General features: G+C 67.1%; 49 protein-coding genes and 4 pseudogenes (1 of these 53 only partly in view). 29 read left to right on the top strand and 24 right to left on the bottom strand.

Translation table 11 applies throughout. From position 1 onward, the window contains the following. Positions 1-185 precede the first annotated feature (185 nt). Entirely contained in the window at positions 186-959 is a 774-nt protein-coding gene (locus tag ACZ4AA_RS35070) for a hypothetical protein (protein WP_467611645.1), read from the top strand. Between the two features lie 37 nt (positions 960-996). On the opposite strand, the gene ACZ4AA_RS35075 is transcribed toward ACZ4AA_RS35070, so the two are convergent. From ACZ4AA_RS35075 to ACZ4AA_RS35085, 3 genes are all read right to left on the bottom strand, one after another. Further along, a complete protein-coding gene (locus ACZ4AA_RS35075; RefSeq protein ID WP_467611648.1) occupies positions 997-1,440 on the bottom strand; it encodes an SRPBCC family protein in 444 nt (147 codons plus the stop codon). Between the two features lie 306 nt (positions 1,441-1,746). Continuing rightward, entirely contained in the window at positions 1,747-2,457 is a 711-nt protein-coding gene (locus tag ACZ4AA_RS35080; protein WP_467611651.1) for a DUF4232 domain-containing protein, read from the bottom strand. 414 nt (positions 2,458-2,871) lie between these two features. Beyond that, positions 2,872-3,711, bottom strand: coding sequence for an RNA polymerase sigma factor SigF (locus tag ACZ4AA_RS35085; RefSeq protein WP_467611654.1), 840 nt, complete (start codon positions 3,709-3,711; stop codon positions 2,872-2,874). A gap of 1,193 nt (positions 3,712-4,904) precedes the next feature. Between ACZ4AA_RS35085 and ACZ4AA_RS35090 the strand changes: the two genes are divergently transcribed. Then, positions 4,905-5,252: a MerR family transcriptional regulator gene (locus tag ACZ4AA_RS35090; RefSeq protein WP_467611657.1), complete on the top strand. Its 348-nt coding sequence runs from the start codon at positions 4,905-4,907 to the stop codon at positions 5,250-5,252. Positions 5,253-5,560: 308 nt separating this feature from the next. On the opposite strand, the gene ACZ4AA_RS35095 is transcribed toward ACZ4AA_RS35090, so the two are convergent. Beyond that, complete coding sequence (locus tag ACZ4AA_RS35095; protein WP_067385923.1) at positions 5,561-5,731, bottom strand: hydrophobic protein; 171 nt, start codon at positions 5,729-5,731, stop codon at positions 5,561-5,563. Between the two features lie 181 nt (positions 5,732-5,912). On the opposite strand from ACZ4AA_RS35095, the gene ACZ4AA_RS35100 reads away from it, so the two are divergent. Then, a complete protein-coding gene (locus tag ACZ4AA_RS35100; RefSeq protein WP_339133738.1) occupies positions 5,913-6,089 on the top strand; it encodes a CsbD family protein in 177 nt (58 codons plus the stop codon). A 499-nt stretch (positions 6,090-6,588) separates the two neighbouring features. Here ACZ4AA_RS35100 and ACZ4AA_RS35105 read toward each other — a convergent pair whose 3' ends face one another. Further along, a complete protein-coding gene (locus tag ACZ4AA_RS35105) occupies positions 6,589-8,871 on the bottom strand; it encodes a catalase (RefSeq protein ID WP_467611661.1) in 2,283 nt (760 codons plus the stop codon). A 639-nt stretch (positions 8,872-9,510) separates the two neighbouring features. Between ACZ4AA_RS35105 and ACZ4AA_RS35110 the strand changes: the two genes are divergently transcribed. After that, on the top strand, positions 9,511-9,768 hold the full coding sequence (locus ACZ4AA_RS35110; RefSeq protein WP_467611663.1) for a DUF6479 family protein: 258 nt from the start codon (positions 9,511-9,513) through the stop codon (positions 9,766-9,768). A gap of 557 nt (positions 9,769-10,325) precedes the next feature. Here the strand turns inward: ACZ4AA_RS35110 and ACZ4AA_RS35115 are convergent. Beyond that, the gene (locus tag ACZ4AA_RS35115) at positions 10,326-10,763 is read right to left on the bottom strand and encodes a DUF2267 domain-containing protein (protein WP_467611666.1); all 438 of its coding nucleotides are present in this window, start codon (positions 10,761-10,763) and stop codon (positions 10,326-10,328) included. A 199-nt stretch (positions 10,764-10,962) separates the two neighbouring features. Further along, complete coding sequence (locus ACZ4AA_RS35120; RefSeq protein WP_467611669.1) at positions 10,963-11,394, bottom strand: Hsp20/alpha crystallin family protein; 432 nt, start codon at positions 11,392-11,394, stop codon at positions 10,963-10,965. A 130-nt stretch (positions 11,395-11,524) separates the two neighbouring features. On the opposite strand from ACZ4AA_RS35120, the gene ACZ4AA_RS35125 reads away from it, so the two are divergent. The 6 genes from ACZ4AA_RS35125 (at position 11,525) to ACZ4AA_RS35150 (ending at position 17,995) form a co-directional block, all read left to right on the top strand. Continuing rightward, positions 11,525-12,172, top strand: coding sequence for a type III effector protein (locus tag ACZ4AA_RS35125; RefSeq protein ID WP_467611672.1), 648 nt, complete (start codon positions 11,525-11,527; stop codon positions 12,170-12,172). Between the two features lie 357 nt (positions 12,173-12,529). After that, positions 12,530-13,759 (top strand): PP2C family protein-serine/threonine phosphatase, encoded by a 1,230-nt coding sequence (locus tag ACZ4AA_RS35130; protein WP_467611774.1) that lies wholly within the window; start codon positions 12,530-12,532, stop codon positions 13,757-13,759. Between the two features lie 532 nt (positions 13,760-14,291). After that, positions 14,292-15,866: a PP2C family protein-serine/threonine phosphatase gene (locus ACZ4AA_RS35135; RefSeq protein ID WP_467611777.1), complete on the top strand. Its 1,575-nt coding sequence runs from the start codon at positions 14,292-14,294 to the stop codon at positions 15,864-15,866. After that, on the top strand, positions 15,863-16,945 hold the full coding sequence (locus tag ACZ4AA_RS35140; RefSeq protein ID WP_467611675.1) for a cobalamin B12-binding domain-containing protein: 1,083 nt from the start codon (positions 15,863-15,865) through the stop codon (positions 16,943-16,945). The genes ACZ4AA_RS35135 and ACZ4AA_RS35140 overlap by 4 nt, the downstream gene beginning before the upstream one ends. After that, positions 16,942-17,397: an STAS domain-containing protein gene (locus ACZ4AA_RS35145; protein ID WP_467611678.1), complete on the top strand. Its 456-nt coding sequence runs from the start codon at positions 16,942-16,944 to the stop codon at positions 17,395-17,397. The genes ACZ4AA_RS35140 and ACZ4AA_RS35145 overlap by 4 nt, the downstream gene beginning before the upstream one ends. Before the next feature lie 70 nt (positions 17,398-17,467). Next, positions 17,468-17,995 (top strand): MarR family winged helix-turn-helix transcriptional regulator, encoded by a 528-nt coding sequence (locus ACZ4AA_RS35150; RefSeq protein WP_467611681.1) that lies wholly within the window; start codon positions 17,468-17,470, stop codon positions 17,993-17,995. 38 nt (positions 17,996-18,033) lie between these two features. Here ACZ4AA_RS35150 and ACZ4AA_RS35155 read toward each other — a convergent pair whose 3' ends face one another. After that, the gene (locus ACZ4AA_RS35155) at positions 18,034-18,489 is read right to left on the bottom strand and encodes an ATP-binding protein (protein ID WP_467611684.1); all 456 of its coding nucleotides are present in this window, start codon (positions 18,487-18,489) and stop codon (positions 18,034-18,036) included. Between the two features lie 168 nt (positions 18,490-18,657). Between ACZ4AA_RS35155 and ACZ4AA_RS35160 the strand changes: the two genes are divergently transcribed. Further along, positions 18,658-19,026 carry an STAS domain-containing protein gene (locus tag ACZ4AA_RS35160; protein ID WP_467611687.1) on the top strand — a complete coding sequence of 123 codons (369 nt, stop codon included), beginning with the start codon at positions 18,658-18,660 and terminating at the stop codon, positions 19,024-19,026. A gap of 749 nt (positions 19,027-19,775) precedes the next feature. Here the strand turns inward: ACZ4AA_RS35160 and ACZ4AA_RS35165 are convergent. Next, a complete protein-coding gene (locus ACZ4AA_RS35165; protein WP_467611690.1) occupies positions 19,776-20,366 on the bottom strand; it encodes an RNA polymerase sigma factor in 591 nt (196 codons plus the stop codon). A gap of 912 nt (positions 20,367-21,278) precedes the next feature. Between ACZ4AA_RS35165 and ACZ4AA_RS35170 the strand changes: the two genes are divergently transcribed. The 3 genes from ACZ4AA_RS35170 (at position 21,279) to ACZ4AA_RS35180 (ending at position 25,432) form a co-directional block, all read left to right on the top strand. Continuing rightward, positions 21,279-22,313: a C40 family peptidase gene (locus ACZ4AA_RS35170; protein ID WP_467611693.1), complete on the top strand. Its 1,035-nt coding sequence runs from the start codon at positions 21,279-21,281 to the stop codon at positions 22,311-22,313. A gap of 858 nt (positions 22,314-23,171) precedes the next feature. Then, a complete protein-coding gene (locus ACZ4AA_RS35175; RefSeq protein WP_467611696.1) occupies positions 23,172-25,022 on the top strand; it encodes a polymorphic toxin-type HINT domain-containing protein in 1,851 nt (616 codons plus the stop codon). After that, positions 25,019-25,432: a DUF4279 domain-containing protein gene (locus ACZ4AA_RS35180; RefSeq protein WP_328551077.1), complete on the top strand. Its 414-nt coding sequence runs from the start codon at positions 25,019-25,021 to the stop codon at positions 25,430-25,432. The genes ACZ4AA_RS35175 and ACZ4AA_RS35180 overlap by 4 nt, the downstream gene beginning before the upstream one ends. Positions 25,433-26,031: 599 nt before the next feature. On the opposite strand, the pseudogene ACZ4AA_RS35185 reads toward ACZ4AA_RS35180, so the two are convergent. After that, positions 26,032-26,160, bottom strand: a pseudogene (locus ACZ4AA_RS35185) (IS110 family transposase); the annotation flags it as partial. A 172-nt stretch (positions 26,161-26,332) separates the two neighbouring features. On the opposite strand from ACZ4AA_RS35185, the gene ACZ4AA_RS35190 reads away from it, so the two are divergent. Both ACZ4AA_RS35190 and ACZ4AA_RS35195 read left to right on the top strand, forming a co-directional pair. After that, positions 26,333-26,617, top strand: a complete 285-nt coding sequence (locus ACZ4AA_RS35190; RefSeq protein ID WP_467611699.1) for a hypothetical protein — start codon at positions 26,333-26,335, stop codon at positions 26,615-26,617. Beyond that, positions 26,614-27,012, top strand: coding sequence for a hypothetical protein (locus ACZ4AA_RS35195; protein ID WP_467611702.1), 399 nt, complete (start codon positions 26,614-26,616; stop codon positions 27,010-27,012). The genes ACZ4AA_RS35190 and ACZ4AA_RS35195 overlap by 4 nt, the downstream gene beginning before the upstream one ends. Positions 27,013-27,049: 37 nt before the next feature. Here ACZ4AA_RS35195 and ACZ4AA_RS35200 read toward each other — a convergent pair. Further along, a pseudogene (locus ACZ4AA_RS35200) lies at positions 27,050-27,429 on the bottom strand (LexA family protein); the annotation flags it as partial. A 164-nt stretch (positions 27,430-27,593) separates the two neighbouring features. On the opposite strand from ACZ4AA_RS35200, the gene ACZ4AA_RS35205 reads away from it, so the two are divergent. Then, the gene (locus ACZ4AA_RS35205) at positions 27,594-27,974 is read left to right on the top strand and encodes a DUF6234 family protein (RefSeq protein ID WP_398459168.1); all 381 of its coding nucleotides are present in this window, start codon (positions 27,594-27,596) and stop codon (positions 27,972-27,974) included. Between the two features lie 393 nt (positions 27,975-28,367). Here ACZ4AA_RS35205 and ACZ4AA_RS35210 read toward each other — a convergent pair whose 3' ends face one another. The 4 genes from ACZ4AA_RS35210 to ACZ4AA_RS35225 form a co-directional block, all read right to left on the bottom strand. Beyond that, a complete protein-coding gene (locus ACZ4AA_RS35210; protein ID WP_467611705.1) occupies positions 28,368-28,904 on the bottom strand; it encodes a helix-turn-helix domain-containing protein in 537 nt (178 codons plus the stop codon). Between the two features lie 38 nt (positions 28,905-28,942). Next, on the bottom strand, positions 28,943-29,566 hold the full coding sequence (locus ACZ4AA_RS35215; RefSeq protein ID WP_467611708.1) for a dihydrofolate reductase family protein: 624 nt from the start codon (positions 29,564-29,566) through the stop codon (positions 28,943-28,945). 77 nt (positions 29,567-29,643) lie between these two features. Further along, positions 29,644-30,486 (bottom strand): helix-turn-helix domain-containing protein, encoded by an 843-nt coding sequence (locus ACZ4AA_RS35220; protein WP_467611711.1) that lies wholly within the window; start codon positions 30,484-30,486, stop codon positions 29,644-29,646. Positions 30,487-30,763: 277 nt separating this feature from the next. Further along, positions 30,764-31,717, bottom strand: coding sequence for an alpha/beta hydrolase (locus tag ACZ4AA_RS35225; RefSeq protein ID WP_467611714.1), 954 nt, complete (start codon positions 31,715-31,717; stop codon positions 30,764-30,766). Between the two features lie 48 nt (positions 31,718-31,765). Between ACZ4AA_RS35225 and ACZ4AA_RS35230 the strand changes: the two genes are divergently transcribed. Beyond that, complete coding sequence (locus ACZ4AA_RS35230) at positions 31,766-32,158, top strand: MerR family DNA-binding protein (protein ID WP_398459159.1); 393 nt, start codon at positions 31,766-31,768, stop codon at positions 32,156-32,158. 870 nt (positions 32,159-33,028) lie between these two features. Beyond that, positions 33,029-35,407 carry a UvrD-helicase domain-containing protein gene (locus tag ACZ4AA_RS35235; RefSeq protein ID WP_467611780.1) on the top strand — a complete coding sequence of 793 codons (2,379 nt, stop codon included), beginning with the start codon at positions 33,029-33,031 and terminating at the stop codon, positions 35,405-35,407. A 13-nt stretch (positions 35,408-35,420) separates the two neighbouring features. Here ACZ4AA_RS35235 and ACZ4AA_RS35240 read toward each other — a convergent pair whose 3' ends face one another. Next, positions 35,421-35,594, bottom strand: coding sequence for a hypothetical protein (locus tag ACZ4AA_RS35240; protein ID WP_467611717.1), 174 nt, complete (start codon positions 35,592-35,594; stop codon positions 35,421-35,423). A 701-nt stretch (positions 35,595-36,295) separates the two neighbouring features. Between ACZ4AA_RS35240 and tap the strand changes: the two genes are divergently transcribed. From tap to ACZ4AA_RS35265, 5 genes and pseudogenes are all read left to right on the top strand, one after another. Further along, on the top strand, positions 36,296-38,527 hold the full coding sequence (tap, locus tag ACZ4AA_RS35245) for a telomere-associated protein Tap (protein ID WP_467611720.1): 2,232 nt from the start codon (positions 36,296-36,298) through the stop codon (positions 38,525-38,527). Positions 38,528-38,542: 15 nt separating this feature from the next. Further along, positions 38,543-39,101 (top strand): annotated as a pseudogene (tpg, locus tag ACZ4AA_RS35250) (telomere-protecting terminal protein Tpg). A 172-nt stretch (positions 39,102-39,273) separates the two neighbouring features. After that, positions 39,274-40,542 carry a WD40 repeat domain-containing protein gene (locus ACZ4AA_RS35255; protein ID WP_467611723.1) on the top strand — a complete coding sequence of 423 codons (1,269 nt, stop codon included), beginning with the start codon at positions 39,274-39,276 and terminating at the stop codon, positions 40,540-40,542. A gap of 49 nt (positions 40,543-40,591) precedes the next feature. Next, the gene (locus tag ACZ4AA_RS35260) at positions 40,592-41,023 is read left to right on the top strand and encodes a hypothetical protein (RefSeq protein ID WP_362395182.1); all 432 of its coding nucleotides are present in this window, start codon (positions 40,592-40,594) and stop codon (positions 41,021-41,023) included. Between the two features lie 176 nt (positions 41,024-41,199). Further along, positions 41,200-41,382, top strand: coding sequence for a DUF6308 family protein (locus ACZ4AA_RS35265; protein ID WP_467611726.1), 183 nt, complete (start codon positions 41,200-41,202; stop codon positions 41,380-41,382). Between the two features lie 100 nt (positions 41,383-41,482). Here the strand turns inward: ACZ4AA_RS35265 and ACZ4AA_RS35270 are convergent. Further along, a pseudogene (locus ACZ4AA_RS35270) lies at positions 41,483-41,827 on the bottom strand (helicase associated domain-containing protein); the annotation flags it as partial. Positions 41,828-42,296: 469 nt separating this feature from the next. Between ACZ4AA_RS35270 and ACZ4AA_RS35275 the strand changes: the two are divergent. Continuing rightward, a complete protein-coding gene (locus ACZ4AA_RS35275) occupies positions 42,297-43,106 on the top strand; it encodes a hypothetical protein (RefSeq protein WP_467611729.1) in 810 nt (269 codons plus the stop codon). Positions 43,107-43,176: 70 nt separating this feature from the next. Then, positions 43,177-43,917 (top strand): hypothetical protein, encoded by a 741-nt coding sequence (locus tag ACZ4AA_RS35280; protein ID WP_467611732.1) that lies wholly within the window; start codon positions 43,177-43,179, stop codon positions 43,915-43,917. A gap of 95 nt (positions 43,918-44,012) precedes the next feature. On the opposite strand, the gene mauJ is transcribed toward ACZ4AA_RS35280, so the two are convergent. Continuing rightward, entirely contained in the window at positions 44,013-44,885 is an 873-nt protein-coding gene (gene mauJ, locus ACZ4AA_RS35285; protein WP_467611735.1) for a methylamine utilization protein MauJ, read from the bottom strand. Between the two features lie 484 nt (positions 44,886-45,369). Here mauJ and ACZ4AA_RS35290 point away from each other — a divergent pair, with 484 nt between their 5' ends. Further along, positions 45,370-45,819, top strand: coding sequence for an ATP-binding protein (locus ACZ4AA_RS35290; RefSeq protein WP_467611738.1), 450 nt, complete (start codon positions 45,370-45,372; stop codon positions 45,817-45,819). Between the two features lie 361 nt (positions 45,820-46,180). On the opposite strand, the gene ACZ4AA_RS35295 is transcribed toward ACZ4AA_RS35290, so the two are convergent. Continuing rightward, positions 46,181-46,396: a hypothetical protein gene (locus ACZ4AA_RS35295; protein ID WP_467611741.1), complete on the bottom strand. Its 216-nt coding sequence runs from the start codon at positions 46,394-46,396 to the stop codon at positions 46,181-46,183. Positions 46,397-47,137: 741 nt separating this feature from the next. Here ACZ4AA_RS35295 and ACZ4AA_RS35300 point away from each other — a divergent pair. Continuing rightward, positions 47,138-49,615 (top strand): LuxR C-terminal-related transcriptional regulator, encoded by a 2,478-nt coding sequence (locus ACZ4AA_RS35300; RefSeq protein ID WP_467611744.1) that lies wholly within the window; start codon positions 47,138-47,140, stop codon positions 49,613-49,615. Positions 49,616-50,287: 672 nt separating this feature from the next. On the opposite strand, the gene ACZ4AA_RS35305 is transcribed toward ACZ4AA_RS35300, so the two are convergent. The 3 genes from ACZ4AA_RS35305 to ACZ4AA_RS35315 all read right to left on the bottom strand — a co-directional run bounded on the left by ACZ4AA_RS35305 (position 50,288) and on the right by ACZ4AA_RS35315 (position 53,140). Further along, positions 50,288-50,908, bottom strand: a complete 621-nt coding sequence (locus ACZ4AA_RS35305; RefSeq protein ID WP_467611747.1) for a GNAT family N-acetyltransferase — start codon at positions 50,906-50,908, stop codon at positions 50,288-50,290. A gap of 295 nt (positions 50,909-51,203) precedes the next feature. Beyond that, positions 51,204-52,076, bottom strand: coding sequence for a class I SAM-dependent methyltransferase (locus ACZ4AA_RS35310; RefSeq protein WP_467611750.1), 873 nt, complete (start codon positions 52,074-52,076; stop codon positions 51,204-51,206). Between the two features lie 80 nt (positions 52,077-52,156). Further along, positions 52,157-53,140 carry an NADP-dependent oxidoreductase gene (locus ACZ4AA_RS35315; RefSeq protein WP_467611753.1) on the bottom strand — a complete coding sequence of 328 codons (984 nt, stop codon included), beginning with the start codon at positions 53,138-53,140 and terminating at the stop codon, positions 52,157-52,159. A 445-nt stretch (positions 53,141-53,585) separates the two neighbouring features. On the opposite strand from ACZ4AA_RS35315, the gene ACZ4AA_RS35320 reads away from it, so the two are divergent. After that, the gene (locus ACZ4AA_RS35320) at positions 53,586-54,833 is read left to right on the top strand and encodes a CynX/NimT family MFS transporter (protein WP_467611756.1); all 1,248 of its coding nucleotides are present in this window, start codon (positions 53,586-53,588) and stop codon (positions 54,831-54,833) included. 237 nt (positions 54,834-55,070) lie between these two features. Here the strand turns inward: ACZ4AA_RS35320 and ACZ4AA_RS35325 are convergent, their stop codons facing one another. Together ACZ4AA_RS35325 and ACZ4AA_RS35330 are read right to left on the bottom strand one after the other, a co-directional pair. Continuing rightward, entirely contained in the window at positions 55,071-56,015 is a 945-nt protein-coding gene (locus ACZ4AA_RS35325; RefSeq protein ID WP_467611759.1) for a DsbA family protein, read from the bottom strand. Between the two features lie 115 nt (positions 56,016-56,130). Then, on the bottom strand, positions 56,131-56,571 hold the 3' portion of the coding sequence (locus tag ACZ4AA_RS35330) for a DJ-1/PfpI family protein (protein ID WP_467611762.1). The gene runs 258 nt beyond the window's last position; the window shows 441 of its 699 coding nt (coding positions 259-699); the start codon falls outside the window, past its right edge; the stop codon is at positions 56,131-56,133.

A 56,571-nucleotide genomic window follows, 5' to 3' on the forward strand; every position in this document is an offset into this window, starting at 1 on the left:
TGGAGGGCCGGTCAGTCCTGGAGTGGAAATCCCACGCCAGGCACGGCCCGTTGAACGGGGAACCCACCCGAAGGCCCAGCCGGTCACCACCGGCAACCAGGCGGGAATCCCCGCCCTTTAGGGCGGGGAGGATGTCAAAGGAAGCGACGTCACAGCGGGTTCGGCGGCGTGGAGCTCGCGAGGAGATGCCAGTGGTGTGGGACGAGGCGTGGGGCGAGTGGTTGCGGCAGTCGCCGCCGGGAACCGAACTGCTCGCGTGGTGGCAGCAGGCAGGCGACGGGACGCGCCGGGTCGGCCGGGAGGCCTACGGGGAGCGCCTGGCCGCCCTGCTGTCCGCCGCGTCCCCGCGCGACTGTGCCGCGGCTGGATTCGGGTGCACGCGGCGTATGGACCGCGTCTGCCGTGAACCGTCGGTGTGCCGTCTGGATCCGGCCGCGCCGTCGGCCGCCGAGCAGGATTCACGCGGTGAGCGCGAGGGTCCGGTCCAGGGCGCCTGCGGCGGATTCCACGGATTCCACGGATTCCGGGACGACTTCGAGGTCCACGTCCGATTCAGCGGTGGCAAGGACCGGCATCGCGCGGTGTTCTGGCGCGACACGGCGGGATCGGCGATACGACTGTGGGTGGACGGCGTCCCGGTCGGTCCGGGGGCCGGACTGGACTCGTACGGGCACTGGCTCGACGGCAGGTTCCTGGTGGTGCAGGCGGAGGGGCCGGACAGCCATCCCCGGCAGTCGTACGGTCCGGGGACACTGGTCACCGGAATTGCCTCCGTGCTGATCCACGACGCCGATCACAACTCCACGCGCATACTGATCCCGGAGCCCGACGAGAGTTGGACCGATCCCCAAGTGGCCCTGTCCGGTGACACCCTGCGGGTGTACGCGACGCGCGAGGCCCTGGCCGCCGACGTACCCGACCGGATTCTCCCGGGGGCCCGGCCGGGCCCCCGGGAGTGAGGGCAGGACCCTCCCGCCCTGGTGCACGAGTTGCGACCTACAGGGCGCGCTCGGCGGCTTCGGCGAGGCCCGTGACCATGCGCTGCATGGTCCGCGTGAGTTCGGGAGCAAGGAGAGGATGAACATAGGGTGCTACGTCGTAGTCCCCACGCCAGCGGATTCGGACGCCTCCCGCGCCTCTGTCTTCCAGAGTGACGCGTGCTCGGTAATTCTCCATGAACGGGTTGTCGCTGTCTTCGTATGCGAAAAGTTCGCAGGGGTGCAGTTGGGTGATTCGCTCACTGGTAACAACCTCTCCAGTGCGAAACGCGCGTACTGCTCCGACCTCGTCGCGCCCGTTCGGCGAGAGGTTCTCCGACCTGGCCTGGACGAGTGCGTCCACAGTGCCCCATCGAGGCCAACTGTGAGCATCCAACAGCAGGGACCACACCGCCGACGCAGGTGCCTTCGATTCCGCCGTAACGTCGTAGGAATCCTTCATCCCACACTTCCCTTACTCGTTGTGATCTTGCCGGCTTCGAGCGCGCTCCGTCACCACGGCAGACCCGACGTCAGCTGACCCGGTCGCACCGAGGCCCGGCCGCCCGTCGGATGGCCGGACCTCACGCACGTTTCACGCAGGCGGCAGGAACGCGCCCGCCGTACACCACGCCCCACACCGCGCCGGCGCGGCCACACTTCCGGTATGCCGGACCGCTCTGGGCAATGTCTGGTCTTTCGGGGGCGTTGCGGGTTGCCGACTGTGGGCGTGCGGGAAGACGGTGACGCGTCACCAGTCGGCGGACCGTCAGAAGTCGTACGGCTTCTTGGTGTTCCAGTTCAGCACGTCGGCCTCGGTCCAGGTGAACTTCTGGTTCTGACCCTTGCTGACGACGGAGTAGAAGGGGCCGGGGTGACCGTCCTTGCCCCGCAGCGCGAAGGCGAGTGCCTGCGCCGTGTGGTTCTTGGAACCGTAGGCGAAGAGGTTCACCGCGCTGTACACCTTGCCTCCGGGCTGGAGCGTGATGTGCTTGTCGCCGCCCGGGGCGTCCTTCTTGGAGTGCGGCAGCGCGACGTTGTCGTTGTTCCAGTCGAGCACCACGGCCGGGTAGGAGGTGACCCAGCAGGGCTTGGTGCCCTCGTTCACCGCGGTGAGCAGCAGGTGGTCACCCTGCTGGCCGGCGAACCGGTGCACCGCGGTGACCAGCATCCCGTCTCCGCGGCACTGCTGGGCGCCGGCCGTCGTGCTCTTGCTCGCCATCTCCTGCACCCCACCCGCGGCGGTCGCCGAGGACGCCCCTTCCTTGGTGTCACCACTGCTGTTGGCCTGCGCCGCGCTGCCCTTGGCGTCCCCGCCGGACGCGGACCGGCTCTGGGCGGTCCCCGTGCTGTTGCCGCCGCCGGCTGCCTTCGAGCCGCCGTCGGCGCCGCCACAGGCGGTCAGTCCCAGCGCCAGCGCGGCGGTGACGGTGGCCAGAGCGGCGGTACGGGCGGTACGGCGGGCACGGTACGTGGTCATGATGAAGCTCCCCCATGAGCTGTGGGACACGGCACCTTCCCTTGCTTCCGCAGGGCGGCCGGTCGCATCGGCTGTTTCGCTACACCCCATGAGATGCCGCCGGGGCGAGCATTGTTTACTCCGCTCTGTCCGCATTCGGTAACAACGCAACTGGGCCCAGGCACACCGGTGTTCACGCCGTGCCCGTCAGTGGTGCAGCGTCCTTCGGCTGGTTGCCGATGTTCGGGTGCTCGCCCGGACCCTGCTGGCGCGGCGGCGGCCTTGGGAGCGTCGGCTACCGACTTCGCGGTGGGGGCTGCCCGGCCATACGGGGGAGGGGCTGTGCCGGGCGCCGGGCTCTACCGATGAACGACCCGGCGGCGCTGCCCACATCGAACGGTGGGGGCGCCGTCGGTGTGTGGCGAACGAGTGTGTTCAGTGGGTGGCGAGCATGCCTTCGCGCAGCTTGGCCAGCGTGCGGTTGAGGAGGCGGGAGACGTGCATCTGGGAGACGCCGAGGTGTTCGCCGATCTGGGCCTGGGTGAGTTCGTCGACGAACCGCATGTGGATGATGCGGCGTTCGCGCTCGTCGAGCTGGGCGATCATCGGGGCGAGGGCGTGGAAGTCCTCGACAAGTTCGAGGGCCGTGTCGTCCGCGCCGATGAAGTCGGCGAGGGCGGCCTCACCGTCTTCACTGGAGGTGATGGCGGCGTCCAGCGAGGTTGAGGTGTAGCCGTTCGCGGCCTTCCGGGCCTCGATGACGTCCCTTTCCGACAGGGACATCAGCTCGGACAGTTCCCGGGTCGTGGGCATGCGGCCGAGTCGGCTGCGGAGTTCCTCGGTGGCCTTGGCGAGCGCTACCCGGGCTTCCTGGAGGCGGCGCGGGACGTGGACGGCCCACGTGGTGTCGCGGAAGAAGCGTTTGATCTCGCCGACGATGTAGGGGACGGCGAAGGAGGTGAACTCGACTTCGCGGGTGAGTTCGAACCGGTCGATGGCCTTGATGAGGCCGATCGTGCCGACCTGGACGATGTCCTCCATCTCGTCCTGGCCGCGGCTGCGGAACCGCGAGGCCGCGAACTGGACGAGGGTGATGTTCATTTCGATGAGGGTGTTGCGCGCGTACTGGTACTCGGGCGTGCCCTCTTCCAGGACGGCGAGTCGGTCGAAGAACAGCTTCGACAGCTCGCGGGCGTCCTTCGGCGTGATCTGCGACGGGTCGCTGATCTCCGGCAGCACGACGGTCTGGGCCTCGGCTGTTTCGGTCACTGTCATGCTCGTCCCCTCCTGCGTGATCCAGCCTCGTATACAGCCTGCTTCTGCGCGGCCGGAGACGGTGTACCCCCGCTTGGGGCATGCATGCCACACGATTTCACCGTGGTTCCGCCACTCCGGTATTCCGCCGCAGGAGTGAAGGCGGAAGGGAGGTTAGCCCACCGCGCCTGCAGGGTGCGACATGGGGCTCGAGGACGTGCTGGCTCGTCGGGATGCCGTGCTGCGAGTCCCTGGTACGGGCGCGTCCGGCACCGCGGCATCAGCGCGGCACGGCGGCTCCCTTCCCTGGCTGCGGCCAGGGCCCCCCGGCGCGCCGCAAGCCCCTTTGGAGTCCACTGCCCCGGGGCGTGTGACGTGCTTGTGCCCCGGCCGCAGCCGCCAGCCCAGCCGGGGTCGTCCATCGTCGTTGTTCGAGGTCGACTTGCTCTCTGCCTGGCACACAAAAAATCTATGTTGGCCAGAGTAGACATTGAGAGATCGCCTGGTTATGGTTTCTCTCGTAGCCGAGATCAGCAGGGCCCGGCAGACACGAACTGCCGGGCAGTAGTACAGGCAGTTGCAGTTGGCAGGACGGTGCGGTGGTGGAGCTTCGAAGCCAGGGTTGTCGCAGGACGGCGACGGGGCTGACGACCGGACCGGGTGGCCCGCAGTGATCAGGGGTCGCCACGAGCAGAACCGCAGTTGAAGTTGCAGTACCCGTCAGTGCAGTACGCGGTATCCAGCAGCGCAGGTATGCAAGCGGTACCTCGGTGAAGGCGTCGGCTGCGGGCGCGCGCACCGGGAGGTTCGGCAGTGGGGTTCTAAGCCGGAGCAGTGGTCGCAGGACGGGCGACGGGGCTGGCTGCCGAAGGGCGACGCTTCCACAGGTTGCTACGCAACACGCAGTAGAGCAGTGCCAGCAGTACGCAGTCCCCCCTTTGGAAAGTGCTGGTCAAGAGGGAAAGAACGGAGGAGCGAGGCGCCATCAGGATCGCCCGGGCGGAATGGCTGAGCCCGGGTACCGCAGGACATCGATAGTGAGGTGGTCTCCGGTCGAGCAACCGCGATCCCCGCGCCCCCGACAGCAGTCCGGTCGGGCCCGCGGAAACAGAAGGCCGGTGCAGTATCAGGGCCGGCAGATGGTGTAGCAGTTCCTTCGGGGCCCTGGCGCAATGGCGCCAGGGCCCCTCCACGCGTTTCATGAGAGAGGTGCAATGACAGCAGACGACTCGTTCGGCCGGCTCGATGACGACGACTACCCCGCCTACACGATGGGCCGGGCCGCCGAACTCCTCGGCACCACCCAGGGCTTCCTCCGCGCGATCGGCGAAGCCCGCCTCATCACCCCGCTGCGCTCGGCGGGCGGCCACCGCCGCTACTCCCGCTACCAGTTGCGCATCGCCGCCCGCGCCCGGGAACTCGTCGACCAGGGCACACCGATCGAGGCCGCCTGCCGCATCGTCATCCTTGAGGACCAGCTCGAAGAAGCCCGGCGCATCAACGACGAATACCGCCGCGCCTCCCAGCCCGCAGACTCTGCAGCATCGCGGCTCCCTCATTGAATTGTGCTTGCCCTCAGCCGAACTGCGGTGACTCTTCAGGCGTCATCGAATCCGGTGACCTTCCGTCAGAATTGCGCGTGCTCATACCTCTGATCCCGCACTCGCTGTGAATCACGTGGATGGCCGGAGGCGTCGTGCTGGAGGGCCATGGTTCCTGGCGTCACGGCCGCCTCCGGCCATGACCCTCCAGCTACCCCCGAACTGGAGGAATCACCACTTTCGTCCTGGGATCACGGGGACGGGACATGGGTGGGGCCCGACACCACGGTGTCGGGCCCCACCCATGATTGTGCTGCTGTTGTGACTATCTACCAGCGGTACCAGCGGCCGCGCTTGCCGCCGCTTGCTGTCGGGCGGATCACGAAGCCGAGGACCCACACGATCAGGACGATGACGGCGATCCACCACAGTGCCTTCAGTGCGAAACCGGCACCGAAGAGGATCAGGGCGAGCAGAAGAACAAGAAGAATAGGAACCATAGTTATCAACCTCCGGACCCTCGTGTGCCCGGCGGTCCGATCTTCACTCCTGCCAGTCTTATGTATTTCTTAGACGGTCCGCGCTGCGAATACGTCGTGGTTCTCGGCTGGTTTGAGGATGCAATACGTGGTGACACGGATGGCGTACTTGAGTTTCCGAGTGAGACAGGAGTGAGTGGTTGTGGCTGCGGACGAAAAGGCTCAGGCCAAGGGCGAGCAGGTCGAGGGCAAGGTCAAGAAGGTCGTCGGCGGCGCGGTGGGCAACGAGTCGCTGAAGGCCGAGGGTCACGCCAAGGAGTCCCAGGGTGACCTGCGGGCGGCCAAGGAGAAGGCCAAGGACGCCGTCCGGCCCAAGTAGGCTCACAGCGCTCCTGATCCCGGCAGCCTGTTGGCTGCCGGGATTTGTGCTGTCTGGGCCGGACCGCGGGCCCAGGCAGCCGGCTGCGGTGTGAACCGTGCACTCGCAGCGTCGGTTGCACTGGGACTGGGGAGTGGGCGCCGTCGGGGCCCAGGCGGGAAAGGTTCCCTTGCGGTCGCCGGTGCCGCCGATGCTGATCCTGCGGGGCCTGGCCCGGTCGGCGATCGGGATGCGGAGGGTGAGGGTGCCGGCCTCATAGTCGGCGCAGATGTGCTCAGTGTTGAGGATGGCGCCTGGACGATCTGACGGGAGAAGACCCCAGCCACTGTTCGGACGGCTCCGTCTGAGCACTCCAGGACCGGGCGGCCGCCCGTGGACGATCTCCCGTCCGAAGAGCCGGCGCCGCTCTGCACGATCCGTCCCGAGGCCGTACACCGAACAACGGCCGGTCCGATGGCGGCCTCCTGCGGGGCCGGGCAGGAGGCCGCCAGAGAAGGGGTCAGACCGAGGGGATGAAGCGGTCCCAGGCACGGTGTCGGGCTAGCAGTTCGGTGAGTTGTTCCAACGCCGTGTCAGCGGTGTCGGCGCTCACCACGCCGGGTGCGTCGAGTGCGATTCCGGCAGAGGCCAGGGCCTCCACGCCATCGCTCCATGCCCCGACGGCTTTTCCGTGGCGGTAGGCCTCCACCACCATGAGCAGTACGCGGGAGTCGAGGCCTACAGCCATCGCGACATCGTCGTCGACCTTGGCGTCACGGGCTCCGTAGCCGTCGGCTCCGACGGCCGGTGCGCCGGCGAGCAGGAGGGCGTCGAACTCGGTGGAGCGGGCGTTGGCGAAGGTGCGCTGCACGGTGACTGGCTCGCCCTCGGGGTCGAGGATTCCACCGATGGGGGCGATCACCAGGGGCACCATGCCGGCGTCCAGGACGGCCTGGCGGACTGAGCGCACGCCGGTCAGGTCCTGGTCGTCGGCGGTGATGATGCCGATGATCCGGCCGTCCAGTGGCCAGGTGCCGCCGATCTGGGAGAGCGCCGGACTGGGAACCGGGTCGGCGAGCTTCACGGTCGGTGCGGGCGCGGGCAGACCCAGGCCGGCGGCGACCTGCGCGCACAGTTCGGCGTCGATGTTCGCCAGAACGAGCAGGGCGCGTTCCTTGATCGCCGTTTCCCAGCATTTGCTGAGTTCGAAGGTGTAGGAAGCGACGATGTGCTCGCGCTCGGTGGGTGTCATGCTCAGCCAGAACAGTCGTGGCTGGGTGAAGTGGTCGTCGAAGGAGGCTGCCGCGTCCCGGACCTTGCGGGAGGCGGGTACCTGCTCGGGAACCTCGATGTAGGCGCCGTTGTCCGCGCCCGCGAGGAACGGGCAGCCGCCGTCGAGGGAGTTGGGCCGGTAGGGCGCGACCCCGCGGTGGACGGCCGTCTGGTGCATGCCGTCGCGGAGCATGTCGTTGACGGGGGCGTGGGTGCGGTTGATGGGCAGCTGGCCGAAGTTGGGGCCGCCGAGCCGGCTGATCTGGGTGTCGAGGTAGGAGAACAGGCGGCCCTGGAGCAGCGGGTCGTTGGTGACGTCAATGCCCGGGACGAGGTGTCCGACGTGGAAGGCGACCTGTTCTGTCTCGGCGAAGTAGTTCGAGGGGTTGGCGTTCAGGGTGAGCAGCCCGATCGGCTGGACCGGGGCCAGCTCTTCCGGCACGATCTTCGTCGGGTCCAGGAGGTCGATGCCCTCGAACATCTGGTCGTCGGTGTCGGGGAAGGCCTGCACGCCGAGCTCCCACTGCGGGTGGGCCCCGGCCTCGATCGCGTCGGCCAGGTCCCGGCGGTGGAAGTCGGGATCCACGCCGGCGGTGATCTGGGCTTCCTCCCAGACCAGGGAGTGCACTCCCAGCTTCGGCTTCCAGTGGAACTTCACCAGCGTCGTCGCGCCCTTGGCGTTCTGGAGGCGGAAGGTGTGGACGCCGAAGCCCTCCATCATCCGGTAGGAGCGCGGGATGCCGCGGTCGGACATGTTCCAGAGCGTGTGGTGCGTGGCCTCGGTGTGCAGGGTGACGAAGTCCCAGAAGGCGTCGTGGGCGCTCTGGGCCTGCGGGATCTCGCGGTCCGGGTGCGGCTTGCCGGCGTGGATGACGTCGGGGAACTTGATCGCGTCCTGGATGAAGAACACCGGGATGTTGTTGCCGACCAGGTCGAAGACGCCCTCGCTGGTGTAGAACTTCGTGGCGAATCCGCGGGTGTCGCGGACGCTGTCGGCGGAACCGCGTGAGCCGAGCACGGTGGAGAAGCGCACGAAGACCGGTGTCTCGACGTCCTTGCCCAGGAATGCGGCCTTGCTGATCCCCTCGCCCGTGCCGTAGCCCTGGAAGATGCCGTGCGCTGCGGCGCCGCGGGCGTGCACGACCCGCTCCGGGATCCGCTCGTGGTCGAAGTGCATGATCTTCTCGCGCAGGTGGTGGTCCTGCAGGAGCACCGGTCCCCGCGGTCCCGCTTTCAGCGAATGGTCGGTGTCGTACAGCCGCGTGCCCTGCGCCGTGGTGAGGAACTCGCCGCCCTGCGCCACCTCTGCCTGCGGGATGCCCGTCTTCTGTCCGGTGGGGCTGTACGTGTCCGGGCCGCGTTGGTCGGGCTTGGGCGGCAGCGGACCGGCCGGCTCGGTCGGCTCGTCGACCGCAGGCGGCACCGCGCTCGGCGCCCCCGGGATCTCGTTGCCGGGATGAGCGATCTCCTGTACCTTCTCGGCGACCTTGTCGGCCGCTGCCGCCACGGGATTCTTCTTCTTGGCACTCACGCGAGTTTCCGATCACTGAGGGAAGAGGGGAACGCCATCCCGCCGTGATGACAGGAGATTCGCTGGGTACCCACTTCCGGGATCGCGACGCAGCGCCTCGCCCGCATGAAGCCGCAGGTTCACTCGACAGGTGGACGCGTCATGGCAAGGGGCCGGGGCGTGTCCGGGCCGGCAACAAAACCGAGCACGCAGGGCGGCAGGCTGGGCGGTTGCCCGGCTTCTCCTGCGGCGGCGGGGCTGACGGTGAGGGCCCAGGCCGACGTGTGGTCCGGGCCCTCGATCGCGTGCCTCCGAAGGGTGAAGTCGGATCCTGCACGCGATGTCTCGTCCAACGATCGTCGTCGGTGGTGGGCACGATGTGCTTGCCGACTCTGCCGCGCGTTTCGGGCCGCTTCCGGCGCAGAGAGGTAGCCCGCTCCCAAGCCGGACTTGACGGGACTGGGCCAGGAGTCAGAGCCACGATGGGGGCGAGGCCGGGGCTCCCAACTGGCATGTGTCCGGCCGGGCAGGCGCTGAGTGATGCCCTGTGCATCGACGACCACGATCAGTGGGCAGGTCAGTAGACGAGACGGTCGCCGGCCCTCGCGCGAAATGTCAGTACTGGCGGAGTGCAGTGCTTGGTCGGGGTACTCGACGGTTATGAACGAGAAATCGCTGACCGTGCTGGCCGCCGATTCGTATGCCGGTGCTCTCTGGTTGATGTTGGTCGGCATTGCCGTGGTCGTCGTACTGGTCGTCGGCTTCTTCATCGGCACGCGCCACTCGTCCCGGCGTCGCGTGTCGACATCCCCGCCCCAGGCGGCGCAGGCGCGGCGCGACGTGACGGATCCCGCGCAGCACGGTGATGGATGGAGTACTCCTGACGACGCCCCCGAGCAGGGCCATCCCCACCGTTGAACGCCATGCGCGAGGATCCGCCCCGGCAAAACGCGCAGCTTCCGCGCAGCCGTCCAGGGAAGCGTCGCTGCCAGCAGATGCTCAGTCACTCGTGCTGGGTGTCGGGATGGGTTCACGGGCACGTTCATGGAGACCCACGACGGACAGCAGGACGATCCGGCATCCGGAGATCGGCGACAACCTGCTCGACTGCGACGTGCACCGTCTAACGACCTCGTGCGCGGCAGGCCGGATACCGGTGCGTCGCGGGAAATCGATGGCCGGGGCCTGAGGCGCGCAAGACCAGTAGCCTCCCCCGGCTTCGCAGCTGACACCCATGCAGGCTGCCCGGAACGCTTTGCGTTCCGGGCAGCCTCGTGTTCAAGGGACCAGTCGTTGAGAGCATGCAAATGCGGAGAGGGCACTCTTACCGGAAGGTGCTGCTGTACCGCTGGAGCACCGTGTAGGGACGCCTTGGGCGGCGTTTGTGGTGCCGTATCACTGGTTGGCCGGGCGAGTGACTTTTCGACGTGCGTGCCATTCTTGCCCGCTGACGGCGCTGGATCCCGGTCCGGTTGTCAGGCCGCCCGGGTGAGCTGGGCCTGTCCGAACAGCAGGGCGTAGCCGTCGGGGAGCTGTCCGATGATCCGGGCTGTCAGGTCCTCTCCGGCGAGGCGGGCGACGACGCCGAGGACCGATCCGGTGTCCCAACGGGTCGTCGCCAGGGTACCCCCGGACCGTTCGGCGAGGTCCTTCACGAAGCCCCAGCCGGTCAGCGGCCTGGCGGTGGGGATCTGCGAGGAGAGGTAGCCGGCTGCTTCCTGGGGGAGGCGGGCGGCGAGCTCCACGCGTTCGTCGCCGGTCAGCTGGCGGCCGAGGGACTCAAGGACGCGTCGTACGACGTCTCGTGCTTGTCGGCGGGTGGGGTAGACGCCTTCGTAGCGCACCTTCTCCAGCATCTGGTCGAAGGTGATGGCCGTCGAAGCAGAGGGCGCGGGGGGAGAGAGAAGAGTCATGGCGCGACGACTTTCCGTGCGTGAACGGTTATTCCTGCTGCGGTGAACCGGTTGCCCCGGGTGAACGCCGTGAACCGCGCGTTCCTCTCGGAATCGGTTCTCCGGCGTGGAGTGAGGGAGCGGAGCCGTTGCCGCCGGGGCCCACAGCGAATTCGTCGGCGAACCCTGTGTGGGCCCCGGACAGCAGAGGGGCGGCGGATCAGCTGTCGAGTTCCTTGCGGTCACCGGTGCCGCGGATGCTGATCTTGCGGGGCTTGGCCCGCTCGGCGATCGGGATAGTGAGCGTCAGGACGCCGGCCTCGTAGTCCGCGGAGATGTGCTCGGTGTCGAGGGTGTCGGCAAGGACGATCTGGCGGGAGAAGACACCGAGCGGCCGTTCGGACAGTTCCGTCTGGGCGTTCTCGGACTTCGGCAGGGGGCGTCGCTCCGCCTTCACGGTGAGCATGTTCCGCTCGACGTCGATGTCGAGCGCGTCGGGGTCGATGCCCGGCAGATCGAAGGCGATGACGTACTGGTCGCCGTCACGGTAGGCGTCCATCGGCATCGCGGAAGGGCGGGACCACGTTCCCGGGCCCATCAGCTGCTGGGCGAGGCGGTCGAGTTCACGGAACGGGTCGGTGCGCATCAACACGGGATACACCTCCAGATGAGTTCAGCAGTTGCTGTGCGCTTCACCTGACACCGAGCATGTCATCCGAACGACGACAAATTTCGAAGTCATCCAACGGATGACAAGCCTGCAGACCTGGGAAGGAGAGGAAATGAGCGACGACAAAACCCCGGCACCGGCCTCCTTCGGAGCGACGGTCACCGCGCTCGAGGCCATCGCCCAGGCCATGCGAACGGCGCGAGTTGCCGACGCTGCCTCCAGCGACGACCCCGAGCAGGCCGCTGCCGCGCTGCTCCTCCTGCGCGAGCTGCGCGAACAACTCGCCCACTGGGAGCCCGCCCTGATCGAGACGGCCCGGGAAGCCGGCGCCAGCTGGGCCGACCTGGCCCACCCCCTCGGCGTCTCCAGCCGCCAGGCCGCCGAACGCCGCTATCTGCGCGTGCGCCCCGGTGAAGCGGGCACCACCAAAGAACAACGCGTGCAGGCCACCCGAGGCCGGCGCGCCGCGGACCGCACCGTCACGTCCTGGGCCCACGACCACGCCGCTACGCTGCGCCAGCTCGCCGGAACCATCATCGCCCTGCCGGATCTCCCCGCCACGGCGACAGACGCGCTCACGGCCCTGCACACCGCACTCGGCGACAGCGACCCGGCCCAACTCCTGGGCCCGCTCTCCGAGACAGGCCCCCACCTACGGCCCGCTCACCCCGACCTCGCGGACCGCGTCACCGACATCGACCGCCACACCGGAGAGATGCGCGAGAGCGAGCACCGCCACCGATCTACCAGCGGACCATGACATGGAACCGGCGGACATACGCGGGTCACCGTAGGCCCCACGTTGCCCCGGAGACGCGCCTGTCACCCGATGAGCTCGCGTGCGTCCCGTTTGGCTCTTCGCACGCGGCCGCGAATGCTGAGGTCCCTGGCGAGCCGGTGTGGTGATCCTCTGCCTGGTGGCATGGATGAGCTGGCCGGGGCAATTGTTTTACCCGGGCCGCCAGCATGCAGCGCATGCCCTCCCCGGAGCGCAGAACCTGCTCCGGACAAAGTCCTGAGCGTCATCCAGCACTGAGGAGCCGAAGTGACCCTACGAAGGCCGGACGGCGGGCAGGCCTCTGGCCATCCCGACGACGGGAACCGCCGGGGCATGCCGATGACCCTGACGGGGACCCTGGAGGCGGCAGAGGCCGCAGCCCCCGTGGAGTCGCTCGACGTGGTCGCACACATGCTCAAGGAGCATCTCGGGGCCGAATCGGTGTCGTTCCTGATTCTTGATTTCACCGGCAGCTCGGTGGTGAGGCTGGGAGCGGCGGGCAGTGTCGACACCGGTACGCCCGCCAGGCGCATCACCGTGGGGGGCACCCTGTACGACGACGTGATCCGTACCCAGCGGCCACGCGTGGAGGAGAAGAGCGAGGATGCGCTGGTGCGGATTATCGCCCCGGTCACCAACCGCGGGGACGCGATCGGCCTGCTCGAACTCTTCCTGCCAGCGGCACCCGATGCCGCAGTGATGCGGGAGATCGGCGAGACTGCACACGCGCTGGCGTACATCGTCATCGCCAACCGTTCCTACACCGATGTCTATCAGTGGGGCCGCCGCACCACTCCCTTGAGCCTGGCCGCTGAGATCCAGCATCGGCTTCTCCCGACATCGCTGGCCTGCGAGGCGGCGCAGTTCGCGGTGGCTGGGGCGCTGGAGCCGGCCGACCACGTCGGGGGCGACACCTTCGACTACGTGATCGACCGGGACACGGTGCAGCTCTCCGTCACCGACGCCATGGGACACGATGTAGACGCTGCGCTGCTGGCAACACTGCTGGTTGGGGCGCTGCGCCGGGCGCGGCGTGCCGGCGCCGACCTCGCCGAACAGGCCCGCCAGGCCGACCAGGCCATGCACGACCACAGCCGCAAGGGCTATGTCACAGGCCAGCTCCTGCGTATCAGCCTGCTCGACGGTACGACAGAGTTCGTCAACGCCGGGCACCCCTGGCCGCTACGCATGCGGGACGGCCAGGTGCAGGAGATCACCCCGAAGGTCGATACACCCTTTGGTTTCCCCACGCCTCACGCATACCGAGTGCAGTCGCTGGATCTGCGGCCCGGGGACCGGCTCGTCATGTTCACCGACGGCATGCTGGAGCGCAAGGCCAACAGCATCGAGCTGTCCGAACTGATCGTGCGGACCCGCGACCTGCACCCCCGCGAGGCCGCCCGTACCCTCATCGCAGCGATTGTCGCTGCCCACAACGGCCACCTGCACGACGATGCGACCGTCATGTGCCTGGACTGGCACGGCACCAGTCATTCCCAGCGCGACGCCGCCACCGGAGCAAACCTCACCAACGCCTCAAAACAATCATGGCCTGGACGCGCCGTCTAAAGGATGACACCAGCCGGCTTGGCGGATTCTCGTCAGGGCTGTCGCCTCCGGCAGGCGGGATCGCGCTGGGGATCAGGTCGCCTCGCATCCGTCCGGCCACCCCACGGGCCCGATCCAGGCTTCCACCGCCGGACCCGGGGGATGGTTTTACGGACCTTCACCTTCTCCTCCATGTCTTCACGTGGTGCGCCGGGTCCGGTAATGCCGGGCTGCCCCAAGGAGAAAAAGGATCACGCCCGCAGCCTTGACCTGCACTTTTAGGCAACTGGGGTGGCTATTTGCCTGGGATGAGAGGGCTACGGTCGGGCCGAGCCTGACTCGTCCGCCCGTTCGCAGTGAGACTCGGCCGGGGGGCGGGTTGCCAGCGGAAGGCAGGGTGGAGGATGGTTGCCGCAGGGCAACAAATTCTTCGACCGGATGAGGTGAGGGGTTCGCGTAGCGGGCCTTCCTGTTTGTGACTTCCACCCAGCACGGACCTGCCGTGAGCACTACCGCTCCGGCCCAGGAAGCACTTGTGGCGGTGCCCTACCCAATCCTGGTCGTGGACGGCGCCGGCGTCGTGTGTCACGTGAATCCGAAGGCGGCCTCGCTCTTCCCCGGCCTGTGCCGCGGTACGGCTCTGTCCGACGGCGTTCCGGCGTGGTTGGCGAACGCCCATGCCCGGCAGACGGCCGGCAGCCGCCAGGGCGACAACGCTGCCGTGTCGGGTGCGGTGGGGGAGCGGAGCTTCGAAGCGCTTCCGACCGTGCAGGATGACGGGAACGTGGTGTGGTGGCTGGCGGACGACACCGACCATCAGCTGGCCCGCCAGGCGCTGCAGGAAGAACGCGAACGCACCGCGTTTCTCACCGAGGCGTCCAACACGCTGCTGTCGTCACTGAATCTGGAGCGGTGTATGGACGTGACCGCCCAACTGGCGGCCGAGCATCTCGCCGACGCCGCGGTAGTCATCGCACCCCGTACCGCCCGCCGCCTGCCCGTCGTCATCTGCCTGCGCGGCGGCAAGCCACAGCGCTTCCAGTGGGACGTCGACCCTGCCGAGGTACCCGGTCTGGCGGAGGCCCTTCAAGGCTTCCCTCCGGTGCCCTCCCGCTGGATCGATCCCGCGTTTGCTCCCGAGTGGCTCGTACCCGAAGGGTTCGGCACGGTGGGCTCCATCGTCGTCACCCCGCTACCCGGACACGGCGTGCCCGCCGGAGCACTGATCCTGCTCCGCCGCACCGGAGAGACCGCCTTCACCGATGGCGAAGAAGTCTTCGCCCGACTGTTTGCCGCCCGCTCCGGCGCCGCGATGTCCGCCGCCCGCCTGTACGCGGAGCAGACCTCGCTCACGCAGACCCTGATGCGGGACCTGCTCCCACCCGTCCTCCACCAGATCTCGGGCGTAGATTTCGCGGGGGGCTACCGTGCCTCGAAGGACCATGAGCGCATCGGCGGCGACTTCTACGACGTCCACCCCGCCTCCGTCGAGGGGGAGGAGTCCTTCGCGGTGCTGGGCGATGTGTGCGGCAAGGGGATGGAGGCCGCGGTCCTGACGGGGAAGATCCGTAACACTCTGCAGGCGCTCCTGCCGATGGCAGTCGACCACCAGCGGATGATCGACCTGCTCAACGGCGCGCTCCTCAACTCCCACCACACGCGATTCGCCACCCTCGTCATGGCCTCCGCCGTGCGCGAGGCCCGCTCGGTACGCCTGCGCGTGACGAGCGCGGGGCATCAGCCGACTTTGATCGTGCGGCAGGACGGCACGGTGGAGGAAGGATCGTCCCGCGGCACACTCGTCGGAACGTTCCCCAAGGCACCGGCGACGACGATGCACGAGACGCTCGCGCCGGGCGAGTTCTGCATGCTGTTCACCGACGGCTTCACCGAGGCCAAGGGCGGCCCGCTGGGCGACGAATACTTCGGCGAGGACCGGATCAAGGCGGCCCTGTCCCAGTGCGCGGGCATGCCGGCAGAGGCGGTCGTGGAGCACATCCAGATGCTCGCCTCCCAGTGGGTGGGCAGCCGGTCACACGACGACATGGCCGTCATAGTGATCGCAGCTCCCCGCTCCCACCATCTCAGTGCGGTAGACGGGCACACCCGGGGCAGGTTCACCGCATGAGTTCCCTCACCGCTGTCTCCTTCGAGGACCGGACCGCCCAGCTGTGGCAGGCGGTCGCTGCCGGCGACGAGCACGCCGCGACCACGGTGGTCTTCGAGACGCTGGACGACGGCATCTCAGCCGAGCGCGTGCTCCTGGACCTGATCGCGTCCGTGCAGCGCAAGGTGGGCGAGGAGTGGGCGGCCAACCGAATGACGGTGGCGCAGGAGCACGCCGCAACCGCGATCAACGACCGGGCCGTTTCCGCGCTCTCCCACCACTACGCCGCCCACACGGCTGCTAGTCGAGGCCGGGTGGTGGTGGCATGCGTGGACGGTGAATGGCACGGCCTACCCGCCCGCATCCTGGCCGAGGTCCTGAAACTACGCGGCTGGACGGTCGACTATCTCGGCGCGCAGGTTCCGCCCGCTCACCTCATAACGCACCTGCACCAGACCGGACCCGACCTCGTCGCCCTCTCGAGTTCGATCGCCACCCGGCTGCCGACCGCCCACGCCGCGATCACGGCGGTTCAGGCCACGAACACGCCTGTCCTGGTGGGCGGGGCCGCTTTCGGCACGCACGGCCAATACGCCCGCCTGCTCGGCGCGGACATGTGGGCACCCGACGCGGCCGCGGCCGCGGACCGGCTCGAAAGGACTCTGCCCAGTCCGGCACCTGCGCATCAGCCCATCGACGACCTGCCGCACCTGGCCGACCAGGAATACACGATGGTCGCCCGCACCCACTCACAGCTGGTGCGCACCGTCATGGGAGGGCTGGAAGACCGCTTCCCTGCGATGCGCGACTACACGGCCCTGCAGCGTCAGCACACGGCCGAGGACATCGCGCACATCGTGGACTTCCTTGCCACCACCCTCTACGTCGGCGATACGGACCTTTTCGCCAGCTTCCTCACGTGGACGTCCGGGATCCTCACGGCCCGTGGCGTCCCTGCCCGCTCCCTCCTCCCCGCTCTGGATATCCTGAGCGAAGAGCTCAAGGACTTTCCCCGCGCCGTTCAGATGCTCACCCAGGCCAATGACCACCTCACCGGGGCAAGGTCCGTGAACGCCTCCGACTCCAGGAACAGTGGATGACGCCGCCGTCGGCCGGAATAGAACTCATCACCATCCCCAGCAGCGACACGAGCGCGCTGCTGCTGGAGGTGCACGGGTTCCTGGACTACGACTCGGCCGACCACTTCCTCGCCCTGGCCTCGCAGCAACTGGCCGACAGCAGACCGGGCCTGCGCACACTGCGCCTGGACTGCAAGCACCTGGAGGGGCTCGATTCGATGGGGCTGGCGATGGTGCTGATGCTCCACCGCCGTACCACTGCGGCGGGCGTCACGCTGTCTCTCGACAACCGCAGCCCCAGTCTTGAGCGGCTGCTGGACATCACCGGCACCCTGGAACACCTTGTTCGTGATCATGCAGCTTCAGCCGAGGTGTCGGCCGATGCGCAGGGCATGGCATATCGTCATACGTCCGAAGGCGGCACGGCAGTCGACGGCACCGGTCACCCGTTGGGACCGGAGATCAGCGGCTGACCTCTCTACCTGCGTGTCTACCTGCGTGCATGACCGGCATCAGGGTCTTTGCCCCCTGGATGGGAATCGCATGACCGACCGCATCCCGCCCGCCCACGATCACCTCCGCGACGCTGCCCGGCAGGCCCGGAGCATCGCCGAGCTCTTCGACGTCCTGTGGGAGCAGGACCGCAACGAGGGGCCACCGCCCTGCATTCCCGTCTCCCAGCTGCGCGTCATGAACATCGTCGACCGCGAGGACGGCATCCGCATGCGCGCCCTGACCCGGATCTTGGGTGCAGCACGCCCCTCGGTGTGCCGCCTGATTGACCGTCTCCAGGCCCTGGGATTCGTCGAACGCCGCCCTTGCCCCGACAGCGGCCGCGAGGTTCTCCTCACCTTGACTCAGGCCGGCCGCTGTCACCTGACTCAACTGCGCGAACGCCGCGAGGGCCTCCTTCTGCAGGCCCTCGACACGTTGCCCGACCCTCAGCGGGCGGCCATGACCAAAGGCCTTGCCCTCCTGCAGAGCGCGTTGGCCGACCAGCCCACGCTCCGCCTGGCGCCCGAGGACGCCCCCCTCACCTCCATGCCCCACGACCACGCGCGTTCCGCCTGATGATCACAACCACCGGCACGGCCCGTTGGGCCCCCGCACTAGGCCGTGGTGACGTCGAGCGTGATGTGGGCGGTGATGCGCTTGCCGACCGTGGTCGCCTCCACGGTGAGGGTCTGGGCGAGGGCTGCCACGATCTCCAGGCCGTGCTGGCCGACGCGTTCGGGGTTAGCTGCTTTCGCAGCCGGGACGACGGGGCTGCTGTCCCAGAGCTCGACGGTAAGGACCATGCCGTGGATGTGCAATTTCAACAGCGCTGGCCCGGGCGCGTACTTGCGGGCGTTGGTGACGAGCTCGCTGACGATCAGCTGCACGATCTCCACGGTGGCCTTGGCCACCGGGATGCCGGCATGGTCTCGTGCCTTCACCAGGAAGGCGGTTGCGACGTGGCGGGCCTGGGCGATGCGGGAGCTGTCGCCGTCCAGGGAGAGTGAGGTCTCCAGCGGCAGGGCAGTACTGGACCGTCCGCCGTCGGTGTCATCAGATGCATCGTCCATGTGTCTGCTCCCGTGTCCCCAGCCGAGTACCCCTCCCGGGCCCGCGTGTTGAGGCCCTGAACGTTACCTGTGGCACAGCCGCGAGAGCGAAGCGTCCGTAGGATGTGACGACTCCTGCCTCCGCAGCAACGCCCCATGCCCAGGGCCGGAAAGATTGTTGAAGGGAACGTGGCAGACATACAGGACCCAGCCGGGGCGCCAGCCCGCCTGTCGATCACCCAGACCAGTGTCGGCGGCATCCGTGTCCTGGCCCTGTGCGGTGAGATCGACGCGGACACGGTCAGCGGCCTCCGCGATGCCCTGCACCTCGATGAGACCGCGGCCCTGTCACGGTCGGTACTCGACTTCAGCAACGTCACGTTCATGGACTCCAGCGGAGTCAACATCCTGGTCGCCGCATTCCAGCGAGCGCGAGCGGCCGGCGGATGGATCCGCCTGGTTGCGCCGACCGCGCCGGTCCAGCACGTCGTCGAGATCGTGGGACTCGACACGATCATCCCCTCCTACCCGACAGTTCCTGAAGCCATCGACGCCTGACACGCCCAGGGTCGGCCGGAGTTGGGCAGCAGCGGCGTCCGGGCGGATCAGGCCCCGCCACGACGAGCGTCACCTGCAGCGCTGCTCCCAATGCCCAGCGAGGGCGTTGCCGTCCCCCTGACGCGCCCGAGCCGGCCGGCGCAGTGAGCACACGAGGCCGTCGCGGACATCGTGGGGGAGGTGCTGGCCTGGTGTCGGCAGGAAATCCTCGCCGCGCGCCTGCCCCCGACCCTGCGCGGCTGGAGCAGCTGCTCACTGAAGACGATGCGTGCGTCCGGGACCGGAACCGGCTGCGGGCGCCCTTTCCGGCCGCCTCATCGCAACCGCCCCGCGATCGGGGGGAATGTGAGGGAGACAAGCTGATCAAGCCCCACAGCCCACGGAAGGTGCTCTCCGAGGTCGAGCCGGCGACCGCAGCGTGGATCGACTGGTACGGCCACCGCCGACTCCACGGCGCGATCGGGCACATCCCACCCGTCGCATACGAGACCAACGACTACAGCGGGACCAGAAAGACCCAGGTAACAGTCAAGATCTGGAGTCTCGATCAAACCCCGGACGGTTCACCATGCCTTAATCCGGGGTTGGAAAAGGCTCAATGACCCTGGCCTCACTGTTGCCCGGCATATTGCCAGGGCAGCAATGAGGGTCGGTCGAAATGGCTGGCCTGCTGCTTGTCGGTGAACTGCGGGTCCTTCTTTTGGTTGCAGATCTCCCTGCCGGATGCGTTGTAGGCATGGACGTAGGAGCTACGTGGAGAGAGCCACCGCGTAGACGAATGCGCCACCCTTAAATGACCGCTGGATACCCTTTCGAGTTGTTGCCGTAGCTGATGGTGATCTTGGCAATGTTGGATGTGTAATGTCCGGCGCCCAGCAGGCGATAGCGCCCCTTGCCGGCGGGCTCGAGGGTGGAGTCGAAATAATCAATCGAATGGCCGGTGCCCCACAGGCGATTGTTGATAAACGTGGGCGGAGAAGGTCGTCCACGGGCTCGCCATGCGAGACGAGCCGGCGCAACAACGCCTCGGCCCGCCTCAGCCGCCGCCAGGTGTTCGACAGCAGACGGTCGGCGATGCCGAGCAGCCACGGCAAGGCCGAGTCGCGGTCCAGCACCGTCTCCGATCGCCGACGCCAAGCGTGCAAGAACACGGTCGACGTGAGGTCTTCGGCCTCGGACCAGTCGGCCGTCCGCCGGAACAGGTGGTTGTAGATGGTCTTCGCATGGCGGTCGAAGATCCGACCGAACGCCTCCCGGTCGCCGTCGACGGCCCTCGCCCACAGCTCCCGATCAGAGACCCCTCCGATCGGTACAGCGGGACCAGCGTTGTTCAGTTCCATGCTCTGTACGTGTCCGGCAACCGGCTGAAGGTTCCCGCGGAGTCGGATCCGCTTGGGCGGACTTGGTTCACCCGGTCAGCGACAGCGCTGGTCGAAGGGGGCATACACGGGCGAGCGGGAGGATCTCGCCCGGGCTGTTCCGGCAGTCACACCGGGCGGATGCCGGCCTCCGGGAGCGTACGGCGTCCACGATCAGCCGTGAAATCGGCAACAGCGGTGGACGCGTGTCCGCGGGGAGACTGCCGCACGGGAACGGGCGTTCGCCGGCACCCGGAGGCCCGAGCGGTGCCCGCTCTCCTATAGGCCTGCGTGGAGACAGACGGCGCTGAACTGCTGCGCGAGCAGTGATCGCCCGAGCCGAGTCGTGGGACACCTGCGTCTGCATCACGGGGACGCCCCGCAGACGCAGACCACCCACGAGACGATCCGCACCACGCGCCGGAAGGCAGTCCGCGCGAACCGTGCAAGCACCCTCGAACCGGCCGTTTCGATCCGCAAGAACAAGCGCCGGGCGATGAAAGGCCAGTGGCGTTCACGGATCGCCGATGCCCGACGGAAGGAACAAACCTGCCCGACGTTCAGCCAGGACGACCTTGACGCCATCGCCGACGAATCTCGACATCCCTCGCGTACGTGCCGGGGAATTCTGACGATCCGAGAGTGCTGTCGTGACCGGTTGAATCCAAGGTCAGCGTCTGCCGCCTACTCGGAAAGAAACTCCGATGGAAGCCGCAACGCGTCTCTGTCATTCAACGCCGCTCGTTACGACGCCACTTGCTCTGATGAAGATTGAGTCACTACAGTCCCTATCCGAACCTTCGCTCGGTCGTTCACTCGTTGGGGGTGGCAGTGAAGGATCACCGCCCGTCGGCGTTTTTCGGCAGGCGGCCTGAGAAAAAGGAGTTCGCCTTCGTGGCGTCCCACCGTCGACCCAAGCAGCCGAGCCGCACCCGTGTGACCGTGCTCTCCACCGCCGCCGCTGCCGCCGTTGTGCTCAGCGCCAACGCCGCCAACGCGGCCCCGTCCGAGAAGCCCAACAAGGACGAGGTCAAGACCAAGGTCGACAAGCTCTACGAAGAGGCCGAGCAGGCCACCGAGAAGCTCGACGGCGCCAAGGAGAAGCAGCAGAAGCTCCAGAAGGAGATCAACTCCCTTCAGGACAACGTCGCCCGCGGCCAGGACGAGCTCAACCAGCTCCGTGAGGGCCTCGGTTCGATGGCCAGCGCCCAGTACCGCACCGGTGGCATCGACCCCTCCGTGGCGCTCTTCCTCTCCTCCGACCCGGACGACTTCCTGGACAAGGCCTCGGCCATGGACCAGCTGAGTGCCCATCAGGTCGAGATGCTCAAGAAGGTCCAGGCGAAGCAGCGTTCACTCGCCCAGCAGCGTGCCGAGGCATCCTCGAAGCTCAAGGACCTCGCCGGCACCCGGGCCGAGCTCGCCAAGAAGAAGCAGGAGGTCCAGAGCAAGCTGGGCTCCGCGCAGAAGCTCCTGAACTCGCTGACCGCGCAGGAGAAGGCGGCACTCACCTCGCAGGATCAGGAGCGGGCGACCCGCGCCAGCAAGCGCGTCGACCTCGGCACCACCAAGGCCGCCTCGGGCCGTGCCGCCGCCGCGTTCGCCGCCGCCGAGAGCGTCATCGGCGCCCCGTACGTGTACACCCACGCCGGTCCGAGCTCGTTCGACTGCTCGGGCCTCACCTCCTGGGCCTACGCCCAGGCCGACGTGACGATACCCCGGACCTCCCAGGCCCAGGCCAACGCGGGCACCCGCATCTACTCGCAGAGCGACCTCAAGATCGGCGACCTGGTCATCTTCTACGGCGACCAGCACCACGTCGGTCTCTACGCGGGGGACGGCCGGGTGCTGCACGCCCCGCACACCGGCGCGTTCGTCCGCTTCGAGTCGATGGCCAACATGCCCTTCCAGTTCGGCGTCCGGATCTGATCCGTGCCTCGGGCCCGGGTCGGCGGTGCGGTCGTGACGGCGGCCACACGCCCTGATGGCAGCGGGAGTTGGGGAGATGTCACGTCTGACCTGACGGCGGCGCTGGAGAGGCTGGTCCGGACCGGCGGGCCGTACCTGCACTACATCCGGCAGGACCATCTCCCTGGCCCTCTACTGACCACGCAGGCCGCCCGGACCACGGCGCTCCGACAGCCTCGTCGTTCATGCAACGACTCTGCATGGAAGTGGCCGATGTTGGGCTACATCACGCCTGGCGACGGCCGTCGGCCGACCGGCGCCGTCGCCAGGTCTCGCCCAGGGTCAAAGTGACGGGCGCCGAAGCCTCGGTGCTACCGGGGGAGGAGTGCGCTGACGGTTTTGCCGCCGGTGGCTTGGTGGGTCGCCGTACTCAACCTGGCAGCTGGGGTTCGTCGTTGGGACAGGGCGTCCGAGGGTCCGCAGGGAGCCGTACCCCGAGGGCTCCGCCTCCGAGCGCGACTTCGGAACGGAGCCAGAGCTGAGTGCCCGAACTTTCCCTTGAAGGAGCTGTGGCTGTCAGCCGATTCCGGTGACCGAGAGTACGGCGGTCCAGTTGTTGCGGATGGCGGAGAGGGTGATGGTGCCCTTGCGCACGGCGCTCTTCAGCTTCGTCTCGACGCGGCTGGCACGTCAGCACCCGCCCGGACACGGCATGTCGGCCTGTGAGGTTGAGTTGATCATGACCGGCAGTAACACTTTACCCTGATTGCGACCACGCGTTCGAAACGCACGCAAACAGGGCGGCCGGCCGGCCGCCCCGGGGGAAGCACGGACTCCCGCCCGCGAACGGCGACTTGGGATCCGTGCTCTGAGGAACACATGCACCTGCACGTAAAACAGAAGATCGTCACGCTCACGACCGCCCTGTGCCTGACCCTGGGCGCGGGCACCGCCTCGGCGGCCGGGACGCCGCCGAAGCGAGAGGCGGAGCCCACCTTGCTGGAGATCGCGGCCAAGGTGGCGCAGTACTCCGACTGCGGTTCTCAGCCTCTGCTGGAACGGCCCGCCTGCCTCAAGGAGTTCGCCCTCAAGTCCGCCAAGCTCGGCCTTGGCGTGGGCGTCTTCCTCTACGTCACCCGTGACGCGATGAAGGACGAGGGCAGCTCGTTCAAGGAACTGGAGACGGCGCTGACCGAGCTGCACAAGCTCAAGCCCTACCTCCTGCTCGACCCGGACAAAGAGACCGACCCGGCCAAGAAGAAGCAGATCTACGAGCAGACGCTCAAGGCGTTCAAGGCCGCCAAGCCGCACGTGGACAAGCTGCGCACCGACGTCGTCAGGGCTTCCCGCCTTCTCGACGCCCACACGGAGTCGGTCGAGGCCTTGGCCGTGCTCGCTGTCGCCGTCGGCGACTACTACCCCGATCCGAAGCCCGTCGATGACCGGCCGGCGAAGGACACCTGGGACATCGCGGGCTTCTTCAAGGACATCGGCAAGAGCCTGGACCAGATCAACGCCGGCTTCGACAAGATGAACGGCGCCCTCGATGACATGAACAAGGCCACCACCGAGGTCAACCGAGGCCTGGACCAGGCCAACAAGGGCATCGAGAAGGCCAACCGGGGGATGGACAAGCTCAACGAGGGAGTCAAGGAGGCCGACAAGGGGCTGAACGAGACCAAGAAGGCCGTCGAGGGCATAGACAAGGCCGCCTCCAAGCTCCACGAGATACCGGACTTCGACTTCGACTTCTCCCGTCTCGCCGAGAAGATCGGGTCGAAGGACACCACCGCCGAGGAACGGGCCGCCCAGGAGCGCCGGATGTCGGTGCTGCTCAACCTGATGCCCGGGATCGGGGACGCCAAGGGCGTCATCGAAGCCATCACCGGCAGCGACCTGGCCACCGGTGAGAAGGTGAGCGACACCGACCGGGTGCTGGGCTCGCTCGCGGTCATGCGCTGGCTCAAGTACGGGGGCAAGCTGCTCCCGGAGGACATCAGGGCCGCTCGCAAGGGCGACAAGATGCCGAACTGCAACAGCTTCCCGGCCGGCACCCGGGTCCTCATGGGCGACGGCACCACCACGGTGCCCATCGAGCAGATCAGCGTCGGCGACAGCGTCCTGGCCACCGACCCGGAGGCGGGGATCACCGGCTCGCGGCCGGTCGAGGACACCATCTACACGCCCGACGACGAGGACTTCACCAGCGTCACTCTGGCCGGCGACGGGGGAGCGGAGCCGGCCACGCTCACCGCGACCGACCACCACCCCTTCTGGGTCGAGAACCGGGGGCGATGGGCGGACGCCCGCGATCTCAACTCCGGTGACGCGATGCGCACCCCGGACGGCACCTCGGTGCGCATCGACAAGGTCGCGCACTGGAAGGAGCCGCAGGGCGCCTACAACCTGACCGTCAACGACCTGCACACCTACTACGTGCTGGCCGGAACCACACCCGTACTCGTTCACAACGCGTCCTGTGGTTTCATCAAGGGAGAGATCCCCGACGCGGCGGCCATCGAGCGGGGCTCCCTGGTCAAGATCAAGGAGAAGCAGCTCGAGAAGGCGCTCAAGACCGTCGGGGAGGACCCCCACGGCTTCAAGGCCGACTGGGTGGGGAAGAACAACGTGTCGCGGTTCGACGCGATGCGCGACGGCGAGGGCAGGGTCGTCCTCGTGAGCAAGGACGGAAAGATCTTGGTTCCGACGAATTACCGGTACCGGCCGTGAGCGCGTTCCGGATGTACCTGCGGGTGGTCAGCGAATCTCTTCAGCCGCAGGAGATCTCCGCGCGGCTGGGATGTGAAGCGGACGAAGCGACCGCGATCGGCAGCCGCAGGCGCCCCCAGTCCCCACCCCGCAAGCACGCGACCTGGATTCGCCACGTCCGGGCCCCGGGCGAGTCCAGGCGGCCGGAGGATCTCGAACCGGTGGTCCTGGCCTGGGGACCGGAGTTCGCCGCAGCGCTGGGGCGCCTGGCCGACTCGAAGGACGCCGACGTCTCCCTCGTGCTCGTCCAAGAGATCACCGACCCGGAGGACCCGCAGCAGAAGGGCATTTTCCTGCGCGCGGCCCTGCTGGCCTGGCTGGCCCGGGCCGGAGCGTCGCTGGACATCGACCAGTACGTGTATCTCGACTGAGCCGACCGCCGGGGCGGAAGCCGGTCGGCCAAGCCGTGCCAGTAGCCGATGACCTGGCCCGAGCCGACTGTCGTACGTCGGGCCCGGGCCAGGTTCGCCTCGCAGCCACGGAGCCATGGTTACGGGACCAGGGCTACGGCACGATCGTCCAGCACTGTCGGGGCGTCGTTGCTGTCCGCCGAAAGACAATGACCGAAAGGACGGCGGCGGGCGGGTCATCCCAGACGCGAAGCCTGCCTCGCCCACCCGGCCGCCACCCCTACCTGCCGACGACTGGATAGGGGAGAGGCCTGTCCTGGATCGATGATCACCCAGAAGACAGGCCTGCCAGGTTGCACCCAGTGAGCCTTTTCCAACCTCACGCTGATGCGTGGTGAAGGACAAGGACGGCCTTCACCACGCATCAGCGTGAGGTTGGAAAAGGCTCATTCAAGGTCTCAACCCCGAGGTACCACAAGACCGACGCCAACGGCACCTTCACGGGACAGGTGAACATAGCCGGGACCGCCGGCCGACCCGCCCCCATGGCATGGTCGTTCCGCACCTCTCCGGCGGTGCAGGCCATAGCCACGGGCCGAATGACATGTACGGCCGGCCACATGCAGCTGGAGGCAGTGGTAGAGCTGGCCGACCATGCGGTTGAAGAGGTTACGCAGGGCGGAGGCATGCGAGTCTGCGTGGTCGTCGCGGCGCCTGCGGTAGGGCGCTTTGGCGCCTGGGATCACCGTCACCTTCAGAGAAGACAGCGCGGATCCCGATGTGGCACTGGATGATCCGCGCTGGGGCAAGTGGCAGGGCGGCCGGGCTCACGAGTTCAACACCGCCTCATTCCGGTTCGAAGCAGAGATGCGGTAGGGGACTGCCCTTCGGCTGTCTCCATGGATTGGCTATAGTGGGTCTATGGCTACGACGACGATCCAGGTGTCCCGCGAGGTGAGAGATCATCTGGCCGAACTCGCCAAGGAGCGGGGGCTGAACCTGGGCCAGCTGGTCGAGGCCTTGGCAGCTGAGCAGCCCACCGCTGCGCAGCGCGCTGAGCGTCTGGCGGCCGACCGGGATGTCGTACGGCGGCTCGTGGGTATTGAGCTGACCGACGAAGACTTTGAGCAGGCCCCGGACGTTCTGGGCAACATCTACAAGATTGCTGCAGAGAAGGCTCGTTCGGCCCGGGACACGACTGCGTGATCATTCTTGATACGAGTGCCGTGCGGGCTTTGGCGGACGGGCACAAAGCATTGAACCTGCTCGCCGGCAACATGGCCCACAGTCCCCATGAGCAGCTCCGCATCCCTGCCCTGTGCCTCATGCAGGCCGAAGCCGATGAAGAACATCTGCACCGGCGTGTGCTGGCCTTCTCTTCCGTTCTCGTCGATCCCCTCGACACGCCGGCCGCCACCACCGTGGGAACCATGATCCGTGACGGCTACGGCGGCCCCGACACATGCCACGCGCTGTACTGCGCCCTGCCGCGAGCAGAGTTCACCGGCATGTCGATCCTGCTTACCGAGCACGAGGACCGCTACCCCCCGGGCGTCGTCGCCGTCGACATCAATTCACCCGGAATGCTCGGCTTCCACTGAGGCCGGGAATCTGCAACTCCCCGGCCGACCTACACGACCCCACGAGCTGCCGGGGGAGCGGGAACACGTCCTCCACCGACTCCTCGGCGAGGATCGGGCCACCGGCGGCGATACGGCCGACGAGCGGCACATACGAAGCGGCCGGCTTGCCCGCCGTGTCCGTCGGCTGCACCGAGGACTGGTCCGAGCCCCGTACCTCGTACGCGCGCGGGCGGTGCGGGTCCCGCCGCAGGAAGCCCTTGCGTTCCAGCGCCATCAGCTGATGTGCGACCGAGGACGTGCTGGAAGGGCCGACGGCCTGCCCGATCTCCCGGGCCCCTCATGATTCGCGGCTTCGTTCATCACATGCACCGGCTCGAGTCGGCCCTGGGAGCGGTCCTGGGCGGTGATGGTGGCGCTGTCTGCGGGGGTGGTCACGTCGGCCCCTCTCGATGGTCTCCCTGCTGGACAGCGGTAGTTGCTTTCGAAAGGTTGCGCCAAACACACGTTTTGAACGGTCGTCGCGATCCGGCGTCAGGGCTTCTGCAGGCACCCGGACAGCCATCATGACACTGCGCACCTGCCGGGGTGACTATGGTCGAGTGAGTACAGATCCCGAACGTACTGGTCGAGCCGTGGCCGTGTCTGCGGCCTTGGCTGCCTTCGAGCTGTTAGCCCTTGTCCTGATCTGGCTGTCCTGGATCTTGACCTACTGGTTGGCGATCAATCCGCAGACCCCCGGGGCGCCGCCGGGTCCCTACCTGCAGAAGGCTATGTTCGTGGCGGCAGCCGCCCTGATTGCAGCCGTTGTGGCCGGAGTCCGTCGGGTACGTGTGGTTGCCATCACCCAGCTCGTGATGGTCCTCGTCATTTGCGCGGCCCTGGCCAGCGCGAAGGTCGCTGGTGAACGCATTTACGAGTCCTCCACTCGGGGTGCCTGTCTGTCGGGCCCGGCCTGTGACGCCCCTTCGCCCGTGCGCTGAGCTGTTCCGGAGGGCCTCGGCGTCCACGAAACGATCAGACTTTGCCGCGCCGGCCCGTCGGGCAGCACGGGTTCGACCGTCTCCCGCGGACCGGGCGGGTGCGGCAGCACGCAGACCCGAGCGAGAGGACGGCGATCCCGGCGCCGAACGCTGCCGGACGCCAGACGACGGCGCAGCCGCCCGGAATCGGCGGCACGACGAAAGGCACGCGTCGGCGCCCGGACTCGGGACGGGCCAGGCCGAGACCTGCGCCCCCGGTCGCGCGCCCGAGCTGCTGACGGAGGTGTCAACGGTCATTTTGAACTCCCCGTTCGCGGCCAGTAGTTCTCCCCGCTGACGGTCGTGCCGGACTCCCCTCCGGCTCGCCGACCCGGTCCGGGCCCGTCTGAGCGCCTACCTCGCCCACCGCACCGCGACCTTGCCCCGCACCGCCAACCCCACCTGTTCCTCACCCGCTGTACCGCGATCTCCACCGCGCTGGTCAGCCGTCCCTGGCTCTACCGCCGCTACCCCTCCTCCAGCCACCTCCTGCGCGCCGACCGCCTCGGCGAGCGTACGCAGCCGGATGTCGGGGGCGACGGTGCAGCCGCGCATCGCCGGCAGCGGCCGTACTTCACCGATTGCGCGAGTGATGGTGGAGCGGTCGACGTCGAACCAGCAGGCCAGCACGTGATGGGTGGCGCCATGACGAAGGTGGACGAGGGTGGCCAGGAGTCGGTCGACGAAGACCAGCTTGTGTTTCGCCCCGGCACCACGGCCCGGCGACGGGGACGCGACGCGAGATCGGCTTGGTGTCGCTCGTGCCACAACGGGCCGATCTCCGCGACGAGTTCGGCGATCACTCCGGGCGCCAGCCCCGTGATCCGCTGGCTTCGCATGATTGCTGCACGCACTCGGTTCCCCACCACACCGACCATCATCAACGATCACGGACCTCGAGGTGCCAACGCCAACCCTGCACGAGCTCGTTAGCGGCGCACCTTGAACTTCAGATGCAGTACCCGGTTGCCCTGGACGACCGCGTGGGGATCCTCCAGCAGCTGCTGCCCGTCGAAGCTACCGAAGAAGCGCTTGCCCGATCCGAACACCACCGGCGCCACGTCCATCGCGACCTCGTCCACAAGACCGGCCGCGAGGATCTGGCCGCCTACTTCGCCGGCGCTCACGGCGACAACCCGGTCACCGGCGAGCTCCTGGGCCTTCTCGATCGCGGCCTTCACGCCATCGACGAAGTGATACGGAGCCTCAGGGTGCCAGCCCTCGGGCTTAGGCCGGTGGGAAACCACGACCACGTGGTCGCCCGCGGGCGGCTGGCCCTCCCAGCCGTTCATCAGGTCGAAAAAGCTGCGGCCCATCACGATCACGCCGATCGAGTCCCACACCGGCTGGACGTACGCCGCCGATGCACGCGAGAGCTTGAATCCGCCTCCCCCCGCGGAGTGGTCGTAATCCCCGTCCCCGTCCCCGGCGCCGGTTTCCGTGAGCTTGGTATCCCCGCTGAAGTACCAGTCGTGGAGCGGACCGACTCCGTCGTTCTTGTCGGCAATGAAGCCGTCTACCGACACCACGTTGTGCATGATCACTGCGCCCATGAGGGTCTCCCTATTACGTCACTTTGAGGGGACGCGTCCGATATTTTCAGCCCAGAGACAGCCGCGCTTGTAAAAAATCACTCAACGGGCATCGGGCCACCAGGCTGCGAGAACCCCTGCTCCGAAGTGAACCGGCGCCGCAGCGCCAGGTACTCCGTGGGAGTGCGGCCGGTGAAGTCCTTGAACTCCTTGCTGAAGTGGGCCTGGTCGAAATAGCCCGCCGTAAGCGCGAGCTCCGACCAGTCGACCGGGCCCAGGGAGTCCACGGACTCGATCAGCCGCGCGAAGCGGTAGATCCGGGCAACCCGTTTCGGAGTGACCCCGACATGAGCCTTGAACTGCGCCGCCAGGTGGTTGTTGCTCACCCCGGCGGCATCGCTCAGCGCACCGACCGGGATCGCGCCGTGCGAGGCTTCCAGCCACCCGCCTGTGTGCTGGACCAGGTCGAGACCGCGCGCCGGCGCCTCGACGAGCCGCGATAGAAGCTCTCTCTCCAGGACCCGCAGCGTTGCGGCGGCCGAAGCGGCGTCGCCGACCTGGTTGCGAATCCGGTCCACGGACCGATGCCAGAGGGCGTCGACCGGCACCCATCGGTCCCGCAGCTCATTCGCCGGCACACCGGCGAACGGTGACAATCCCCAAGGCTTGAAGTGGACCCCGACGAGGTGTACCCGCGTCGGGTACTCAAGGACGAAACGCCTGGTCCACAGACCCATGAACCACCCATCCGTCAACGCTGCCGGAGGCACCGACGGGTCGGAATCCCACAGGCGTGCGGGCTCACCCAGATTGATGTACAGGTGCGCCGACGGCATCGGCGAGACGCCTATCCGGCGATGGCCCGGCACCCCGGTCAGGCAGTAGACGTCGTCGATGAACCGGTCAAGCGGCGGGGCGGGCACCCAGCCGACGTAATCCATTGACCCAGTATCGCCGACGAGGGTTTGGCCCGCCTCAAGCGGAGCGGGGCATCCTTGCCGCTGTCCAGCGGCCGCAACGACACGCGCGCGGCTGGCGAGCTTGTCAGCCGGTGACGGTTGGGCCTGCGAGGAAGGCTGCCGCGCAGGAGGAGCCGGCGGGGCAGGGGAGCCTGGGCGTGCCAGAGCTGGCTTGCTTCGGCAGGAGCTCGGCGCCGCGCTTCCCGTGCAGACTGGGTGCCTCGAGCAGCAGATCAGAGGGTTTCGGCACCGTCTACCGTCACCGCGTGAACACCGTCGCTAGCGCGAGGGCCGCCTCACGCCGGGCTTTTCCGCTGTCGTCGAACGGGTGGCGGACGAACTCGTGGATCATCCCCGGATATCGGGACACCGTCACCGGGACGCCCGCCTTCTCCAGGCGCCGCCCGTACTCCTCGCCCTCGTCGCGCAGCGCGTCGAACTCGGCGGTGACGATCAGCGCCGACGGTAGACCGGTCAGGTCGGACGCCAGCAGCGGGGAAACGCGGGGGTCCAGCCTGTCCTGTTTGCTAGTGAGGTAGTTGTCCATGAACCAGTGCTGGGCAGCGCGGCTGACGTTGCCGATTTTCCCTGCGAAGGCCTGGATGCTGTGGTTGGCCCTGCGGAAGTCGACGTCCGGATAGATCAGCAGTTGGAAGACCAGTGCCGGTCCGCCGAGGTCGCGTGCGAGCCGTGCGACGACAGCCGCCAGGTTCCCGCCCGCGCTGTCGCCGCCAACCGCGATCCGTGCAGGGTCTCCTCCGACGTCGCCCGCGTGCTCGGCGACCCAGACCGTGGCGGCGAGGCAGGCCTCGGGTGCGGCGGGGAACTTGTGCTCGGGAGCCAGCGGGTATTCCACCGAGACCACGACACAGGTCGCGCCGTTGGCCAGGCTGCGGCACAGGCCGTCATGGGTGTCCAGGTCCCCCACGACGAAACCGCCGCCGTGGAAGTACACCAGCACAGGGAAGGGGCCGGTGCCGCTGGGAGTGTAGATACGCACCGGGATCGGACCGGCCTTGGTGACGATCCGTCGGTCCTCGACCGCCGCAATAGGTTCCGGCTCGCCCAGGAGAGGAATCTGCCGACGCCAGCCCTGCCGCGCCTGCTCAGGGGTGAAGGTGTGCAACTCGCCGACGTTCGCGGCGGCCAGGCGGTCCAGATAGGCCTGGACCTGCGGGTGCGGAGAGCCGAGTGGTGTTGTCGTGTCAGTCATGGGTTTATGCTCCGACTTGAAGCGAGGTTCAAGTCAAGGAGGGGTTTCATGACCCTGCTCGATATTGCCGTGGTGGCCGAACGGTCGGGACTGGCGCCGTCGGCGCTGCGTTACTACGAACGGCGGGGCCTCATCGCCTCCGAGGGCCGCAACGGGCTGCGCCGCACCTTCCGCTCCGAGGTGCTGGCCCGCCTGTCCCTGGTCACGTGTGCCCGTGCCTCGGGTTTCACCCTCGCCGAGATCGCCCGGTTCGTGACCGCCACCCCCGACGACACCGAACTGCGCGTCCACTTGGCGGCCAAGGCTGAGCAGTTGGACACTGAGATCGACCGGCTCACCCGTATGCGCGACAGTCTCCGTCACGCGGCCGTCTGCACCCGTTCCCCCCTGGTCGAATGCCCCGACTTCAAGCAGGTCATCTCCGACGACCCGGCCAGCTGACACCGATCGTGCATCAGACCCCGCCGTAGGTCGGACAGGTTGACCCGTTTCGGAATCGGTCGAAGCATGGCACGCTCCTGATGGTGGTTCTGCCATCGTCTTTCGAGTTCCTTGTCCTCCAGTTCTATGTAGCTGACTCCGGCACCGGAGTCGGGCAGTCCGGAAGGCGTCTGCGCCACCGTTGTCGGCGATGAAATCCTCCGCCAGCTCGAGGAATGTCGGGGCTGCGTGGTCGATGTGCAGCTCGGTCGCAGACGGGATCGGCTTTCCTGTGACGGAGCAGACCAGTGACTGTCCGGAGCCGAGTGCCGCGTTCCGGGCGATGGTCACCTGATCGGCAACCGCGTGGCGCAGGGCGGCGAACACCTGGGCGCGGTGGCTGAACGGAGTCAGGCAGGCGTTCCATGAGAAGTCGGCCACTTCGCCGTCGAGCCGCACGAGACCGATCCCGACACTTCCTGGGCTACGCCGGCCCCGCGCTTGAGGTCGTATTCGGGGTGGCGTTCGAGGAGGTCGCGGCAGAAGGCATCGTCGTCGGGGTCGGTGACGTCACCGCCTGCGCCGTATCGCTGGACGATGCCGCGGCAGATGTTCCGGACGGCTTCCTAGGTGGGATAGCGGGTCGTACCGATGGTGATGCCTCTGGGCACGGGTATCTCCGTTCGATGCAGGCAACCGGGAATGCGTAGGGCGAGGCCGAAGACACCGTACTTTCCGGTCACCTCTTCGAAACTCCAAACCTTTGTTCCCGGCACGCTGACAGGGTGTCAGTGCACGTTGCCATGCTGCTCACCAGCCGAAAGCCGGTCCGGTCGAGGCCGACTGGCAGACGAAGTGAACAGGCTTGCGGAAAGGGACGACGAGGTGGCAGTGAAGGCGACCGAGGAACAGACGGCAGCACGAGACAGCTTCGCTGCCGGCCATGATCTTGCCTTGGTGGCAGGTGCCGGTACGGGAAAGACATCGACGCTGGTAATGATGGGCGCCGCAACCCCCCGCCGCGGCATGTACATCGCCTTCAACAGGCCCATCGCGCAAGAGGCCAAGGCCCGCTTCGGCAGCAACGTGCACTGCAGCACCTCCCACGGGCTGGCCTACCGCGCGCTCGGGAGCCGCTTCAAGGCCCGCTTGGACGCCTCACAGCACATGCCGCTGTGGCGCACCGCCCAACTCCTGGGCATCGACCGCGACCTCGCCGTCGGCGGGCGTCGGCTCAAGGCGACGACGCTGGCTCACCTGGTGATGGAGATGGTCAAGCACTTCTGCTACTCCACCGATGAACAGGTCGCAGCGCGTCACCTGGGCACCGTCCACGGCCTCGACGACCACGGCCAGCAGTACCTTGCGCGACTCCTGCTGCCCAGGGCCCGGTGGGCATGGGACGACATCTGCTCACACAACGGCACGCTGCCGTTCAAACACGACCACCACCTCAAGATGTGGGCGCTCACGCGCCCCAGGCTGCGGGCCGACTACATCCTGCTGGACGAGGCACAGGACACGAACCCGGTCCTCGAGGAGATCTTCCTCGCACAGGACGTCCAGCGCGTCTGCGTCGGCGACCCCTCCCAGCAGATCTACGAATGGCGTCACGCCAAGGACATCATGAGCGGGTTTCCCGGCATGCGGATGGAGCTCACCCAGTCCTTCCGGTTCGGGCCGGCCATCGCAGAGGTGGCCAACCACTGGCTCCGCGCGGCCACATCCACGATGCAGCTCACCGGCCACGCCGCTGAAGCGTCCAAACTGACCGAGGTGGAGGTCCCTGACGCGGTCCTGTGCCGGGGTAACGCCGACGCCCTCGCCGAGGTCCTGCGCTTCCTGGACCAAGGCGTGCCCGTCGCCCTGGTAGGCGGCGGGAAACCCCTGCTGAACATCGCGAAGGCAGCTCTCGACCTGCAAGCCGGACGCCGCACCTCCCACCACGATCTCGCGCTGTTCTCCTCCTGGGGCGAGGTGCAGGAGTACGCCCAACAGGACTCCGCCGCCGCCGACCTCAAAGCCATCGTGGACCTCGTGGACACCTACGGTCCCCAGCAGATCATCCGCACAGTCGAGCGGATGAGCGATGAAGCACAGGCCCGCGTCGTCGTGTCCACCGTGCACAAAGCCAAGGGCCGCGAGTGGAACCGGGTACGGATCGGAGCAGGGTTCACGCCGCCCGACGATGACTCCCCGCGCAACGTGCACCCAGCCGCCGCCCGACTCATCTACGTCGCCGTCACCCGAGCCCGCACCCAGCTCGACATCACCGGCATCAAAAGGCTCCAGACCCACGCCACCGCCGCGACAGCAGACGCCACACCCGACGGCATCGCACTGGCCCGGCTGCCACTGACCGGACAGCTGAAGTACCCACGCTCCCCGATGTCCACATTCCTGGCCCGGCACCTTCCCCACCCCGAACGCGTCATCGCCTCCTACCTCGAGCACATCCGGGGTCTACCGCACCCCGTCCAGCCGATGAACGAACGCCGCCCCGACTACGCCGCCCTCGGCCACACCATCGACTACCGACTGCGCCTGAGCCTCGGCTCCGCCCCAGGGCCAGCAGCAATCGCTGGCGTCGAGCTGATCGGCAGCGACCTGCCCATTGACGGAGCACCTGTCCCAGCGGTGCGCGCCAACCTCCGCACGATCGGAAGCAGCATCCTGGGCCGCCTCCACGCCCACCTGACAGACGCTTCCCGGCGACTCGACGACGACGAACTGACCAGGCTGTGCTTCGTCACCGGCTTCTTCGAAGCCATCTACCGAAACGGCTCCTTCCCCCGCAAGCGCAACCACCTCGCCCAGGTAGACGAGCACACCACCGTCAAGAGCGTGATTAGCGCCGTGCCGAGCTACGTCCTCGACGACATCGACGAGCAGATGAAGCTTGCAGACAAGCCCTTCACCCCCCTGCGGGGCCTGTCAGCCCAGCAGCGCGTATGCGGGCCGATCTTTGCGGGAAGCGCCGACGTGAAGGCCGACGCAGACTTCATCACCGACGGGTTCCTCATCGACTGCAAAGCGCTTACCCGGCCCCACCGCGTCGGACGGGACGAGATCCAGCAGCTGGCCGGGTACCTCCTCCTCGACTACGACGACCGCTACGACATCCGCGAGGTCGGCTTCTACCTCGCCCGCCAAGGCGCCCTGATCCGCTGGACGGTCCCGGACTTCCTCACCATGCTGGGTGCCCGCATTCCGCTTCCGCAGCTGCGTGCGGTACTACGCGGACACCTGCAGGGAAGCCGCCTCGCGTAGCGGCCAGATCGCGTCAGTGCTCCCACGCGTTGGGACCGCCGCCCCGCCACTCGATCAGCTCGGACCTGACGACATCCATCTCGTCCCAGCCTTGGAGCCCGGCCTCTTGCAGGAACGCGACGATGTCCCGCACGGAGAACGCGCGGCCGAGGATCACTCCACCGGCACCCGCCGGCCCCGTCCTCATCCGGCGGATAAACGATCACGGGGGCCACGGCTGCCTACACATCCGGAGAACCCGGAGCAGCCACGGCTACCACGTGCCCCCTGGCGTCGACCGTGAGGGCCACGCGTTCCATCCGGTTCGTCGTGGCAAGGAGGAGCCAGACGATCCCCCACAAGAGACACGTGACGACCGTCAAGATCGCGTGCAAGACGTGATTGACGGGCTTCCCACGCACCATGACGGCCTGCGTCTCCGAGCGGGATTCCACACGCCAGCCCGACGCGATCCGCTGGTTCACCGCCCAGTCAAGGATCAGGCGCTGTTGCTGAGCGTCAGGCGACCTGTCGCCTGGAGTGAAGAATTCGGGCGGAGGCGGGACCGGCTTTTTCCACCCTGGCCACTTCTCGGACGATCCGGACATGACACAAGGATCATGCCGACCGGCCAGGCACGCACGTCCATACGCCCTTGGTGCTCATAGACCCGCGCGCAATACGGTGCCCGGTCAGGAAGGAGGCTGAGCTCTACCCCGTGGGACGGCACGTAGCCCTTTCCGGCGTGATCCTGACCGCCACCCTCGGCACAGGCACGCCCGGTACCAGGGGTGCGCGCGGGGCAGCGCGTCAGCGCTCCCCACCCGTACGCAGTCCGTACGCAATCCGTACGGATAATGAACGTTCTTTGTACGGTAGAGGGGTAGGGTGGTGCTCTGGAGGTGCTGCATGTCTGAGTTGTTCGATGCGGTTGATGCGTTGGTTGCGTCTCGTTCGTCCTTGCCGCCTGCGGTGGAGCGTAAGCGGCTGCGTACCGCACACGGCCTGACGCTGGATGAGGTGGCTGCCGCGTTGCAGGTACGCCGGGCCACAGTGTCCGGCTGGGAGTCGTTGACGAAGCCGACCGAGCCGCGTGGTCCGGAGCGTGAGGCGTATGCGCGGCTGCTGCGGCAGCTTGCGGAGCTCTACCCCGCCCCGGAGGAGTCGGTCGCCCCGGCGCCCCGCCCCGTCACCGCTGCGCCCGCCTCGGCGCAGGCGCGCCCCGCGTCCACCGGTCCGGGACCTGAGGCTGCGGCCGGGACCGTAACTGAGCACCCCCAGGGCCCTGTTGCCCCCGTCACCGCTGCTCCGGTGGCCGCGCCGCGCCCGCCACGTACCGCCGACCCGTCGACGTCGCGTCGTCCGCCCGCACGGAAGGCGGCCCTGGCCGGCACTCCGGCCGCGGACACCGATCCACGGTTCGAGAACGGGCCGCTGGCGGTCGTCGACGTCGAGGACGGTCAGGTGGTGGCGTACTGCGCCGGCGGCCTGGTCCTGGACGTGGCCGCCAAGTCCCTGCCGTCCCTGGTGGACTGGACGCTGAAGGAGGCGAAGCTCGGTCAGCCGAGGCTGTCCGGCCCGGGCAAGGACGGCGACCCGCTGCTGGTCCTCACCGAGGCCGCCCTGGAGCGCTACGGTCTGCCGGTCGCTCTCGGCGACGAGGAGCGTCTCGCGGGACGGATCCCGGAGAACCACAAGGTCGTCAGGCAGCTGGTGCGTGCGGAGTGGCAGCTGACCAAGCGCGGGTTCGGGCCGTGGGCGCGGATCTACCGTCCCGCGCAGGGCTCGGACCGCCAGTGCGTGCAGCTGTGCATTCCGTCCTGGCACGCGCTGGGCACCCGGCACTGGGGCGAGGTGGGGCGGCTGGCGCCGGCCGAACTCGCCCGCATCCTGGGCGTGTTCGCCTCCCGGGTGATGACGCCTCGCGGATCGACAGCCGTGACCGGCCTGGAGCTGATGACCGCGCTACACCCGCCGACCAGGGCCTCCGAGCCGGACGCCGACGGCAAGCGCCACTCCGAGCGCAATCCCGGCAGCCTGGGCAGGGAACCGGTCGACCCGGCGCCGTGCGAGGCCCCCGACGGACACCCGCTCCTCAAGGACCTGCCGCGCTTCCACGTCCGGGGTCCGGCGGAGAAGCTGTTCGAGGAGGCGTACGACTGGGCGCGGCCGCTCACCGACGCCGAATGCATGCAGCGCCATCTGGTCGGCATCGACGTCAACATGGCCTTCGCCGCTGGCGCCAACGGCCTGGCCGTCGGCCTCGGCGGGCCCACGCACGTCAAGTCGCCGGTGTTCGATGCGAAGCTGCCCGGATCGTGGCTGGTGGACCTCTCGCATGTTGACCTGTCGAGGGTGAAGACCGGCAAGGGCAAGTGGGCGGACCTGGACGCGAGTCTGCTGCCCAGCCCGTTCACGCCGAAGGGGGACCGGCCCGAGGGCGTGGCCTGGTACGCGACGCCCACCGTCGCCTACGCGGCGGAACTCGGCTACGAGGTACGCCCGGTGGAGGCCTATGTGCGGTACGAGAACGGCCGCTACCTGGACGGCTGGTACCAGCGGTTGCGCGACGCCTACCTCGCCACGATGGCCGACCTCGGCATCGACGCCGACCTCACCCCGGCCGACTTCCTCACCGCGATGGACGGCTACAAGCAGCGTGACCCGGAGCTGGCGATCGTCGTCTCGGCCGTCAAGGCGACGGTGAAGGGCGGCCTGGGCAAGCTGCGCGAACGCCCGCGCGGGGAGGGCTGGAAGCCGGGCGAGCCGTGGCGGGCCCTGTCCCGCCCGACGTGGCGGCCGGACATCCGGGCGGCGGTCATCTCCCGCACCCGGATCAACCTCCACCGCAAGATCGTCAAGCATGCGGCGTTCACCGGCCAGTACCCGGTCGCAGTCCTGTCCGACTGCGTCGTCTACGCCGCGAACGGACCGAGCCCGCTGGACTTCCTGCCCTACCGGGACGGCAAGCCGCTCCCCGGCGGCTTCAAGCTCGGCATCAACCCCGGCCTGGTCAAGCACGAGGGCACCCAGTCCGTGCTGTGGGGCGAGGAGGTCCGCGAGCGGTTCAACGCACCGGAGCTCAACCTCGCCCGGTACATCAAGGACGGCACCGTCACCGATGCCGACAACGGCGAATAGGGGAGTGGGCAGGCGATGAGCATGTTCGCGGATGGCCTGGACGCCGCGGTGCACAAGGCGTTCACCCGCCCGGCGCCCAAGACCGCGCCCGCGCAGATGCGCTACCTGGTCAAGCAGTACAAGGGCACGAAGGCGGTGGCCCAGATGCTGCGGATCTCCCAGCGCACCGTCGAGCGGTACGTGAACGACCAGATCAAAAAAGCCCCGGCCGGACCTGGCCGCACGCCTGGAGCGCGAGGTGAAAGCCCGCTGGCAGCCCCAGATCCGGGCCAAGGCCCGCATGAAGGCGGCAACTACCGGCGGCATCGTCATCGACACCCGCGCCCGCCTTGGCTACACCGCCCCCATCGGGTCGACGGACCAGGACCGCATCCGCCACCTGACCGTCGCCCTCCCGCCGCAGTACGCGGCCCGCCTTTTCGACGCCCAGCAGGCCAGCGCCGGCGACCGCGAGCTCAAGGAGATCGCCGCCGAAGCGCTCAAGGAGGTCTACTTCCAGGACGGCGGCCGCCGCGCCGGAAGCCTGGAAGAAGTCCGCTTCACGGACGTCGAGCACCTGGAGTTCGACCTGTAGCTCCTGCCCCGCACAGCCGCGAGGACACATTTGTGAGACTGAGCGCTTCAATTGGCGGGTGAGCGATTGAGTTGGCGGGGCCGATGCTCCCATTTCTGTGCACGACCGACGCGAGGGAGCGCATGCCGGTGAGGGCCTCGCCGCGCAGGCCGGCGACAACTACGGTGCTGGGGTGACTGATCTTGAAGTAGTGGCACGGGGACTGGTTGGCGGCGAACGCTCCTTTGAACAGCTGAGATGTCATCCGCGGCTTCCGCTGGTGGCCTGCTCGGACTCCGAGCGTCCAGCAGTCCACATCTGGGACTGGGGCACGGGGCAGCTACGCGAACTCGGCTCCGTGGGCTTCACGTCGAAGGCCTATGGAGATGCCCTTGGGTGGGAGCGAGCAGAGCGGACGCCTGCTGTTGCGTGGCATCCGGACCAGCCACTGCTTGTGGTGGCGGGGGAAGACGGACTGCGGCAATGGACTCCTACTGGGGTCTCCGAGCTGGAAGGTGCTCCAGCCTTCGCCTTCTACCGCAGCCTGGCTTTCAGCCCGGACGGGCAGACCCTGTGGGCTTCACCGTCATTTCGCGACGAAGGCGGTGGTTGGGAGAGCTCGGACGTCCTTGACCTTGCCGCCGGAACCATCGGTCCCGGACCCCGCTGGGACACAGGAGTCGCAGAGCATCCCGGCGGCGGACTTGTCGCCACGCTCAGCAGTGACCAAGGGGCCACGCACTGCCTTTTCGCGCGAGTCGATCAGGGGACCGCGCCTGCCATGATGCGGCCGCTCCGCCGGGCGCTGATCTTGGACTGTGACGGCTACGAGACTCCGCTCTTCAGCGCGGACGGACGTCACCTTGCGGTTCGTGGCAACGCCTACGACAACTCGGTGGAGGTCTTCGAGTTTCCTTCGTTGCGCCGGATTCTGACCACAACCCTCGGCGACCCCAGCCCTGGCTATCCGTACCCGCAGGAGTGGCTTGATCAGATGCAAGCCTGGTCGCGTCACAATGTTGCCTTCGGTGCGCGACCGGGTGTGCTGTGGATTGCAACACCCGCGGGAGTGCTGGTCGAGGTGGACCTCGAAACTCGGCAAGCGGTCGAGCACGATGTGCTGACCGGATCCCGATTGTCCACGCTGGCCGCCACAGCCACCGGCGAGCTCTTGGTTGCCGGCAGCGGAGGAGATCTGGTCCTCGTGGCCGTGCTCTCCGGCTCCACGCAGAACTGCACTGCGAACAGGGACACTTCCAGGGCTGCGGCCGCGGCGTTCCTGAAGACCACCGCCGAGGTTCCGGACGACGCCGACGACCTGGAGACGCACCTTGTCCTGACCGACGGAACCCGCACATGGGAAGCAGACGATCTGGCAACGACGACTGCGGCCAGCTCCACAGATCCCACCTGGCTTCAGCTTCAAGCCGCCATCAACGCAGCACAGGTCCAGTCCGAATGAGCCGACTATGCCGTGTATCGGAAGTGGATCTTGTGCGTAAGGTGTCGGCATGTCGCTGAGCCACATAGCCCTTTCGTCCGGACGTTCGATCGAGCTCGCCGAGCTGCGAATGTCTTCCACCTATGGAGGGTTGCTGGAGGGCTACCCGTGCAAGCCCGTCAACGAGATGAAGGTCAGGAGCCTTCAGCGGCACGCTGAACGTGCGTTTCCCTCTACGCCGGTCTATCTGGTTCCGCCCTCCCGCGAGTACCCGGACGGGACTGCCGGCGCTTTCGGTCCCGTTGAGGTGCTTCCTTCCGTGGCTTGCATCGGCGTCTTCCGCTCGACAGCGGTCGCCCCTGAACTCGACCCGGTGCTGCACCGTTCCGCTCTCACCGTGATCTGGTTCCAGACCGGCTTGGATGTCCCGTCGGGCGAGGACGCCGACCCTGTGCTGCGCAGCATTCGCTGGGAGGAGCTGGCCCAGGACCACGAGCTTTAGCGACAGGCGCCGATCACAGCCACTCGTTGATGGCAGCGATCAGGCGGTCGCCTCGTAACGGACCGCCAGCTTGTCGTATCGCGTGGCGACGGCACGGTGCCTCTTGAGTTGATCTGTGGCGGTGACGATGTGTCCGACCTGCCCCCGGGGCGCCGGCGGACCGGGCCTGGCACCCCTTGATATCGAGTAGGCGATCGCGGGGGAGGCTCCTGGTTAGGAAGCGTCCGCGGCTGCTGCCGGTCTACGACCGCGTCGTGCGCTGTGCTGTCGTCCGTCCGCGCCCGTTCTGGCTGGGCTTGCACGCCGCGCTGCGCGAGGACGACGGTGCGCTGCACCGCCAGTTGGCCGGGCTGCGGTAGGTCACGTCAGTGCGCTAGGGGTGGCTGACATGGTGTGTGGATGGGACACCGGGCGCAGGGCTACAACTATCCACGCTGGCGTGGGCCTTGCCGACGACCGTCAGATCCAGTTGATGCCCAGTTCCCGTAGTGCGTCCTGCTGTTCTGCGTTGAGTTTGTCCCGCCGGGTCTTGGTGTTGGAGATCCATACGCCCAGCTTCACGGCCGCAGGCTCCGTCTCGCCATCGACCACGATCTGTTCGCTGTGCCCGCGCGGGACCGGTCGGTCCGCGCCTTCCCTCTCTACCCACTGTGTGAGGGCCGCCAGGCCGCGCTGGAACGCCGCCTGTGCCTTGCTCGGGCCCTTCGTCGTGCGCGTGGCGGCCCGGGCGGGAGACGGCGTCTGGACGGGCTGTACGCCCAGCCGGGACAGCCGCTCCTGCTGCTCGGTGGAAAGCTGCGCCCAGTGACAAATCCGCCAGAGATCACTGGATGAGCGATGTTCTGACCTGCGAATCTAGTGATCGTTTCAGGATTCCTTGCCGTCAGCCGTGTGGATCTGAGCTGGGGTTTCCTTGGAAGTTCGGAAGCTGGCGAGGCTCTGAGATGTGCGTTTGGTGATCGTTTCGGAATGTAGTGATCGCCGAGAGATTTCCCTATTGCTGCGTGGCTCAGGTGGATTGGTCTGTGCCGCTCAGGGTGGTCCGGCGGGTCGTGACGGCGGGGCCGAGCATGTGTCCTTCCGAGACGCGGTCAGAGCTGACCGAGCTGTATCGGCTTGCTTCGAGGAAGCCGTTTTTCGGCGTACCAACGACGCGGATCGATCCGCGAGCAGGCGGAACAGCGGTGGTGCTCAGTCCAATTGAGGTCTCCTCACGGTCTTGTTCGTACCGTTTCCCGGTGGGTTGTCAGTGCCCGCTCCTAGTCTCTGAGGCATGGCATCAGCGAGGCCCAAGCGGCCGGTCAGTGAACTCCCGGGCGATCCCGGCCGTCTTCACCTGCACTACGGTCACGGACATCCCGCAGTTCCGTACGACTACGAGGACACTCTGGAGTCCTGGTACGTCGCGATCACTTACGGGACGGCGGGCGACGAGGAGTGGGAGAACGAAGAGGGCGGGGATAGCCGCGCTCCGGCCGCGGGCACCGAGATCGGGCACCTGATCCTGTGGAGGCTGCGTGACTACACAGGGGGCAACCGATGGGAGGTCGCAGATGCCGAATCCGGCGACCTCGAGGTCATCGTCTCGGCTGTTCTCGGCCGAGCCGGCCGCACGGGCTACAGTGCCGCGTTCGAGAAGGCGGTCGCCCATCCCGTCGGCGATCTACTGATCCTCGACCGTGTCAGCCTCGACACGGCGTGGAGGGGTTTCGGGCTGGGCCCCGTCCTGGCCGCTGAGGCGATCCGCCGTCTGTCCGGCGGCTGTTGTGCGGTAGCGGCGTTCCCGGCCATGAGCGAGTACCCCGAGGACCGCGAGCAGGCCACTGAGGCCTATCGCCGCCAGGCGAAGAAGAAGATTGCTGCGCTGTGGGAGAGCATCGGCTTCCAGCCGTTCCGCCGCGGGGTGTGGGTCCTGGACACCGCTCTGCGCCAGCCAGAGGAACTCATGCTGGCCCGTCGCGCTGAACTGCACGCGCTCGGCGCAGCCTTCCGACGGCCCGGTCTGTCTGCGAGCGGCCCGGCGGACGCCACGGCTGTCGCAGATGACGACGCCAAAGCGTCGGCGAGGCCGCGTACGATCTGACCCTTCCTACGGGCGCTGCATCGCACAGATGGGAAGGAACACCGAAGGGGAAGAGGAGGAGTGGGAAACCATGGGGGAGAGGGCGCCGGTGGACGAGGACATCCAGGATGCGCTGGACTGGGCACGGCAGCGCCTCAAGGAGATGGGCGTCTTCGAGGCGCAGGACGGACTGCGGTGGGCGGCCGCCCACGGCCTCGTCCAGTCCGTGTGGCGCAACGGGCCGATTGAGGACGCGCACGCCTCCCGTCCGACCGGCCGGCGCAAGGCACTGCACGACGGGACGATGTTCGCCCGCAACACCTGGCTCACCCGGCAGGCGTTCGAAGCCCTGGGCTCCGACGACCAGTTCCGTCTCTATGAACTGGAGGACCTGGTCCTGGACCGGGACATGGTCTGGCCGGGATGCGAGGGGACCCTGACGGACTTCGGCTGGGGATTCCTCGGAGAGATCAAGAAGCACGTGAAACAGCGCATCGACATGCTCAGGCACTTCGAGAAGAGACTGCCGCCGGACGACTTCCTTGTCTTCGTCGGCGCTCCTCAGCTCGGGACTCACGCCGACCACTACGGTATGCCGAAATGGCCTACCAGTGTGGAAGCGGCGATGCGGCGACTGCGCGGCGAGGACGAGGATTTCCTGCGTACACGGGGCGACTTGATGACCCGTATCGGCCCTGCTCCGGCTGCTATCACCGCGGACCTTGAGGCAACCGGGAAACTGCTGCTGGAGTCCCCGTGGGAACTGGGCGCCGAGAACCTGGACTGGTTCGCCTGGAACCCGATCCTGCAACCATCGGGCATGACACCCTAGGCACGGCGGCAGTAGTTGCCTCGGCCGCCGCGCATGCGGTTTCGCTGGAATGGTGACAGCCCCACGGTCCTTGGATGAGTCCGGCTGAGGGGTGGTCAGCCCTGTTCGACAGCGATACGTGCCAGGAGTTTCAGCAGGGGCAGGTCGGCTGCCACGGCGTCGACTGCGTTGCCGAAGTCGTTGAGAATGAGATCCTTCTTGCCGTGTGCCAGGCCGTTGCGGATGGCGTAGAGGTGCTTGGCGGTATCGATGCCGGCGGTTGTGAGAGCCTCCACACGACCGAGCGTGCGTTCTTTGAGTACGGAGAACACCTCGATGGGCTCCTCGCTATGTTCCGGGAGAAACGCTGGAATGGTCAGCAGTTTCCCGAAGTCGTACCCCTCGAGGGAAGCGAGGTGGTCGGTGATGAAGTCCATGCCGTTGCTGCTCCGCGGCGCTTCCAGCACGCGGTACAGCCCCATGTACTCGGCGAGCAGGTCAACGTGCCTGATGGCCATGGCGTAAAGGGCGAGCGGTTCGGTGCGAGCTGCGAACCGGCGGCTGAACCGGGCCAGCGGATCGTTGTACGTGCCGTACCGCAGCCGCAGCATGTCGGTGTACCTGATCTCATGGGCCTGCTGGGCGACGGAGTCCAGGGTGTCACGGTAGGTGCGATTGGCGGGAAGCCACGGGCGGTCGTGCCCGATTGGTTCGTAGGGTGCGGTGGCTGGCTCCTGAAGCGGGGTGACGACCGTGGGGGAGTCGTGGTCGAACGCGATGCAGTCCGCGACGAAGAGCACGTCCTCAAGTGACGGCGCCGTGAGGGAAGCGTCGTAGAACCCCTCCGCGCTGAGGGGGAGGGGTACGAGCAGCCCCAGCTCGGAGAGCTCATGCATGCCCCACTTGCCGTCGGCCTCGAATTCCTCGATGCCTATACCCGGCATGCGGACGCCGTAGGCAAGACTCGGCCAGTTGATTCCTTGCACCATGCAGGAAGGATATGCAGCCCGCGTGGGCAGGGCCTCCGCTTCTCCAACCAGTGCTTGGCGTCCTTGCTCCCGAAGAGCACAGGGTCCGATACGCGACTGATGGAGGGGGAGATGCCAGTGAGTGAGCGCCGGGTAACCTGATTCGCCGACGTCAAGGATTTCTTCCGGTGGGATCTCCGGCCGCTGGCTCCCTTGAGCCCGGGGTGGGTTGCGTTGCACCTGGGCTCAAGTCCGGCGGTGAACGTCGTTCTCCCTCTGCCGCAGAGCGCTGTGTCTGGTCGCGTCGTTTCGGCACGAGGTAGAAGTGGCGCCTTGGTGTCCCTCCGCAGTGGTGACTGGAGCTCTGCGGCAGTTGATGCGATCCCGTACATCAAGATCTTTTTGCGTATGGGTATGGATTGCTCATGGATTCTGTGGTGGTTCGAGGTGTTCTGGAAGGGCCAGAAAATTCATTCCAGCTCCTCAGGCAGTGATTCTGATGACCGTGACCACGATCTCGAGTCGGCGGCAACGTTCCGGACTGCATGCTGCTTCCACCGGTGAGCGCGTGTTCGGCCTGCCTCTGGAACACGGACCCCTCGCTCCCGCCTCGGCCCGTCACGAGGCCCGCCCGGTTCTGACCGAGTGGGGACTGGACGACGACCAGATTTACGACACGCTCCTGGTCATCTCCGAGCTCGTCACCAACGCTGTCTCCCATGCCCTGCCGCCTGTCGTGCTGCACCTGCACGCCTCCGCCGAAGGCTCCGGGCCTGTCCAAGTTCATGTCAGCGACGGGGGCCCCGAGGTCGACCCGGACAACTGGGCAGCCGCCCGGCCCGCCGATGAACACGGCCGCGGCGACATGATCGTCTCTGCCCTCGCTACCCACGCCGGAGCCGGACGCGAAACTGAAGGCATCATCGACCACTGGGCCAGCTTTGATGCCGCCTGACTGCTCAGCACCCCGGGCATCCGGCTTGTGCCGATCCGCCGGACCTGACTGGACCAGTCCGGGGTTTTCTGGAGGTACCTCGTGAGCGTGCAGCCGACTTCGCGTCGGCCAGTGAACCATCATGTAACCGCCTTCGGACGCTCTGTCGTCTGCGGAGGGGGCGTGAGTGCGGCATCCAGTGGTGTGCTGATCCTGATGGACGACATCCTTCGACAAAATGACGGAGAGGGCGAACGAGCGCCTTCCGGACCTGCAGCCTGTCCGGCTCATCATGCGAGTGGCTACCCGCCTGCTCGTCATGGGGCGGGCGGAGTGGCCGCGGCTACCTGTCCTCTCAGCGTTCAGTTCGGGCAGCAACCGCCTACGCCTGCCTGCGGCGTCGGGTTGAGCACATGATCCCGAGCGTGAGATCGGCAGGCCCCCAACCGGCTCGACGCAGGGTGCCGAAAGAGCTGTCCCAGGAACGGAGCCGGCGGTATCCGGCGATGGTGGCCGGGAGCTCCTGGTGGGCCAGGAGCGTACCGAGCTCGGTGATCACGGCGGTGAGATGCGCGCCCTCGTGGGTGTCCACCCTCAAGATCGCATCCTCTGTCAGCGGTTCTTCGGGCTGCGCGCACAGAGTCGGCTGGGCAATCCGGTGATGGTTACGCGACTCCTCGGTCGGCACGGAGCCCCGCCGAGCTGGGCATGCGTGGCCTGGGTCAGGTCGCGGTAGCTACAGCTCCGAACTCAGCCCCGCCGATCTGCTGTACGCCGAACTGAAGTACCACGTCCACGGCGCAGGGGCTACCCCCGCCGACATTCTCGCCCGTGAAACCCGGCGCTTCCTGCCCCGCGGACAGAGCCAACCCCCACATCGTCTGCGGTTGCTTCAGAGCCCGCCACGCCCGATACAGGATCGAATAGGAAACCCGCCAGTTTCGACTCAATACCCCTGGAACTGAACATCGAAGTGATCAATTGTACCCCCCCGTCCGGGGGTGAATCTGGACCCTGCAAAATAGAACTCTCGATCAAACCCCAGAATTTGCCTCACGTGATTGCCTTGCAATAACGGAGTGGCCTTCTGTTGCCGCGATACAAGGGGCTCGCGTATGCTGTGCGTGCGCGACACCGCACACGCTGGCGGTGAGAGGGGTTACAGATGGGTAAAATCCGGTTGGGTAATTGGCCTTTGGTGGGGCGGGAAGCGGAAATCTTCAGTTTCGAAAGATCTATTTCTGATCGAGGCTGTAAAGGATTCGCCATTCATGGGCTGCCGGGTGTAGGGAAGAGCCGACTCGCCGGCGAATGCGCCAATCGGGCAACAAGCTTGGGCATGAAGGTCATACGGGTAACTGCCACCCGGAACGCATCTAACGTGCCTTTCGGCGCCATAACCCACATGATTCCCTCGGGGAACGGAGCAACGGACCTCGCGGAGATATTTTCTGCTATTTCGGTGAGTCTGAGTTCCGAAAAGAACCGCATCATTTCGCTCGTCGAAGACCTGCCTCTCCTCGACCCGTCTTCTCGTATTATTTTGCAGCGTCTATTGGATGCAGATCTCGTATTCCTGGTGGCGACTGTCCGAACAGGGGGCGCCGAGGAGGTCGATTCGAGGGTCTTGACGCAGCAATACCCTCTTGCTCGTATCTACTTGAAACATATGGACCAAGCGACAACCCATCGACTGCTGGAAGCCGTTCTGGGCGGTTCCGTGAGCCGGCGCGTATCTTACGAGCTGTATCTCAAGAGTGGCGGGAATCATCTCTTCTTGCGTGAACTTGTCCTAGCGGCCATTGAATCAAATTCCTTGAAGAATGACGGTGAAGTCTGGGAGGTCGTGCGCGGTGACGGCTTTGGCGCCACAACTCCCGAACTGGCTGATTTGATACTTTCCAGGCTCTCCTCCATCTCGGCCGACGACCGATCGCTGCTCGAGGTAATTGCCACCTGTGGCGAAGCGTTCATCGATTCCTCACCCTCCTCCGAAGAGGGAGAAATTCTCATTCGGCTGGAAAATGAGGGGCTTGTTGACGTAACTCTCGACGGCCAGAGGGTGACCGTCGCCCTGGCGCACCCACTCTACGGTGAGGTGATACAGGGGAATATGCCCCTCTTCAGGAGGCGTCAGATTCTCCTCGGTCAGATGACCGCTCTGGAGACATTCGGGCTCCGGCGGAGAGATGACTTCTTTAAGTCTGCTGTGTGGAGAGTGGAGGCCACAGGAAGTGCGGACAAGGAAGTCCTGTACCGGGCGGCCAGAATGGCGCGCGATGCCCATAACTACGAACAGGCCCTTCAGCTGCTCGAAGCCGTTCCGGATGGGGATCGGGACATCGCCTTCCTCCTCCTCATGGGAGACTCCCTGGTCCAGGCCAGCCAAATCAATCGGGCCGAAGAAGTGCTTGTCCGGGCTCAGTCGCTCGCATCGAACGAGGAGGACCTGCTCGACGTAGTATTTGCCCGGGTCCAGAATCTCTTCTGGTCGGAAGGCCGAAAGGCTGAAGCGCTGGCCATCATAAAAGAGGCCAAGAAGAGCGTCGACACTCCATCAGGCACTTTCAAGATCCTCTCAGCAGAGGCGACCATACTCGTCGCCTGCGGGAACCCGGCGGCTGGGCTCGCGGGCATCGAGAGCATGACCCATGAACCCTCGGGCACCAAGGAAATCAACGCCTGGCTCATCGCGCTGATGTTCAAATCCCCCGCCCTGACCATGAGGGGGCGTACCGATGAGGCGATCCACGCCGCGGAACGGGCGTATGCCATCAATCTGAAGTACAACGATCAGGCTCTCTACCTTCACCCTGCCGCCCAGTTGAACAGCCTCATCCTCGCTCTCGCCGAGTCAGGTCGTTTGGAACAGGCCCGAGCCGTCGGCCTCAGTGCACTGGAACAGGTGCTGGCGGCACGAGCGGCAATCCCGAATGTCTGGGCTGCGATGCACCTTGCCCGAGTCGAGTGGCTCTCGGGTCATCCCGGCTCTGCACGCCACTGGTATGCCGACGCCGCAGCACTGGCGAGGACCCATGGCCAAGGCCTGGCAATGAGGTGGGCCCTCTCCGGACTCGCGGCCGCAGCTGCACAGTTGGGAGACACTGACGGAGCACGGAAAGCCATAGCGGAAGCCGCACAGTACCCGGACGTAGGACTCTTCGTCGGCGAGAACACGCTGGCGACCGCCTGGCTGCATGTCGCCAATGGCAACCTCGTCGCGGCGCGCAGCGTACTGACCGCCGCCGCCAATGAAGCCAGGGAGGCAGGTGTCCTCAACTCGGAGGCCGCGCTGCTGACCGACATTGCCCGCCTTGGTGACGCGCGCAGTGTGACAGCAAGACTGACTGAACTCGCAACATGCTGCGACGGAGCATTCACGGCTGCACGCGCACGCTATGTGAAGGCCCTCGCCGCCGACGATCCAGCCGGAATGATGGCCGCTTCCACGGAACTCGAGGGTATGGGAGCAGACCTCCTGGCGGCAGAAGCTGCGGCCACCGCTGCCGCGGCGTGGAGGCGGATCGGTGAAACACGGAAGGCCACAGCCGCCGCAAACCAGACAGCGGCTCTGGCAACGCGCTGTGACGGAGCGCGTACTCCAGCACTCGACACCGCTATCGAACCTGCCGCGGCCTTGACTTCACGCGAGCGGGAGATAGCCATTCTCACCACCACCGGAGCTTCAGCTCAAGCCGTCGCAGAGAGCCTCTCCATCTCCCGTCGAACGGTACAGAATCACCTGTACAACATTTACGGCAAACTCGGAGTCTCCAACCGATCCGAACTCAAGAAGACATTGAACGGGGACGTCTGAGCCTGGCGGTCCGCTTCAGACTGTGGCGGTTCCCGCCCTCCTGTGCTGCCGTGCCCACGCCAGCAGCTGCCGATATGCCGCTTCATCGATGCCATCCACGTTTTCAGCGTGGCCACTGAACGGGTGACCTACTGGGGCGAGGGACCGCAACGCACGAGGCTCCCGCGCCGTTGAGGGAGGTGCCCTCGCGCGCACCCGCGGCCGGGTTCGGGATATCCGTCGGTACCGCCCACGGCTGCGTCACGGCCGTCCCGTGCTGGCCTGCTGAAGGCCTGCGCGAGAGCGATCCGGACGTGGTGCCGCTGGACGGGACCCTCGCCGAGTGCGACCTGGTCGGCGACGGCCGCGGCGACTGCTCGGCCAAGCAGCGCGCCACAGGGGGAATGATCAGGTCGTCACCGCCCCCACCGGCGAGGTGCTTCATCCGGAGCCAGAGCTTGGTGCGCGGTCGCCTTCTCTCGCGGAAAGATCAGGAGTCTCCACCTGGAAGTCGACCCGGCGCTTCCTATCAGTCCCCGACCAGCGCGCCTTGCCCTTGAACGGCTGCTACTCGATGGCAGCGAGTCGTTCTGCGTCCTCCTCGATGCTCGCCCGGCGTGGACGGTGAACGCCACTCCTGTCGACGCTCGTCGCTCGGCCGGCAGGAGTGGGCAGCGAGCGGTTCCGAAGAGTTCAGACGAGTTGCTTGTGCATGACGATGCAAGGTCGGCCGCGTTGGTTGTCGGCACGACGATCGCACTCATGCCAGCCCAGGGAACTCCAGAAGGACAAAGAGGCCGGGGTGTTCTCCAGCACGGCCAGCCGGATTCCGTCCCGGCCCTCGTTGCGGAACCGGTCCTCGACGAGGCGAGTCAGCCGTCGGCCGACACCCTGGCGGTGAAGGCTGCCGTGTACGAGCAACAGCCCGATCCAGGGATGGCCGTCCGTGGGATGCTGGTCAAGCAGGCACAGCAGGCCGACGAGCCGGCCCTGGCCGTCGCGGGCGATCAGGACCTCGCAGCCCTCGCTGTCGGCCTCCTCCTGCAGGTCCGCTTGAACCCGATCGGACTCGATGTGCTCGGGATCGTATTCGCCGGCTGCGCTGCAGTACTCCGGGTTGCTCTCATAGAGGGCGACGACCTCGCGCATCTCGTCCGGGGAGAAGCGGAGCGGAGAGAGTGACAACGTCGCCCCAGTGACGGTGTCGCCGGGCTGGCGTGCCTCGGCATGCGCGGCGACCTCGGCCCGCAGCGCTGCGTCGATCTGCGATGACGTACAACGCTTGATGCTTCGTTCTTCATACAAGCGGTTCACGCGTACCTTCCGAACAGGACAAGGAGAGCCCTTGCCGGGCTGCTGACTGGGTGGGGTGATCGGAGGTCACCCACGAGCATGCACGCACCGTTGCGTGGGTGCGGAGCCCGTGAGGTGCACCCGGTCGGGCACCGGGCGCCAGCCGTGCTCCTGCCGCGTGCGGTCGCCATAACGGAGAGGCTGAAACTGGCGGGTTACCTCACTACTTGCTCCGGCGGGACGAGGAGATTGTGTGTCGTCTCGCGGACTGAAGCCGCTTCACACCACCCGGTCTCATTCTGAAAAGGCCGGTCATCTACTGGTCCCGGCGCGGCCGGACAGCGCTCAGCGAGTACAGGATGGGCAAGTAGGTGTCGCTGAAGGGGAACCTGAAGAGACCGTCAGGGCCCTGAGGCAGAATGTGGCGCCCGTCGGTATCGGTCTCCGTGTGCTCGCCGAGCTGCTCCACGACCAGCCCTGCCGAAGCGGCTGCTGTCACGATCTCGCCGACCGAATAGGGGTACTGCGTCGACTCCTGCGGCTCCAGCGGAGCGTGGGGATGGGCGTAGGTACCCGTCATGGCGTCGCGCTGAGGTGCACCGCCGCCGTAGGGCCAGTCGGCGACGAAGGGTTCGAAAGTGAGGACCGTCTGAAAGACCGGGTGCAGGTCCACGAGGACCAGTCGGCCGCCCGGCCGCAATGCTGCCGCCGCCCCATCCATCCACGCGGCCAGATCCGCTATCCAGGACAGGACTCCGTAGGTGGCGACGACAAGGTCGAATCTGCCGGTCAGGGTGTCTGGCAGGTGCTGGGTGTCCGCCTCGATGAACTCCGCGGCCAGACCGGCGCGCTCGGCCAGTGCGCGTGCCCTGGCGATTGCTCGGGGAGAGAAGTCCACGCCGGTGACATGTGCGCCCAGGCGTGCCCAGCTCAGTGTGTCCATGCCGAAGTGGCAGTGCAGGTGGAGCAGGTCCCTGCCCCCTACGTCACCGGCGAGTTCCTTCTCGATGCCACGCAATGTCTGCCGGCCGGCGAGAAAGGACTCCACGTCGTACGACCGGTCATCAGGATCGGTCCCGTGGAACTCGGCCAGGGCGTCCCACAGGGCCCTGTTGGCGGCGAGTCCGTGAGCAGCACCTTCTGCGCGCCGCTCGGGGGCGCCCGCGGTTTCAGCCTTGTCTGCAGCCATGGAAGACCTCCTCGGGTCCAGGTGGACAGTGGCGGTTCTGTCGGCTTGCGGAGCGGCACGTCATCGGTGTGATCGGGCACCTACGGAACCAGAATGATTTTCCCGACAGTTCGCCCTTCCTCGCCCAGCCGGTGGGCATCGGCCACTTGGTCGAGAGGAAACACGGTGTCGATGTGGACCGTGAGCCGACCTTTTTCTGCGAGGGAAGCCAAGGATTCCAGATCGGCGCGATCAGGCTCCACGAGCATGAAGTCGGCTCGTAGACCTTTCTCTGCGGCCCACTGAACTGCCTCCGCATCGGCGCCGTTGAGCGCGACGATCCGACCACCGGGCACCAATACGGCGGCCAGCTCCCGGATCTGCCCAGCGACTGTGGACAGAAGAACATCCACGCCTCTCACCCGGGCGCCCACTTCCGAACTCCGGTAGTCGATGACCTCGTCGGCGCCAAGTGCCCTGACGAAGTCGTGTTTTGCTCTGCTGGCTGTTGCGATGACGTAGGCGCCGCGGGCCTTGGCGATCTGAACGGCGAGGTGGCCCACGCCTCCGGCGGCCGCCGGAATGAGCACCCGCTGCCCGGCAGCGACCCCAGAGACCGTCACCAGCGCCTGCCAGCCGGTGAGACCGGCGAGGGACAGGCCCGCTGCCTGGGGGTGACTCACGAGAGGCGGTTTGAGGGCAAGGTGTCTCGATGGAGCGGTCACGTACTCTGCGTAGGTTCCTGCCTCAGCGGGGAACCGGGGCATTCCGAAGACCTCGTCTCCCGGTTTGAAACGCGTCACACCGGCGCCTGCGGCCGCCACCACTCCTGAGACGTCCCAGCCGACCGAGAAGGGCAGGTCTCCCAAGCCTCCGCCGGAGCGCATCTTCCAGTCGACAGGGTTCACGCCGGCGGCCTTCACCTCGACCAGAACCTCTGTTGGTCCTGGTACTGGCACATCAGCCTCGACAACCGTGAGGACGTCCGGGCCACCCAACCTGCTCTGTATTACTCGGCGCATGTGTTCATCGATATCAGACCTGTACCAGGGAGATATGAGTAGTGCGTGCTCACCATCCACCATCCAGCAGTGAGGTGTTGCGGTTGCGGGATGAGCACTGATTACTCAGGTGCCACAGGACTCCGCGGGCAGGATGAGCTCATGAGGCCCATTCGCCTCACCCGCTCACCATGAAGAGCCTCGCAGCATCAGTCAGGAACGGTGGAAATGAGCAGAGTAGGAAGGGCCGTAGTCGTGGCGTCGGCAGCAGTTGCCGTCGTTGCTGTGCCTTCTTTGGCACGGGCCCAGCCCTCGGACGGGCACCGCAGTCCCGCTGCGGCAAGCCGGAGCATGGACCCGGGCGGTGGAGGAGGCAGGATCGCCTCTTCGGCTGATCCCTCCAGCCACGCCCGGAGCATGGACCCTGGTGGCGGCGGAGGGTGATGGAGACTGCTATCGGTAGATCAAGGCCGCGGTTCCGATGACATGACGGCTGTCTGCCACGGCGCGTGATCATAGGGGTCGAGCCATGCCGAACGAGGAACCCGTGGCTTCCCGGCGTGCGAAAGCACAGCCGGGTACGGCCCGCTCCGCGCTCTGGGTGCGCCGCGTTGCCGTCGTTGCCCTGCTGATGGCCGCGGTCAACCTCCGGCCTGCGGTCACCAGCCTCGGCCCGGTTCTCGAAGAGGTCCGTTCGAGCCTGGGGATGAGCGCCACCGCAGCGGGCGTGCTCACCTCCGTGCCCGCGGCGTGCTTCGCGCTGGTCGGTTCCGCCGCGCCCCGTCTCGCCCGTAGGTACGGGCCCGACCGTGTCATCGCCGCCGGCATGGCGGCGATTGCGGCCGGCCTTGCCGTGCGACCGCTCGGCGGAGGCACCGGCCCGTTCGTCGCTCTGAGCGCCCTCGCGCTCGCCGGGATCGCGGTGGCCAACGTCCTGCTGCCCGTCGTCGTCAAGCAACGCTTCCCGGACCGGGTCGGCATGATGACCGGCCTGTACTCCATGGCCCTCAACCTGGGAGCATCGAGCGCTGCCGCCGTCACTGTCCCGCTGGCCGAGGCCTTCGGCGGTGATTGGCGGGTCGGCCTGGGGGCCTGGGCTGCCATCGCGGTGGTCGCCGTACCCCCTTGGCTGCTCCTTGCCCGCCGTCCCGTCGCGCGCATGTCGGACACGGCCTCCGGCACGCCGGGCTCGGCGACCGCTCCCGGTATGCGTATCACCCGTAGCCCGATGGCCTGGGCGCTCGCCGTCTACTTCGGCCTTCAGGCCACCGCTGCGTACGTCGTCATCGGGTGGCTGCCTCAGATCTTCCGCGATGCCGGTCTGTCCGCCGAGACCGCGGGGCTGCTGTTCGCCGTGACTTCGGTGCTCGGCATCCCGCTGTCGTTCGTGCTGGCTGCCGTCGCTGGACGGCTGCACAGTCAGAGCGGGGTCGCGGTCACGATCGGACTGGTCGGGATCGCCGGCTACGCCGGTCTGTGGGCCGCACCGGCTGCGGCGCCGTTGCTGTGGGCTGTGCTCCTCGGCGTGGCCAACTGTTCTTTCCCGCTGGCTCTGACGATGATCGGGTTGCGCGGACGCGACAGCGCCACGGTGATTGGCCTGTCAGCCTTCGCCCAGAGTGCCGGGTACCTGCTGTCGATCCCCGGCCCCATTCTGGTCGGAGCGCTCTACCAGCACAGTGGGAGCTGGCGGGCGCCGCTGGTCCTGATGGCTCTGCTCATGCTGCCTCAGCTCGTGGCCGGCTGGCTGGCCGGCCGAGACCGTCAGATCGGCTGACCGGACCGAAGCGCAGGTGTGCACCTGGAGGCCTGTCAGGGCCGCGGTGCGCTCGGTGCTGCTGGTGCAGGGCCGCTGGTAAGCCTTCGGGGATCAGGTTGGTGTCAACCCCCAAGTGGAACTGCGTCGACGCACCGCTCCTGCCGAACGCCCCAAGGCGGTTCGACAGGAGCGGTATGGGCATCCCGCACGGCCGCAGGCGGAGACCTCCGTGATCGTCCAGGGCCGCTGTGACGGTCAGGCCGGTTTGCGGTCTCGCGGCCGAGGCGACCAGGCCTTGCCCTTGCCGACCACGCGGAGGTCCGCGCCTGCCTCGGTGAGCAGTTGCTCCACGTAGGGCACGGACTTGCCCATGAGCGCGGCGTACTCAAGGGAAGTGCCCGTGCCGAGCCGGTCCGTTGCTCCGCTGATGGAGGCGATCGGAGGGCGGCGGGCCGTTCCGGACACGGCGAGGAATGCCTCTTCCAGGCGGTCCGGTCCCAGCCAGCCATGCAGGACGATACGGCCGTCGGGTCCTTCGAGGATCAGTGTCGGGAAGCCTCGTGCGCCAAGTTCGTGGGTGCGGACGAGGTCGCGCTCGAACTCGGATGTGGCATCGCCGTTCTCGACGATCCGACGGTACGACGCAACGTCCAGCCCGAGCTCCGCGGCCAGCGTCTCAAGGAGCTCCGGGGCGGCGATGTTGCGACCGTTCAGGAAGAGTTCCTCGCGGATGCGGCGCAGGAAGGCCTCCTCGGCTTCGGGAGCCAGCAGCCGGACGGCGGCGAGCGCGATGCTCGGCGGATACGACGAGTCGATGGGGTCGCTCCACCAGACGGAGGAGTTGATGGGCTGGCCGGAACGCTCGGCGAACTCGTCCCAGTGGTGGGCGACGTCCTCGGGGCGCCGGATTCCGTTGCCCGCGTCATGGAAACCCTGCCAGCCGCGCAGGAGGCCGCCGTAGAAGTGGCTGACCTCGACGAGGTCGCGGTAGCGCTCCGTGAGAGACCGCCAGGCGGGCTCAAGGATCCAGCACGCCGAGCAGATCGGGTCGGTCACATAGGTGATGTGCGTGAGGCCCGTCTGCGGGCCGGGGGACGTTGCGGTCGCCTGAGGCAGGGCGGCGTCGTCGCGGGGCAGGGCGCAGACGCCCGACTCGAGGTCGCACACGCCCCCGTCGTGGGTCTGAGGGGACTGACTCATGGGTGTCCCCGTTGTTCTGGCGTGGCGTCAGGGGTACACGGGGCTGGTAGCGGCGGAGGGGCGGTGAAGGAAGGAGGCCGGTCCTCCACCTCGCACAGCCCCTCCGCCGGATGGATCAGTCCTCGGGGAGGAAGACCTTCTCCATGCCGTCCCGCAGGCCCTTCACGAAGGTCTCGTCGTCGTTCGACACCGGGCCTTCGAGGGCGAAGAGGGACTCGCCGTGCAGCGGCAGGGTGTCCCAGGTGCCGGCCAGCGCCCGGGCGCGGTCCTCGCCGAAGAGGTGGGCGACGAGCGCGATGGTGCTCGGGTGCACCGTGGCGGCGCCGCCGGCGGTGAAGACCTTCGCCTCGGGCAGGACCGACCAGGCGCGACGCGGCTCGGCCACGTCCGCCCCCAGTTCCTTCAGCCGCCGGCCGAGGACGGCGGCCGCCTGGAACCGGGTGCCGTCGAGGACGCCCGAGCGGAAGACGACACCGACACCGGCGCAGTTGGCGGCCACCCAGCGGCCCTCGTCGTGGTGGGTCCGTATGAAGTCGAGGATCTGCGGGTCGCGCGA

It is taken from the genome of Streptomyces sp. NPDC024698 (genome assembly GCF_055559015.1).

What these genes read in the sequence shown, in the direction of transcription:
- ACZ4AA_RS35075 (WP_467611648.1), bottom strand. Translation starts at nt 1,440, where the DNA reads ATGAAGGATTCCTACGACGTTACGGCGGAATCGAAGGCACCTGCGTCG.
- mauJ (WP_467611735.1), bottom strand. Translation starts at nt 44,885, where the DNA reads ATGGTGCAAGGAATCAACTGGCCGAGTCTTGCCTACGGCGTCCGCATG.
- ACZ4AA_RS35125 (WP_467611672.1), top strand. Translation starts at nt 11,525, where the DNA reads ATGAGCGACGACAAAACCCCGGCACCGGCCTCCTTCGGAGCGACGGTC.
- ACZ4AA_RS35225 (WP_467611714.1), bottom strand. Translation starts at nt 31,717, where the DNA reads ATGACTGACACGACAACACCACTCGGCTCTCCGCACCCGCAGGTCCAG.
- ACZ4AA_RS35145 (WP_467611678.1), top strand. Translation starts at nt 16,942, where the DNA reads ATGACGCCGCCGTCGGCCGGAATAGAACTCATCACCATCCCCAGCAGC.
- ACZ4AA_RS35240 (WP_467611717.1), bottom strand. Translation starts at nt 35,594, where the DNA reads ATGAGGACGGGGCCGGCGGGTGCCGGTGGAGTGATCCTCGGCCGCGCG.
- ACZ4AA_RS35315 (WP_467611753.1), bottom strand. Translation starts at nt 53,140, where the DNA reads ATGGTGGATGGTGAGCACGCACTACTCATATCTCCCTGGTACAGGTCT.
- ACZ4AA_RS35165 (WP_467611690.1), bottom strand. Translation starts at nt 20,366, where the DNA reads ATGGAACTGAACAACGCTGGTCCCGCTGTACCGATCGGAGGGGTCTCT.
- ACZ4AA_RS35155 (WP_467611684.1), bottom strand. Translation starts at nt 18,489, where the DNA reads ATGGACGATGCATCTGATGACACCGACGGCGGACGGTCCAGTACTGCC.
- ACZ4AA_RS35260 (WP_362395182.1), top strand. Translation starts at nt 40,592, where the DNA reads ATGTCGCTGAGCCACATAGCCCTTTCGTCCGGACGTTCGATCGAGCTC.
- ACZ4AA_RS35320 (WP_467611756.1), top strand. Translation starts at nt 53,586, where the DNA reads ATGCCGAACGAGGAACCCGTGGCTTCCCGGCGTGCGAAAGCACAGCCG.
- ACZ4AA_RS35130 (WP_467611774.1), top strand. Translation starts at nt 12,530, where the DNA reads ATGACCCTGACGGGGACCCTGGAGGCGGCAGAGGCCGCAGCCCCCGTG.
- ACZ4AA_RS35080 (WP_467611651.1), bottom strand. Translation starts at nt 2,457, where the DNA reads ATGACCACGTACCGTGCCCGCCGTACCGCCCGTACCGCCGCTCTGGCC.
- ACZ4AA_RS35280 (WP_467611732.1), top strand. Translation starts at nt 43,177, where the DNA reads ATGGGGGAGAGGGCGCCGGTGGACGAGGACATCCAGGATGCGCTGGAC.
- ACZ4AA_RS35325 (WP_467611759.1), bottom strand. Translation starts at nt 56,015, where the DNA reads ATGAGTCAGTCCCCTCAGACCCACGACGGGGGCGTGTGCGACCTCGAG.
- ACZ4AA_RS35230 (WP_398459159.1), top strand. Translation starts at nt 31,766, where the DNA reads ATGACCCTGCTCGATATTGCCGTGGTGGCCGAACGGTCGGGACTGGCG.
- ACZ4AA_RS35190 (WP_467611699.1), top strand. Translation starts at nt 26,333, where the DNA reads ATGGCTACGACGACGATCCAGGTGTCCCGCGAGGTGAGAGATCATCTG.
- ACZ4AA_RS35085 (WP_467611654.1), bottom strand. Translation starts at nt 3,711, where the DNA reads ATGACAGTGACCGAAACAGCCGAGGCCCAGACCGTCGTGCTGCCGGAG.
- ACZ4AA_RS35175 (WP_467611696.1), top strand. Translation starts at nt 23,172, where the DNA reads ATGCACCTGCACGTAAAACAGAAGATCGTCACGCTCACGACCGCCCTG.
- ACZ4AA_RS35275 (WP_467611729.1), top strand. Translation starts at nt 42,297, where the DNA reads ATGGCATCAGCGAGGCCCAAGCGGCCGGTCAGTGAACTCCCGGGCGAT.
- ACZ4AA_RS35215 (WP_467611708.1), bottom strand. Translation starts at nt 29,566, where the DNA reads ATGGGCGCAGTGATCATGCACAACGTGGTGTCGGTAGACGGCTTCATT.
- ACZ4AA_RS35150 (WP_467611681.1), top strand. Translation starts at nt 17,468, where the DNA reads ATGACCGACCGCATCCCGCCCGCCCACGATCACCTCCGCGACGCTGCC.
- ACZ4AA_RS35300 (WP_467611744.1), top strand. Translation starts at nt 47,138, where the DNA reads ATGAAGGTCATACGGGTAACTGCCACCCGGAACGCATCTAACGTGCCT.
- ACZ4AA_RS35090 (WP_467611657.1), top strand. Translation starts at nt 4,905, where the DNA reads ATGACAGCAGACGACTCGTTCGGCCGGCTCGATGACGACGACTACCCC.
- ACZ4AA_RS35095 (WP_067385923.1), bottom strand. Translation starts at nt 5,731, where the DNA reads ATGGTTCCTATTCTTCTTGTTCTTCTGCTCGCCCTGATCCTCTTCGGT.
- tap (WP_467611720.1), top strand. Translation starts at nt 36,296, where the DNA reads ATGTCTGAGTTGTTCGATGCGGTTGATGCGTTGGTTGCGTCTCGTTCG.
- ACZ4AA_RS35220 (WP_467611711.1), bottom strand. Translation starts at nt 30,486, where the DNA reads ATGGATTACGTCGGCTGGGTGCCCGCCCCGCCGCTTGACCGGTTCATC.
- ACZ4AA_RS35115 (WP_467611666.1), bottom strand. Translation starts at nt 10,763, where the DNA reads ATGACTCTTCTCTCTCCCCCCGCGCCCTCTGCTTCGACGGCCATCACC.
- ACZ4AA_RS35110 (WP_467611663.1), top strand. Translation starts at nt 9,511, where the DNA reads ATGAACGAGAAATCGCTGACCGTGCTGGCCGCCGATTCGTATGCCGGT.
- ACZ4AA_RS35140 (WP_467611675.1), top strand. Translation starts at nt 15,863, where the DNA reads ATGAGTTCCCTCACCGCTGTCTCCTTCGAGGACCGGACCGCCCAGCTG.
- ACZ4AA_RS35310 (WP_467611750.1), bottom strand. Translation starts at nt 52,076, where the DNA reads ATGGCTGCAGACAAGGCTGAAACCGCGGGCGCCCCCGAGCGGCGCGCA.
- ACZ4AA_RS35070 (WP_467611645.1), top strand. Translation starts at nt 186, where the DNA reads ATGCCAGTGGTGTGGGACGAGGCGTGGGGCGAGTGGTTGCGGCAGTCG.